General features: G+C 65.9%; 50 protein-coding genes and 4 pseudogenes (1 of these 54 running past the window's edge). 28 read left to right on the top strand and 26 right to left on the bottom strand.

Annotation, left to right across the window (positions count from 1 at the left end):
- Window positions 1-279 precede the first annotated feature (279 nt).
- From ACPTTF_RS35780 to ACPTTF_RS35770, 3 genes are all read left to right on the top strand, one after another.
- Entirely contained in the window at window positions 280-1,764 is a 1,485-nt protein-coding gene (locus ACPTTF_RS35780) for a winged helix-turn-helix domain-containing protein (RefSeq protein WP_423372270.1), read from the top strand.
- A 94-nt stretch (window positions 1,765-1,858) separates the two neighbouring features.
- Window positions 1,859-2,230 (top strand): response regulator transcription factor, encoded by a 372-nt coding sequence (locus tag ACPTTF_RS35775; protein WP_166957962.1) that lies wholly within the window; start codon window positions 1,859-1,861, stop codon window positions 2,228-2,230.
- Window positions 2,231-2,336: 106 nt separating this feature from the next.
- Window positions 2,337-2,990 (top strand): response regulator transcription factor, encoded by a 654-nt coding sequence (locus tag ACPTTF_RS35770; protein ID WP_423372269.1) that lies wholly within the window; start codon window positions 2,337-2,339, stop codon window positions 2,988-2,990.
- An 80-nt stretch (window positions 2,991-3,070) separates the two neighbouring features.
- Here the strand turns inward: ACPTTF_RS35770 and ACPTTF_RS35765 are convergent, their stop codons facing one another.
- The 3 genes from ACPTTF_RS35765 to ACPTTF_RS35755 all read right to left on the bottom strand — a co-directional run bounded on the left by ACPTTF_RS35765 (window position 3,071) and on the right by ACPTTF_RS35755 (window position 6,662).
- Window positions 3,071-4,042, bottom strand: coding sequence for a LysR family transcriptional regulator (locus tag ACPTTF_RS35765; protein ID WP_423372268.1), 972 nt, complete (start codon window positions 4,040-4,042; stop codon window positions 3,071-3,073).
- A gap of 161 nt (window positions 4,043-4,203) precedes the next feature.
- Window positions 4,204-5,628, bottom strand: a complete 1,425-nt coding sequence (locus tag ACPTTF_RS35760; RefSeq protein ID WP_423372267.1) for an efflux transporter outer membrane subunit — start codon at window positions 5,626-5,628, stop codon at window positions 4,204-4,206.
- Window positions 5,625-6,662: an HlyD family secretion protein gene (locus ACPTTF_RS35755; RefSeq protein ID WP_423372266.1), complete on the bottom strand. Its 1,038-nt coding sequence runs from the start codon at window positions 6,660-6,662 to the stop codon at window positions 5,625-5,627. Before ACPTTF_RS35755 ends, ACPTTF_RS35760 begins: the two co-directional genes overlap by 4 nt.
- 83 nt (window positions 6,663-6,745) lie before the next feature.
- Here ACPTTF_RS35755 and ACPTTF_RS35750 point away from each other — a divergent pair, with 83 nt between their 5' ends.
- Window positions 6,746-8,326 (top strand): MFS transporter, encoded by a 1,581-nt coding sequence (locus ACPTTF_RS35750; protein WP_423372265.1) that lies wholly within the window; start codon window positions 6,746-6,748, stop codon window positions 8,324-8,326.
- Between the two features lie 141 nt (window positions 8,327-8,467).
- On the opposite strand, the gene ACPTTF_RS35745 is transcribed toward ACPTTF_RS35750, so the two are convergent.
- Complete coding sequence (locus ACPTTF_RS35745) at window positions 8,468-9,289, bottom strand: alpha/beta fold hydrolase (RefSeq protein WP_423372264.1); 822 nt, start codon at window positions 9,287-9,289, stop codon at window positions 8,468-8,470.
- A 551-nt stretch (window positions 9,290-9,840) separates the two neighbouring features.
- On the opposite strand from ACPTTF_RS35745, the gene ACPTTF_RS35740 reads away from it, so the two are divergent.
- Window positions 9,841-10,266 carry a DUF3331 domain-containing protein gene (locus ACPTTF_RS35740; protein WP_166957976.1) on the top strand — a complete coding sequence of 142 codons (426 nt, stop codon included), beginning with the start codon at window positions 9,841-9,843 and terminating at the stop codon, window positions 10,264-10,266.
- A gap of 70 nt (window positions 10,267-10,336) precedes the next feature.
- Window positions 10,337-11,158 carry an alpha/beta fold hydrolase gene (locus ACPTTF_RS35735; protein ID WP_423372263.1) on the top strand — a complete coding sequence of 274 codons (822 nt, stop codon included), beginning with the start codon at window positions 10,337-10,339 and terminating at the stop codon, window positions 11,156-11,158.
- Window positions 11,159-11,196: 38 nt separating this feature from the next.
- On the opposite strand, the gene ACPTTF_RS35730 is transcribed toward ACPTTF_RS35735, so the two are convergent.
- Complete coding sequence (locus tag ACPTTF_RS35730) at window positions 11,197-11,838, bottom strand: phosphohydrolase (RefSeq protein ID WP_423372262.1); 642 nt, start codon at window positions 11,836-11,838, stop codon at window positions 11,197-11,199.
- Window positions 11,839-12,344: 506 nt separating this feature from the next.
- Between ACPTTF_RS35730 and ACPTTF_RS35725 the strand changes: the two genes are divergently transcribed.
- A complete protein-coding gene (locus ACPTTF_RS35725) occupies window positions 12,345-14,138 on the top strand; it encodes an ATP-binding protein (protein ID WP_423372261.1) in 1,794 nt (597 codons plus the stop codon).
- A gap of 298 nt (window positions 14,139-14,436) precedes the next feature.
- On the top strand, window positions 14,437-15,972 hold the full coding sequence (locus ACPTTF_RS35720) for a mechanosensitive ion channel domain-containing protein (protein WP_423372260.1): 1,536 nt from the start codon (window positions 14,437-14,439) through the stop codon (window positions 15,970-15,972).
- Window positions 15,973-16,034: 62 nt separating this feature from the next.
- Here ACPTTF_RS35720 and ACPTTF_RS35715 read toward each other — a convergent pair whose 3' ends face one another.
- Window positions 16,035-16,943: a LysR family transcriptional regulator gene (locus ACPTTF_RS35715; RefSeq protein ID WP_166957982.1), complete on the bottom strand. Its 909-nt coding sequence runs from the start codon at window positions 16,941-16,943 to the stop codon at window positions 16,035-16,037.
- A 117-nt stretch (window positions 16,944-17,060) separates the two neighbouring features.
- A complete protein-coding gene (locus ACPTTF_RS35710; RefSeq protein WP_423372259.1) occupies window positions 17,061-17,342 on the bottom strand; it encodes a XapX domain-containing protein in 282 nt (93 codons plus the stop codon).
- 310 nt (window positions 17,343-17,652) lie between these two features.
- Here ACPTTF_RS35710 and ACPTTF_RS35705 point away from each other — a divergent pair, with 310 nt between their 5' ends.
- The 6 genes from ACPTTF_RS35705 to ACPTTF_RS35680 all read left to right on the top strand — a co-directional run bounded on the left by ACPTTF_RS35705 (window position 17,653) and on the right by ACPTTF_RS35680 (window position 24,129).
- Entirely contained in the window at window positions 17,653-18,339 is a 687-nt protein-coding gene (locus tag ACPTTF_RS35705; protein ID WP_166957986.1) for a hydrolase, read from the top strand.
- Between the two features lie 168 nt (window positions 18,340-18,507).
- Complete coding sequence (locus tag ACPTTF_RS35700; protein WP_009692709.1) at window positions 18,508-18,675, top strand: DUF1427 family protein; 168 nt, start codon at window positions 18,508-18,510, stop codon at window positions 18,673-18,675.
- A gap of 19 nt (window positions 18,676-18,694) precedes the next feature.
- Complete coding sequence (locus ACPTTF_RS35695; RefSeq protein WP_423372258.1) at window positions 18,695-20,587, top strand: amidohydrolase; 1,893 nt, start codon at window positions 18,695-18,697, stop codon at window positions 20,585-20,587.
- A gap of 1 nt (window position 20,588) precedes the next feature.
- Window positions 20,589-21,035: a DoxX family protein gene (locus ACPTTF_RS35690; protein WP_423372257.1), complete on the top strand. Its 447-nt coding sequence runs from the start codon at window positions 20,589-20,591 to the stop codon at window positions 21,033-21,035.
- A gap of 502 nt (window positions 21,036-21,537) precedes the next feature.
- Window positions 21,538-23,061, top strand: a complete 1,524-nt coding sequence (locus ACPTTF_RS35685; protein WP_423372256.1) for a sugar ABC transporter ATP-binding protein — start codon at window positions 21,538-21,540, stop codon at window positions 23,059-23,061.
- Window positions 23,062-23,070: 9 nt separating this feature from the next.
- Entirely contained in the window at window positions 23,071-24,129 is a 1,059-nt protein-coding gene (locus tag ACPTTF_RS35680) for an ABC transporter permease (RefSeq protein WP_423372255.1), read from the top strand.
- Between the two features lie 29 nt (window positions 24,130-24,158).
- Here the strand turns inward: ACPTTF_RS35680 and ACPTTF_RS35675 are convergent, their stop codons facing one another.
- The 4 genes from ACPTTF_RS35675 to ACPTTF_RS35660 are packed head-to-tail and all read right to left on the bottom strand — an operon-like array spanning window position 24,159 to window position 28,693.
- Window positions 24,159-25,118: an ABC transporter permease gene (locus ACPTTF_RS35675; RefSeq protein WP_423372254.1), complete on the bottom strand. Its 960-nt coding sequence runs from the start codon at window positions 25,116-25,118 to the stop codon at window positions 24,159-24,161.
- Window positions 25,111-26,139, bottom strand: a complete 1,029-nt coding sequence (locus ACPTTF_RS35670; RefSeq protein WP_423372253.1) for an ABC transporter permease — start codon at window positions 26,137-26,139, stop codon at window positions 25,111-25,113. The genes ACPTTF_RS35675 and ACPTTF_RS35670 overlap by 8 nt, the downstream gene beginning before the upstream one ends.
- Window positions 26,136-27,680, bottom strand: coding sequence for a sugar ABC transporter ATP-binding protein (locus ACPTTF_RS35665; RefSeq protein ID WP_423372252.1), 1,545 nt, complete (start codon window positions 27,678-27,680; stop codon window positions 26,136-26,138). The genes ACPTTF_RS35670 and ACPTTF_RS35665 overlap by 4 nt, the downstream gene beginning before the upstream one ends.
- Window positions 27,677-28,693: a sugar ABC transporter substrate-binding protein gene (locus ACPTTF_RS35660; protein ID WP_423372251.1), complete on the bottom strand. Its 1,017-nt coding sequence runs from the start codon at window positions 28,691-28,693 to the stop codon at window positions 27,677-27,679. The genes ACPTTF_RS35665 and ACPTTF_RS35660 overlap by 4 nt, the downstream gene beginning before the upstream one ends.
- Before the next feature lie 251 nt (window positions 28,694-28,944).
- Here ACPTTF_RS35660 and ACPTTF_RS35655 point away from each other — a divergent pair, with 251 nt between their 5' ends.
- The 4 genes from ACPTTF_RS35655 to ACPTTF_RS35640 all read left to right on the top strand — a co-directional run bounded on the left by ACPTTF_RS35655 (window position 28,945) and on the right by ACPTTF_RS35640 (window position 32,373).
- Window positions 28,945-30,015 (top strand): substrate-binding domain-containing protein, encoded by a 1,071-nt coding sequence (locus tag ACPTTF_RS35655; RefSeq protein ID WP_423372250.1) that lies wholly within the window; start codon window positions 28,945-28,947, stop codon window positions 30,013-30,015.
- A gap of 230 nt (window positions 30,016-30,245) precedes the next feature.
- On the top strand, window positions 30,246-30,725 hold the full coding sequence (locus ACPTTF_RS35650) for a type II toxin-antitoxin system HicB family antitoxin (protein ID WP_423372249.1): 480 nt from the start codon (window positions 30,246-30,248) through the stop codon (window positions 30,723-30,725).
- Between the two features lie 162 nt (window positions 30,726-30,887).
- A complete protein-coding gene (locus ACPTTF_RS35645; RefSeq protein ID WP_166958007.1) occupies window positions 30,888-31,106 on the top strand; it encodes a glycine zipper 2TM domain-containing protein in 219 nt (72 codons plus the stop codon).
- Window positions 31,107-31,191: 85 nt separating this feature from the next.
- Window positions 31,192-32,373 (top strand): DesA family fatty acid desaturase, encoded by a 1,182-nt coding sequence (locus ACPTTF_RS35640; RefSeq protein ID WP_423372248.1) that lies wholly within the window; start codon window positions 31,192-31,194, stop codon window positions 32,371-32,373.
- A 64-nt stretch (window positions 32,374-32,437) separates the two neighbouring features.
- Here the strand turns inward: ACPTTF_RS35640 and ACPTTF_RS35635 are convergent, their stop codons facing one another.
- The 3 genes from ACPTTF_RS35635 to ACPTTF_RS35625 all read right to left on the bottom strand — a co-directional run bounded on the left by ACPTTF_RS35635 (window position 32,438) and on the right by ACPTTF_RS35625 (window position 33,681).
- Complete coding sequence (locus ACPTTF_RS35635; protein WP_166958010.1) at window positions 32,438-32,617, bottom strand: hypothetical protein; 180 nt, start codon at window positions 32,615-32,617, stop codon at window positions 32,438-32,440.
- A 66-nt stretch (window positions 32,618-32,683) separates the two neighbouring features.
- A complete protein-coding gene (locus ACPTTF_RS35630; RefSeq protein ID WP_423372247.1) occupies window positions 32,684-32,956 on the bottom strand; it encodes a hypothetical protein in 273 nt (90 codons plus the stop codon).
- A gap of 548 nt (window positions 32,957-33,504) precedes the next feature.
- Entirely contained in the window at window positions 33,505-33,681 is a 177-nt protein-coding gene (locus ACPTTF_RS35625) for a CsbD family protein (RefSeq protein ID WP_078041937.1), read from the bottom strand.
- A gap of 423 nt (window positions 33,682-34,104) precedes the next feature.
- Here ACPTTF_RS35625 and ACPTTF_RS35620 point away from each other — a divergent pair, with 423 nt between their 5' ends.
- Complete coding sequence (locus tag ACPTTF_RS35620; protein ID WP_006413561.1) at window positions 34,105-34,251, top strand: DUF3096 domain-containing protein; 147 nt, start codon at window positions 34,105-34,107, stop codon at window positions 34,249-34,251.
- Window positions 34,252-34,438: 187 nt separating this feature from the next.
- On the opposite strand, the gene ACPTTF_RS35615 is transcribed toward ACPTTF_RS35620, so the two are convergent.
- Window positions 34,439-35,728 carry a cation:proton antiporter gene (locus ACPTTF_RS35615; protein ID WP_166958014.1) on the bottom strand — a complete coding sequence of 430 codons (1,290 nt, stop codon included), beginning with the start codon at window positions 35,726-35,728 and terminating at the stop codon, window positions 34,439-34,441.
- Between the two features lie 476 nt (window positions 35,729-36,204).
- Here ACPTTF_RS35615 and ACPTTF_RS35610 point away from each other — a divergent pair, with 476 nt between their 5' ends.
- Window positions 36,205-36,369: a hypothetical protein gene (locus ACPTTF_RS35610; RefSeq protein WP_423372246.1), complete on the top strand. Its 165-nt coding sequence runs from the start codon at window positions 36,205-36,207 to the stop codon at window positions 36,367-36,369.
- Window positions 36,370-36,392: 23 nt separating this feature from the next.
- On the opposite strand, the gene tkt is transcribed toward ACPTTF_RS35610, so the two are convergent.
- The 3 genes from tkt to ACPTTF_RS35595 form a co-directional block, all read right to left on the bottom strand.
- Window positions 36,393-38,468 (bottom strand): transketolase, encoded by a 2,076-nt coding sequence (gene tkt, locus ACPTTF_RS35605; RefSeq protein WP_423372245.1) that lies wholly within the window; start codon window positions 38,466-38,468, stop codon window positions 36,393-36,395.
- Window positions 38,469-38,549: 81 nt separating this feature from the next.
- On the bottom strand, window positions 38,550-39,335 hold the full coding sequence (locus ACPTTF_RS35600) for a PRC-barrel domain-containing protein (protein ID WP_423372244.1): 786 nt from the start codon (window positions 39,333-39,335) through the stop codon (window positions 38,550-38,552).
- A 332-nt stretch (window positions 39,336-39,667) separates the two neighbouring features.
- On the bottom strand, window positions 39,668-40,186 hold the full coding sequence (locus ACPTTF_RS35595) for a hypothetical protein (RefSeq protein WP_423372243.1): 519 nt from the start codon (window positions 40,184-40,186) through the stop codon (window positions 39,668-39,670).
- Between the two features lie 114 nt (window positions 40,187-40,300).
- Between ACPTTF_RS35595 and ACPTTF_RS35590 the strand changes: the two genes are divergently transcribed.
- Window positions 40,301-40,483, top strand: coding sequence for a hypothetical protein (locus ACPTTF_RS35590; protein ID WP_243771683.1), 183 nt, complete (start codon window positions 40,301-40,303; stop codon window positions 40,481-40,483).
- Window positions 40,484-40,708: 225 nt separating this feature from the next.
- Window positions 40,709-41,140 carry a PRC-barrel domain-containing protein gene (locus tag ACPTTF_RS35585; RefSeq protein ID WP_166958020.1) on the top strand — a complete coding sequence of 144 codons (432 nt, stop codon included), beginning with the start codon at window positions 40,709-40,711 and terminating at the stop codon, window positions 41,138-41,140.
- 108 nt (window positions 41,141-41,248) lie between these two features.
- Here the strand turns inward: ACPTTF_RS35585 and ACPTTF_RS35580 are convergent, their stop codons facing one another.
- Both ACPTTF_RS35580 and ACPTTF_RS35575 read right to left on the bottom strand, forming a co-directional pair.
- Window positions 41,249-41,968 carry a Crp/Fnr family transcriptional regulator gene (locus tag ACPTTF_RS35580; RefSeq protein ID WP_166958022.1) on the bottom strand — a complete coding sequence of 240 codons (720 nt, stop codon included), beginning with the start codon at window positions 41,966-41,968 and terminating at the stop codon, window positions 41,249-41,251.
- A 330-nt stretch (window positions 41,969-42,298) separates the two neighbouring features.
- Window positions 42,299-42,598: pseudogene (locus ACPTTF_RS35575) on the bottom strand (YSC84-related protein); the annotation flags it as partial.
- Between the two features lie 331 nt (window positions 42,599-42,929).
- On the opposite strand from ACPTTF_RS35575, the gene ACPTTF_RS35570 reads away from it, so the two are divergent.
- Complete coding sequence (locus tag ACPTTF_RS35570) at window positions 42,930-43,979, top strand: PDDEXK nuclease domain-containing protein (RefSeq protein ID WP_423372242.1); 1,050 nt, start codon at window positions 42,930-42,932, stop codon at window positions 43,977-43,979.
- A 56-nt stretch (window positions 43,980-44,035) separates the two neighbouring features.
- Here ACPTTF_RS35570 and ACPTTF_RS35565 read toward each other — a convergent pair.
- A pseudogene (locus tag ACPTTF_RS35565) lies at window positions 44,036-44,308 on the bottom strand (IS110 family transposase); the annotation flags it as partial.
- A 142-nt stretch (window positions 44,309-44,450) separates the two neighbouring features.
- Here ACPTTF_RS35565 and ACPTTF_RS35560 point away from each other — a divergent pair.
- Both ACPTTF_RS35560 and ACPTTF_RS35555 read left to right on the top strand, forming a co-directional pair.
- Window positions 44,451-44,708, top strand: coding sequence for a helix-turn-helix domain-containing protein (locus ACPTTF_RS35560; protein ID WP_423372621.1), 258 nt, complete (start codon window positions 44,451-44,453; stop codon window positions 44,706-44,708).
- Window positions 44,709-44,812: 104 nt separating this feature from the next.
- Complete coding sequence (locus tag ACPTTF_RS35555) at window positions 44,813-46,183, top strand: MFS transporter (protein WP_166958778.1); 1,371 nt, start codon at window positions 44,813-44,815, stop codon at window positions 46,181-46,183.
- Between the two features lie 157 nt (window positions 46,184-46,340).
- On the opposite strand, the gene ACPTTF_RS35550 is transcribed toward ACPTTF_RS35555, so the two are convergent.
- Entirely contained in the window at window positions 46,341-49,103 is a 2,763-nt protein-coding gene (locus ACPTTF_RS35550; RefSeq protein ID WP_423372241.1) for a UPF0182 family protein, read from the bottom strand.
- A gap of 322 nt (window positions 49,104-49,425) precedes the next feature.
- On the opposite strand from ACPTTF_RS35550, the pseudogene ACPTTF_RS35545 reads away from it, so the two are divergent.
- Window positions 49,426-49,551, top strand: a pseudogene (locus ACPTTF_RS35545) (DUF1810 family protein); the annotation flags it as partial.
- 278 nt (window positions 49,552-49,829) lie between these two features.
- Here the strand turns inward: ACPTTF_RS35545 and ACPTTF_RS35540 are convergent.
- On the bottom strand, window positions 49,830-50,060 hold the full coding sequence (locus ACPTTF_RS35540; RefSeq protein ID WP_423372240.1) for a hypothetical protein: 231 nt from the start codon (window positions 50,058-50,060) through the stop codon (window positions 49,830-49,832).
- Between the two features lie 200 nt (window positions 50,061-50,260).
- Between ACPTTF_RS35540 and ACPTTF_RS35535 the strand changes: the two genes are divergently transcribed.
- Window positions 50,261-51,703 carry an ATP-binding protein gene (locus ACPTTF_RS35535; protein ID WP_423372239.1) on the top strand — a complete coding sequence of 481 codons (1,443 nt, stop codon included), beginning with the start codon at window positions 50,261-50,263 and terminating at the stop codon, window positions 51,701-51,703.
- A gap of 13 nt (window positions 51,704-51,716) precedes the next feature.
- Here the strand turns inward: ACPTTF_RS35535 and ACPTTF_RS35530 are convergent, their stop codons facing one another.
- The gene (locus ACPTTF_RS35530; protein WP_166958064.1) at window positions 51,717-52,190 is read right to left on the bottom strand and encodes an acyl-CoA thioesterase; all 474 of its coding nucleotides are present in this window, start codon (window positions 52,188-52,190) and stop codon (window positions 51,717-51,719) included.
- A gap of 244 nt (window positions 52,191-52,434) precedes the next feature.
- Between ACPTTF_RS35530 and ACPTTF_RS35525 the strand changes: the two genes are divergently transcribed.
- Window positions 52,435-53,373, top strand: coding sequence for a response regulator (locus ACPTTF_RS35525; protein ID WP_423372238.1), 939 nt, complete (start codon window positions 52,435-52,437; stop codon window positions 53,371-53,373).
- Between the two features lie 548 nt (window positions 53,374-53,921).
- Here the strand turns inward: ACPTTF_RS35525 and ACPTTF_RS35520 are convergent.
- Window positions 53,922-55,943, bottom strand: a complete 2,022-nt coding sequence (locus ACPTTF_RS35520; protein WP_423372237.1) for a cell wall anchor protein — start codon at window positions 55,941-55,943, stop codon at window positions 53,922-53,924.
- 303 nt (window positions 55,944-56,246) lie between these two features.
- A pseudogene (locus ACPTTF_RS35515) lies at window positions 56,247-56,272 on the bottom strand (hypothetical protein); it runs 308 nt beyond the window's last position.

Below are 56,272 nucleotides of genomic sequence, written 5' to 3'. Positions count from 1 at the left end.
GGCGTGTCGACGGGCAGCGTCCGGGCTCGATCGCGCGCGAGGCGTGCCCGTGCATTGTCCGACAGCCTGCGGAAATCTGCAGGACCCCCTCCCGCGATTTCCGGCGCGCGGGCCGCACGGGGGCCGACTAAACCAATAGATAATGGCCGGCGCGCGCGCCACGCCATACGATAGGTTCATGCCTGCCGGCCCGCATCGATGCGGCCGGACGGGCGGAACAGGGGGTGCCGCCTCGCGGGGCGGCGCACGATGCGGAGCAGCATAAGGCGAGTGCGGATCATGTATACGTTCGGGCGGGTGACGGTTTCCCTTGAGTGCCGCGAAGTCTGCGTCGACGGGCAGCCCCGGTATATCGGCGCCCGGGCATTCGAGATTCTCGAGCTGCTGGTGAAGGCGGCCGGCAGGCTCGTGTCGAAGGACGAGATCATGGAGGCCGTGTGGCCGAACACGATCGTCGTCGAGAACAACATCCAGGTGCACATCTCGACGCTGCGCAAGCTGTTCGGCGGCAAGCACGGCTGGATCCGGACCGAGTCGGGCCGCGGCTACCGGCTCGCGCCGCCGGCCGACGCGGCCCATGGCGGGCGCCTGCCGGACGCGCTCGAGCCGGTGCGCGGTGCCCGCGCGGGTGCCGCACCGCGCAAATGTCCGCTGATCGGCCGCGAGCAGGAAGCGGCCGAGCTGCACGCGCTGCTCGAACACGAGGCGTTCGTCACGCTGGTCGGCCCCGGTGGCGTCGGCAAGACGCATCTCGCGCTGGAGGTTGCCGCCGCGTGGTCGGCCGTCCGCGGTATCGAGATGATCCGGATCGACCTGGCCGGCTGGCAGGGCGGCGCGACGCTGGAGTCCGCGGTGCTGGACGCGCTCGGCCTGCCGGGCGGCCCGGCCGCCGGGCCGGCGGACGTCGTGCGCGCGATCGCCGGGCAGTGCGTGATGCTGGTGTTCGACAACGCCGAGCAGCATGTCGGCGAACTGGCGGACCTGTGCGAAGCGATCGCCGACGAGAATCCCGACGCGATCCTCGTCGTGACCAGCCGCGAGCCGCTGCGGGTCGCCGGCGAGCGCGTGTATCGCGTCGGGCCGCTGCCCGTGCCGCCGGCCGGCGCGACCGAAGGCGAGATCGTCGCGTGCGGGGCCGTCCGCATGTTCCTGGCACGGGCGCGCGCGATGGGCACCGACGTGCCCACCGAAGGGAAGACGCTGGATGCGATCGCGACCATCTGCCGTCGCCTGAGCGGCCTGCCGCTCGCGCTCGAACTCGGCGCGGCACGCGTCGCGCTGCTCGGGATCCAGGGGCTGGCCGCCGATCTCGACAAGTCGGTGCTGTCGTTGTCCGGCGGCCTGCGGACCGCCCATCCGCGCCAGCAGACGCTGCGGGCCACCATCGAGTGGAGCTACCGGCTGCTCGGCGATGCGGAGCGCACCGTGCTGTGCCGCCTCGCGGTGTTTCCGGATGCGTTCCGGCTCGACGCGGCGTGCGCGCTCGCTGCGTGCGACGAACTGGGCGCCGCGCGGGTGCTCGACTGCCTGGTCAGTCTCGCGTCGAAATCGTTGCTGGTCGTTCATTCGGTCGGGCTGTCGAAGCGTTATTCGCTGCTCGAGGTCGTGCGCGCGTATGCGCTCGAGAAGCTGACGGAGTCGGGGGAGGCGGGCCGCGTGCATGCGCGGTGTGAGTCCTTCGCCGACGACGAACACACGGATACGCGGCCGCCGGCGCCGGCCGGGTCCGCCCAGCCGCTGCTGGCGGCAGGGCCGTGGGCATGACGCACTGATTCCGGCGACGGGGTAACGCCTGTCGGTGCAGCCCCGCATTGCATCGCGATGTACTGGATTGACAAAATTTTCAGGTTCTCATTTCATGGCCATTGTTTGCATCATCGATGACGATGCGTCGGTCCGTAAGAGTCTTGCCAGCCTGCTGAAATCGGCTGGCCATACCGCATTGCCGTTTGCGTCGGGCGAGGACTTCCTGGCTGCCGATGCGCTGGACGACGCGGCTTGCGTGCTGGTCGACCTGAAGATGAAAGGGATGAGCGGGCTCGACGTCCAGCGCCTGCTGATTCAGCGCAAGGCGACGCTGCCGGTCATCTTCATGTCGGCGCACGGCGACGACGAATCGATCCGCCGCGCGCTGGCGCAAGGCGCGATCGCGTTCCTGCGCAAGCCGTTTCCGTCGGACGACATGATCAACCTGATCGACCGGGTCGCATCCGGCGCGCCGCCCGCATGAACGGCGTCCCGCCGACCGGCCGCGCCGTCCACCGTGCGGCGGTTCCGCCCGGCTTCGGGTTAGTTTATCATTCGATAATGAAGCGGATGCCTACACAGGGAATGCAATGGCGAGTACGCCGGACATGACGTCGATCGGCCACGGCGGCGCGGGAGACGCCGCGCCGATCGTCTATGTGGTCGACGACGACGAAACGCTGCGGCGCGCGTTGAGCGCGCTGTTGCGTTCGGCGGGATTTCGCGTGGAGACCTTCGCGTCGTCGCGCGCGTTTCTCGCGTTCGAGCGGCCCGACGTGCCGAGCTGCCTGATCCTCGACGTGCGGCTTGCCGACGAGAGCGGGCTGGCCGTCCAGGAGGCGGCGGTGCGCGCGGGCCTGAACGTGCCGATCCTGTTCATGACGGGTTATGGCGACGTGGCCACGACAGTCAAGGCGATGAAGGGCGGCGCGCTCGATTTCCTCACGAAGCCGTTCGACGACGACGCGATGCTCGATGCCGTCGGCCGTGCGCTGGAGCGCGACCGCACGCTGCACACGGTGCGCGGCGCCTATGCGTCGTTGACGCCGCGCGAGCGCGAAGTGATGAGCCAGGTGGTCGCGGGCCTGATGAACAAGCAGATCGCCGCGAATCTCGGCCTTCAGGAAATCACGGTGAAGGTGCATCGGGCACAGGTGATGAAGAAGATGCAGGTGCGCACGCTGCCGGATCTCGTGCGGCAGGCCGATGCGCTGGGCGTGCGCCCGGCCGGCGCGCGCGACTGAACGCGCTGGCCCGGCCGTGCGGCGCAACGGCGCGGGCTTCGACGCGGCGGGCCGCGCCGCGATGACGCGGACGACGGCGCTCATGCGGCCACCGTGCTATCGGCATCCGCGGCGTGCGTGACCGCGCGCACGTCGGGTTGCACGGCCGGCCGCGCGGCGGGCGTGCCGTCGAACGCGGCGACGAGATGTTCGGCGAGCGCGCGAATGCGCGCGGGCAGGTTGCGGCGCGAGTGATAGAGCAGCGATGCGTCGAGATCGCCGACCTGCCAGTCGGGCAGCAGGCGAACGAGTGCGCCGTCGCGCTCGAGCGGCCGCGCAACATGCTCGGGCAGCACCGCGAAACCGGTGCCGCGAGCCGTCGCGAGAATCAGCGTGTCGAGGCAGTTCGAGCTGATCGCGCCGGCGAGACGGATCTCGGCGATCGCGCCGCTGTGCCGGTGCCGCAGCGGCCATGCCGAACCGGCGGTGCCCGTCTTGCCGCCGTGCGGGTCCATGCGTTCGAGCGCCTGCGGCGTGAGCGCCGCGCCGCTTGCAGCGCGATACCGCGGGCTCGCGTAAAGGCCCATCGGGATGCGCCCGAGACGCCGCTCGATGCACGTGAGGCTCGACGTGCGTTCGGTGACGATCGACAGGTCCGCTGCGCCGTTCAGCGCCGCGCTCGGATGATCGGCCCAGTCGACCCGGATCCGCACCAGCGGGTATTGCCGGTTGAAATCGGCGAGCACCGGCACCAGCCGGTCGGCGCCGAACAGGTTCGACGCCTCGATCGAGATCTCGCCCTGCATCTCGCTTGCATTGGCGTGACAGCAGACGGAAAAATGCTCGTATTGCTCCAGCAACGCGAGCGCCTGTTCGAGCACGTCGTGGCCGACGCGCGTCAGCGTCACCTTGCGCGTCGTGCGGTGAAACAGCAGCACGCCGAGCGACGTTTCGAGGCACTGGATCGAGCGGCTGATGCAGGGGACGCCGAGCCCGTGAAGCTCGGCGGCTTTCGTGAAGCTGCCGTGCTCGGCAACCGTCTTGAGTATCTCGAGCGTTTTCAGGCGATCCATGACGGGTCCCGCTTCGGTGAATTCGATACGCTCAATGTAGGCAGCGAACCGGCGCCGGGCAACTCAAAAAACGTTAGGTAAGCTTAAGAGCGACTTTAAGATTCGTGAGGCCATCCGAACGAACGAATGAACGGCCGGCACGTCCGCGCATTGCGGTTTTTTCAGAGCCGGTCGGCGCGTTGCGCACCGTTTTCCGGCGCGGCGGCGGGCGGCGTCCACCCACCGCCCAGCGCGCGCACCAGGGCGACCGTCGCGATCGCGAGCGCCTGGCGGCTGTGGATCAGTTGGCGTTGCGCGTTCAATGCATCGCGGTCCGCGTCGATGACCTCGAGATAGCTGACATAGCCGTGCGCGTAGCGGCTCAGCGACAGCCGCGCCGCCGCTTCGGTCGAGCGCGCCGCGCTGTCGTAGCGCACGATCCGCTCGTTCTGCGCGGCGATGTCGTTGAGCGCGTCCTGCACCTCGCGCAGCGCGCCCAGCGCGGTTGCACGATAGTTCGCATCGGCGAGTACCGTGCCGGCCGTCGCGGCGGCGACCGCCGCGTCGCGCTTGCCGCCGTCGAACAGCGTTTCGGCCACGCTCGCCCCGAGGCCCCACAGCGAGCTGTTGCGGTCGAGAAACGAACCGAGGTCGCGGCTCGCGAACCCGCCCTGGGCCGTGAGCGTCAGCGTCGGCAGCCACGCGGTGCGAGCCACGCCCGTTTCGAGCGATGCCGCATCGACACGCCGCGCTGCCGCATAGACGTCCGGCCGTTGCGCGAGCAGCGCGGACGGCAGGCCGGGCGGCACCGCCGGCAAGCGAATCGCGGCGGCGGTCGGTGCGACCGTGAAGCCGGTCGGCGACACGCCGGTCAGCACCGCGAGCGCGTCGACGAGGTTTTCGCGCAGCCGCCGGCTGTCCGCGAGATCGGCGCGCGCGGTGTCGAGATCGGCCGCCGCGCGCAGCGCGTCGAGGTCGCTTGCCGCGCCGGCCCGCACGCGCGCGGCGATCACGTCGAGCGCGGTGCGGCGCAGCTCGATCGCGCGGGCGAGCGTCGCCAGATCCTCCTCGACGAAATGCAGCGTCAGGTAGTCGCTCGCGACCTCGGTCGCGACGCGCAGCCGCACGGCCGCGCGATCGGCGTCGGCCTGCAGCACGTTCTGCCTGCCGATCTCCGCGTCGCCGCGCAGGCGGCCCCACAGATCGACTTCATAGCTCGCGTTGAACGGCACCGACCAGTTGTGCATCATGCGCTTCGGCAGTGCGTTGTCGACCGTGCCGGACACGCGCGAGCGGTTGAACGACGGATCGACGCCGACGGTGGGCGACAGCGCGGCTTCGCGCACGCCGAGCAACGCCTGCGCCTGGTCGACGCGCGCGGCGGCTGCGCGGATGTCGTCATTGCCGGCGAGCGCCGCGTCAACGAGCGCGACGAGCGGCGCATCGCCGAACGACGCGGGCCACCCGGCGAGCGACGGGGCCGGTTCGCCGGGTGCATCCGCATGGCGGAACCGGTCGGTGCCGACCGGGACGGGCGCGAGCGGCTGCGGCGCGATCGTGCAGGCGCCCAGCAGGCCGGCGGCGAGCAGCGCGACGAGGCGGCTCATGGCTGCTCGCGGCCGGGTTGCAGCGTGACGACGACCGACAGGCCGGGCCGGATACGCGGCTCGGTCGACGCCTGCCCGTCGAGCAGGATCTTGACCGGCACCCGCTGCGTGACCTTCGTGAAGTTGCCGGTCGCGTTGTCGGGCGGCAACAGCGCAAACTGCCCGCCGGTCGCGGGCGACAGGCTGTCGACGTGCCCGCTGAAGGTCAGGTCCGGCAGCGCGTCGAAACGCAGGCGCACGGCGTCGCCGGCGCGGACGTGCTCGAGCTGCGTTTCGCGGAAGTTCGCGACGACCCACGGGTGCGGCTCGACCAGCGTCAGCAGCGCCTGGCCGGGCGCGACGTGCTCGCCGGTCTCGACGGTCTTCTTGCCGACGCGGCCGTCCGATGGCGCGACGACGGTCGTGTACTGCAGTTGCAGCTCCGCGTCGCGCAAGTCGGCGTCGCTCTGGTGCGACACTGCGTCGGCCGCCTGCCACGCGGCCTGCGCGCTGCGCTGCAGCGCTTGCGCCGCGTCGATGCGCGCACGCGCGGACTTGCGCGCCGCGTTGGCCGCGTCGAATTCCTGCTGCGAGAGCCCGCGCGGCGTTTCGCGGGTCAGTTCGCGCGCCCGTGCGTAGTCGAGTTCGGCCTTCTCGGCGTCGGCATGCGCGGACACGAGCGTCGCGTCGGCCTGCTCGACCTGCGCCTTCGTGCGCATCGCATCGGCGCGTGCCTGCGCGACGCGTGCTCGCTGCAGTGCGACGCGCACGTCGAAATCGCGCGGGTCGAGCCGCACGAGCGGGTCGCCCGCATGCACGAACTGGTTGTCGTTTACCAGCACACGCTCGACCGTGCCGGCCACGCGCGGCGAGATCACGTGCAGGTGGCCCGTCACGTACGCGTCGTCGGTGCCGCGCTCGTGCGCATCGAATTCGTAGACCAGCAGCGCGACGAGCAGCAGCGCGGCTGCGGCGACCAGGACGATCGGCCACCGGCGCGCGCGCGCGGGGGAGGCGGGCGGCGGGTTCGACGCATTCGGCGGGTTCGTGCTCACGATCGGGTGACTCCATCGTACGGACAGGGTTCTTCACATCGCGCTATGCTTGCGCGAGCCTCAAATGCGGGAGCCGCACGACGATGAACACCACGTTCGCCCCCGGTGGCGCGACACCGGGGCCGGCCGCCACGCCGGCCGCCGACATACCGACGTTTCGTTCGATCGCCGCGATCGCGGCCGTGCTGCTCGGCGCGATCATCTCGACGCTGACGTCGCGCATCACGTCGCTCGGGCTCGCCGACGTACGCGGCGCACTCGGCGTCGGCTTCGACGAGGGCGCGTGGATCAACACCGCGTTCACCGCGTCGCAGATGTTCGTCGGGCCGCTCGCGATCGCGGCGGCCTTCGTGTTCGGCACGCGCCGCGTGCTGCTGGCGGGCGCCGCGGTGTTCCTGGCCATCGAAAGCGTGCTGCCGCTGTGCACGAACTTCGGCACGTTCATCGTGTTCCAGAGCGTGGCGGGTTTCGCGTCCGGCGTGTTCGTGCCGCTGACCGTCGGGTTCGTGGTCCGCACGCTGCCGCCGCGGCTCATTCCGTTCGGCATCGCCGCGTATGCGATGAACCTCGAGATGTCGCTGAACCTGTCGGCGACGCTCGAAGGGTGGTACAGCGAACACCTGAGCTGGCGCTGGCTGTTCTGGCAGAACGCGCTGCTGACCGTGCCGTTCATCGTGTGCCTGATGCTGTCGCTGTCGACCGAACCGATCAAGCGCTTCGCGTCCGGTATCGACACGCGCGGCATGCTGCTCGGCGCCGGCGGCTTCGCGTGCCTGTGCATCGCGCTCGACCAGGGCGAGCGGCTGTTCTGGTTCCAGTCGCCGCTGATCGTCACGCTGTTGGGTGTCGGCATCGTGATGGTGGCCGCGTTCCTGATCCACGAGCTGGCGTCGCGCAGTGCGGGCCTCGATCTCGGCTACCTCGCGCTGCCCAACGTTGCGTGGCTGATCGTGCTGGTCGGCCTCGTGCGCTTCACCGTGCTCAACACGAGCTTCATTCCGTCGGCGTTTCTCGCGAGCACCTACGGGCTGCGCCCGCTGCAGATCGGCGACACGCTGCGCTGGATCGCGATTCCGCAACTGCTGTTCGCACCGTGCGTCGCGTGGCTGCTGCAACGCGTCGATCCGCGCCGGCTGATCGTCGCCGGCTTCGTGATGGTGGCGTTCGCGTTCGCACTCGGCGCGCGCCTCACGCCCGTGTGGGCCGAACCCGATTTCATCCCGTCGCAACTGCTGCAGGCGCTGGGCCAGACGATGGCGCTCACGTCGGTCATCTTCTTTTTCGGCAAGCACGTGACGGCCGAGCACGCGCTGACGTTCGGCGCGGTCGTGCAGACGACGCGCCTGCTGAGCGGGCAGCTCGGCACGACGTCGATTGCGGTGATCCAGCGCATCATGGAGGCTACCCATTCGAATCTCGTCGGTCTGCATGTCACGCTGTCGGATCCGCAAACGCTGGAGCGCCTGCGGGCCGGCGCGGCGTCGCTGGTCGCGCACGGTGCGACTTTCGCGACCGGCGACCAGGCGACTTACGCGCTGCTCGACCGGGCGGTTCGCGTCCAGGCGACCACGCTCGCGCTGGCCGACAACTTCCGGGTCGCGATGGCGTTCGCAATCGCCGGGGCGTTGATCGGTTTGCTGCTCCGGCCGGCGCGTACCCAGTGAGCGCCCGCCGCAGCGCGTGCCGCGTGCATCGACGATCTTAGCGACGGTGCACGTGGCAGCGGAATCGCGGCGGCCTGAAAATTCCTGAAAAATGCTGAACGGCGCGCCGGCACGACGGACGGGCGCGCCTTGTCGCGCGGCTTACGCCTTCAGGAACGCGAGCAGTTCGGCATTGATCCGGTCGGCATTGACGACGCACATGCCGTGCGAGCCGCCCGGGATCACCTTGAGTTCCGCGTGCTTCACGATCTTCGCGGACAGCCGGGCCGAATCGTCGATCGGCACGATCTGGTCGTCGTCGCCGTGCAGGATCAGCGTCGGCACGTCGATCTTCTTCAGGTCTTCCGTGTAGTCGACCTCGGAGAATTCCTTCACGCACAGGTACTGGCCGTACGCGCCGCCCATCATGCCCTGCGCCCAGAACGCGTCGATCGTGCCTTGCGACACCTTCGCTTCCGGCCGGTTGAAGCCGAAGAACGACACCGCGAGATCCTTGTAGAACTGCGAGCGGTTTTCCGCGACGTTCTTGCGGATCCCGTCGAACACGTCCATCGGCAGGCCGCCGGGATTGGTCGCCGACTTCACCATCTGCGGCGGCACGGCGCCGATCAGCACGGCCTTCGCGACGCGCTTCGTGCCGTGCCGCCCGATGTAGTGCGCGACTTCGCCGCCGCCGGTGGAGTGGCCCACGAGCGTGGCTTCGTGCAGGTCGAGCGCATTCATCAGCGCGGCGAGATCGTCGGCATACGTGTCCATGTCGTTGCCCTGCGACGGCTGGCTCGAGCGGCCGTGACCGCGGCGATCGTGCGCGATCACGCGGTAGCCGTGCTGCACGAGGAACAGCATCTGCGCGTCCCACGCGTCGGCGCACAGCGGCCAGCCGTGCGAGAACACGACCGGGCGGCCACTGCCCCAGTCCTTGAAGTAAATCTGCGTACCGTCTTTCGTGGTGATCGTATTCATCGCATGGGTTCCTTGGTGGGCGGAAGCGGCGTGTTTGGGTGCGGCGGCGACTGCCGGCAGCGCGGCGGCTGCAACGGCGGTTGCGCCGGCGAGCAGCATGTCTCGGCGGCGTGCCGAGGGAACGGCGTCGGTATCTGCGGGACGCATGAAGGCTCCTTGAACGTGCGGTACAACGATGCCGCGTTGGATGGTGGGTTCGAATCTGCCCGCAGGCGGCAATCCTGCCGGCAGCCGGCGTGCGTTCGACGCCGCGCGCAGGCCGGCGCGCGAACGTCACGAACGAACGCCGACAGGAGCCTATCCCGCGGCCCTGCGGGCTGTACTGAAATTGCGCTGAATTTTCGTGAACCCCCATGCGGCGCACGCCGCATGCCGCATGCGCGCACCGACCAGAAAAATTAAGTCTCGAATCAAGACTCTTCAGCGGCGGCCCGCTATCGTCAGCATCAGATCACCCCGTCGCGGGCCGGTGCCGGTTCGCGTCGGCGGATAACGATCGCGTTGCGGGCGGGTGCGAGGCATCCGGCCCGCGTCACCTGCCTGGATCTGCCATGGACGCATTCAATCGCTGGGAGCACGTGATGACGCTGCTCGACCCGTCGCCGGCCGCACGCCGTTGTGCGCCGTCGCTTGTGCGCGACCCGGACGCCGCGCGCCGCCGCCATCGCGACGATGCATCGACCGCGGCGAGCGGCGGCGTGCGCCGTCGTTGCGCGATCATTGCCGCCGAACGGCAGACCGATTCGTCGGTCCTGGTGTCGTGGAGCGACCCGACGCGCTGCCGCTATGACGAGCAGCGCTGGATCAGCGCGAAGTCGCGCGCGCTCGCGCGCTGCGCGCTGACCGGCATGACGATTCACACCGGCGATGCGATCTACAAGCCGCAATGGCGCGGAGCGAAACGTCCCGCGAACTACTGGGAGGTGATCCTCGCGTCCGAGATGGACCGCTTCATCGGCCGGCTGTCGCGGTCGTGACCAGGGACGCGGCCGCCCGTCCGCCGGCCGACGCCGGCGGGCGCCGCCTTTTCATCACTGAGGAATCCGTATGAGCACGTTCACGACCCGCGACGGCGTTTCGATTCACTACAAGGACTGGGGCGCCGGGCGCCCGGTCGTGTTCATTCACGGCTGGCCGCTGAACGCGGATATGTGGGACGTCCAGATGCATCATCTCGCGTCGAACGGCCTGCGCTGCATCGCCTACGACCGGCGCGGCTTCGGCCGCTCCGGCCAGCCGTGGACGGGATACGACTACGACACGCTGGCGGACGATCTCGCGACGCTGATCGAAACGCTCGGCCTGCGCGACGTGACGCTCGTCGGTTTCTCGATGGGCGGCGGCGAGGTGGCCCGCTACATCGGCCGGCACGGCACGCGCCACATCGCGAAAGCCGTGCTGATCGGCTCGGTGACGCCGCTGGTCGCGCGGCGCGACGATCATCCGGACGGTGTCGACGTCGCCGTCTTTGACGGGATTCGGGCGGGCATTGTGGCCGATCGTGCGGCGTTCTTCGAGCAATTCTGGCCGCTGTTCACCGGCTCGAACCGGGCCGCTTCGACGATCTCGCGCGCCGCGCTCGACTGGACGTCGTTCATGGCGCTGCAGGCCGGGTTGAAGGGGACGCTCGACTGCGTCGGCGCGTTTTCCGAAACCGATTTCCACGCGGATCTCGACAAGTTCGACGTGCCGACGCTCGTGATTCACGGCGACGACGACCAGACCGTGCCGGTCGCGCTCACGGGCGCCGTCGCGGCGCAGCGCGTGCCTCACGCGACCCTGAGCGTCTATGAGGGCGGCCCGCACGCGTTGTACCTGACGCATGCGCAACGCCTGAACGACGAACTGCTGGCGTTCGCACGCGCATGATGCGGCAGAGGCGGCAGTGATGCGGCCGGGCGGCCGGCTCACTCCGCCCATTTCGATCCGAGTACCAACCCGCAGAAATTCGTCCGACGATAGTCCGGGTCGCAACGCTCGAGCACGTCGGCGCACACGTTGCCGAACGCGGTAGCGGGGCGATGGGCGGTGCCCGCGCCGAGCGCTTCGAGAAACAGTTCCTTGAAGCCCGGGCCGCGTGGCCATGCGCGCAGGATCGCGTCGCGTTCGGACAGGCTTACCTCGTCGAAATGATGCGCGAAGAGATCGGTCTCGACACCGGCGCCGAGCAACGCCGTCAACGGCGTCATGTACGGGTGGATCCCGAACGCCGTATGCAGCGCGATCGCGCGCCAGACCTCCGCCGCATCGTCGGCGGCGACGCCGTATCCTCCGACGAATGCGTGCGCCGCATTCGCGCCGTCGATCTCGAAGCGCCGGCGCGAATGCCGGTAGCGCTCCGTCAAGCCGAAGTGATGAAACAGCGCGGCGACGTACAGCAGTTCGGCGTCGAACGCGATGGCACGATGCAGCCCGATGATCGATGCAAATACGAACACGCGCATCGCGTGCCGGAACAGCAGTTCCGGTTCGCACGCGCGCACGGTGTCGGCGGCTTCCCGTGCGAGCGGGCCGTCGGGAATGCTGATGCCGGCGATACGGTTGCCCATGGTCGTTTTCCTCGTGGCGTGACGGCAGTCGCTTGACGCCCGCGCCATCGATCCATCGTCGCGCGCCGCGCCGCTGAATGTCCTGAGCGGCGCCTGAATCGTTATGAACGGAAAATCCGACCGGCCGTCGCGCGCGGAATCGGTTTCACCGCGTCTTGCACGTCTTTTTTACCTGCTAATTTATCGGCAAATCACGCGTACCGTTTTTCCAATTAACGAGCCGGAGAATTAATTCCGGCAATTCACGTGTTTTATCCTACGAAACAGGTTCATGGATGAATCACTGTTTCGCGTGTCGTGAATGCGGCAGGCCGCGCCGCGCTAGGCGGGTTGCGGTGCACGTGTGCGGAGGCGCCGGGAAAATCGTGGTTTTCGTCGATTCAAAAAATTTGCTCAGTAGATTCTGATTATTTGAATCATCGCGACAGGCAAATGCCGTAGCATTGGCGTCAAATCGATGTCACTTTTGACAGGGCATCGATGCACGCAATCGATTGAAAATTCTCATGATCCGGATTGGAACGCTACACGTATTTCTTGACAGGCGTGAAATTCGCTCGAACGGCAAACTGCTGCGCATCGGCAGTCGCGCATTCGAAATTCTCGAACTCCTGATTCGCGCGAACGGCGCACTGGTCTCGAAAGACGAGATCATGCAGCGCGTGTGGCCGCACACGGTCGTGGAGGAAAACAACCTGCAGGTGCATGTCGCCGCGTTGCGCAAGGCGCTTGCCGACGATCGCAACCTGATCGTCACGGTGCCGGGGCGCGGTTATCGGCTGGTCGGTGGCCAGGCCGACGTCGCGGCCCCCGCGCGTGCGGCGACATCGCGGCTGACGGCCGCGCCGACCGTGCTCGTCGGCCGCGAGCAGACCGTCGCCGAGGTGCTGGCGGCGCTCGACACCGCGCGTGTCGTGACGCTGGTCGGGGCGGGCGGCATCGGCAAGACGCGGGTCGCGCTCGAAGCAGCCCTGCGCGCCGAAGCGCGTTTTCCGGATGGCGCCGCGTTCGTGTCGCTGGCCACGGTCGCTTGTCCGCAATTCGTGCCCGACGCGCTGGCGGCGGCGTTCGGCATCGCGCAACCCGCCGGATCGCTGACGCTTGAAGCGGTACTGGCCAGCGTCGCGGATCGCCGGATGTTGCTGGTACTCGACAATTGCGAGCATCTGCTCGACGCGGCCGCGCGGATCGCGAGCGCGCTGACCGAATCCGACGCCGGCTTGTGCGTCCTCGCGACCAGCCGTGAGGCGCTGCGTATCCAGGGCGAACGGCTGTGTCCGATCCCGCCGCTCGACGTACCGGGCGAAGGCGCCGACGATGCCGAAACGCTGGACGCGAGCGCGGTGCAGCTGTTCTCGGCGCGCGCGCAGGCCGCCGATCCGCGCTTCCCGCTCGACGAACGCAGCGTGTCGCTGATGGCGTCGGTGTGCCGTCGCCTCGACGGTCTGCCGCTCGCGATCGAACTGGCCGCGGCCCGTGCGGCCGTGCTCGGCATCGACGTGCTCGCCGCGCATCTGGACGACCATTTCCGGTTGCTGACCGGCGGGTTCCGCACGGCGTTGCCGCGTCATCAGACGCTGCAGGCGATGTACGACTGGAGCTACCGGCTGCTCGGGGAGGCGGAGCGCCTGCTGTTGCGATGGCTCGGCGTATTCCGCGGCACCTTCTCGATCGACGCGGTGCGGGAGATCGTCGGAACCACGCGGCTGGCCGATGCGGACCTGCTCGACACGATCGCCGGCCTCGTGTCGAAGTCGCTGCTGAGTCTCGAAAGCGCGCACGGCGCGCCGCGCTACCGGCTGCTGACGACCACGCGTGCGTACGCGCTGCAGCAGCTCGCGAACAACGGCGAATGCGCGGCTGCCGCCCGTGCCCATGCGAACTACTTCCACGCGTTGTTCCGGCTCGCGCCGGCAGACGACGGCAGCCCGCGCGCCGAATCGCGGCTCGACGTTGTCCGGCGCGAGCTCGGCAACCTGCGCGCGGCGCTCGACTGGGCGTTTTCGCCGAACGGCGATGCGGAGGTCGGCATCGCGCTGGCGGCCGTGGCGGTGCCGTGCCTGTTCGACCTGTCGCTGGTGGACGAGTGTCGCGAGCGAGCCCACGCGGCGCTCGATTCGATGCGCGGCATCGATGAGGCGCACTCGCGCGACGATGCGCGCGTGCGTCTGCTGGCCGCGTATGCGGCCGCGCTCGCCCATACCGCCGGGTCGACCCAGGTCGTGCACGACGCATGGTCCGAAGTGCACGCGCTCGGGTTCGACACGGGCGAGAGCGAGTTGCCGCCGCGCGAATCCTAGCCGCGCGGCCAGCGCGCGTTCAGAACGTTTCAGGCTGAACACAGGACCGGGCCGGCCGGTGCGTCTACATTGGACGCACGCAGACCGTTGGCGATGCGCGTGCGTGCGGGCAGGCAATCGGCTCGCGCGGCAGCGTACCGCGGTCGCGCCGCCGCTGAATGCCGGAGCGGGGCGGCGGCCGGCACACGTGCCGCCCGCGGCGGCTTCGCGCGTCATCGAACGACTACCGCATGAAACCTGTCCAGTCCGACCTTTCGCGCCACGATTCGCCGCAGGCGGCCGCACGCCGGAGCGCGTCGTGCGCGTCGTGCGCGATGCGCGCGTGCGGGCTCCGCGCGCGTCGCGCCGCACGCATGCCGCCCATTCCATCATGCTGAACCTGTCCGCCACGGTCGCTTATGGCGTACCGATCGTCGTTGCCGATCTCGTCGCATGGCGGCTGCTCGGGCCCGGCCGTTCGACGACGAAGGCGATGTGGCGCTGCGCGTCGTTCGCCGCGCTGACCTATGTGCTGTTCGCGACCGGCGTGAGCCCGCTCGCGGTCCCGCCGTCGCCCGACCGCCTCGACCGGCTGGCGATCCAGGTGATCGGGGTCGCGTGGTGGCTGCAGTGCGCGCTCGTGTTCAGCCTGATGCTCGACCATCTGCTGCTGCCGCGCGCGTGGCGCACCCAACGGCTGTTTCACGACATCGCCGCCGGCGCCGTGTTCGGCGCGGCCGCGGTGGCTGCGCTCGGCTACGTGCTGGGTCTGCCGCTGAGCGGGCTGGTCGCGACCTCGGGCGCGGTGGCCGTGATCCTCGGGCTGGCTGTCCAGAACACGCTGAACGACGTGTTCTCGGGCCTCGTGCTGAATACCACCCAGCCGTTCCGGCTCGGCGACACCGTATCCATCGGCGAACTGGAAGGGCGCATCGTCGAAAGCAACTGGCGCGCGACCAAGCTGATCAACAGCCTAGGCAACCTGGTCGTCGTGCCGAACAGCACGGCGGCGAAGACGACGATCGTCAACCTGAGCGAACCCGCGAACGTGCACGGCGTGACGCTGACGATCGAGATCGATCCGGAAGTGCGGCCGGCCATCGTCGTCGATGCGCTCGATCGCGCCGCCGCCAGTTCGCTGGACGTGCTGGCCAGTCCCGCGCCGGTCGCGGTCGTCAAGGCGTTCCGTACCAATTCCGTCGAATACGAACTCGTCTGCTACGTCGACGCGCTGCAGAAGAAGGTCGCGGTGCGCAACCGGCTCTACGACCTGGCCCACCGGCACCTGTCCGCCGCGGACATCGCGTTGCGCCCGTTGGGCGGGGCCGCCGCGACGCACCGGCCGGTGTCGCGCGGGCAACGGCTACTGCGCGCGGTCGAGCTCTTCCGGCAGCTCGGCGACGACGATCTGGCGGTGCTCGCCGAGGCGCTCGCGTCACGCGTGTTCCACAAAGGGGACGTGATCTACGCATCGAATGCCGATACGCGCCTGCTGACGATCGTCGGGGCCGGCGTCGCGTCGGTGTTCGTGCCGGGCGCGACGGGCGACATCGAGGTCAGGCGGATGGCGCCGGGCGATGCGATCGGCCAGTCCGTCGTGCTGGCCGGCACGCAACTGCATGCGAGCGTCTACGCGGTGACGACCGTGACGGCCTATCAGCTGAGCAGCGGCGACCTGTCGCCGCTGATCGCGCGCAAGCCCGAGCTTGGGCGGCTGATGTGCGAATCGCTGTCCGAACACATCGCGACCGAGGAGAAGATGATGATCCCGCCGGCCGCGAGGGCGCATGCGTCGTTCAACCTGATCGAGTGGCTCGAGAAGGAGATGAAGCGCCTGCACGATTCGTTCGGCTGATGCGGGGCGGCGGGCTGCGGGAATCAATCCGGGCCGCGGTGCGGTGGCCGCGGGTGGTGCAATCAGGCGAGCGCGGTAAACCGGTCGACGAGATCGGGGCGGGCGAGCTGGTCGACCCACCAGTGCAGCGCGCGTCCGGCCTCGTCGCCGCGCCACGCGATATAGCACTGCGTCGTGTCGCGCATGCCGGTCACCTGGCGGGCGACGAGCTTGCCCTGCGCGATCGCGCGTGCCGCGATGCAGTCCGGGAGCGTCCCCACCGCGAGCCCTTCGCACTGCGCGGCGAGTTTCGCGGCGAGGGTGGGGACCGCGAGATACGGCTGCCCGGCATCGATCGCGACCGAGCGCGGCTGCAGCTCGCGCGACGTATCGCTGATCACGGCGCCGCGATACTCGACGACGGACGCCATCGACAGCGGTTCGGGCAGTGCGGCGAGCGGATGGGTGGGCGCGACGGCGAACACGTGCCTGAGCGTGCCGATCGGCCGCGCGACGATGTCCGGCAGTTCCGGCGGCTCGCCCGCCGCGCCGACGACGAGATCCGCGCGACGCGAAATCAGCGCATCCCACGTGCCGCCGAGGACTTCGGTGGACAGGCGCAGCCGCGTGTTCATCTCGAGCTCATAGAACGCATGCACGTACGGCCACAATGCCTCGAAGGGCAGGATCTCGTCGATGCAGATGCGCACCTCGGTTTCCCAGCCTTGCTGCGCGCGCTGCGCCTTCAGTTCGAGCTGCTCGGCCGCATGCAGGAGCCGGCGGCCTTCCTCGACGACCACGCGGCCCGCGTGCGTGAGCTTCGCGCGGCGCCCGCTGCGGTCGAACAGCGCGACGTCGAGATCGCTTTCGAGCTTTTGTACGAGATAAGTCAGCGCGGACGGTACGCGGTGCAGCAACTCGGCGGCTTCGGCGAACGTGCCGGTGCGGTCGATCGCGTCCAGTGCCTCGAGCGCTTCGAATGACAGCTTCATGATGAATTCCACGGGGGGACATCGGGCTGTCATGTTATCGCCAAGCACCGCCGGCTCCAAGACGGATACGACAATTCATCCGCGTAACGCGATCCGGGCGCCCTCGATCGGCGCGCGTCAGGCCGGCGTCGACGGCTCCTTCTTCGCGGCGGATCTCGAGGCCTGCGCACCGGGCAGCGGGCCGAACATGTGCTGGCCGCACTTCGCTTCGCTCCACGCGGTTTTCAGCTGGATCCCGGACAGCACGCGGCGTGCGACCGGCAGGATCTGTTCGCCGGCGAGGATGCCCAGCAGGCCAGCCAGCGCGACGGTGGGCGGCGCCGGCGACGGCACGCCGATCAGCGCATAGACGACGCCCGCGAGAATGCCGGCCAATAACGATGCAATATAGGACGTCATGATTCGGATAAGGGCAATGACAACCGTGTGAAAAATACGGATAAATACCGATCGGTCAAAGATCGGGAAATCACTTTGGAGCGTAGCAGGTCTGCTCCGGCGACGTGTATTCAATTCGGAGATTTTAAGATCTTTTAAGGCGGGGATTTAGGGTTTTTATTAATCAAATCGATTAATTGGCGCTACGATGAATTCGCGTGTTGAATGACACCGGCTGGTAGGCGAACTTCCCGTCACAGCGCAGTGGGCGCCTCCCGGTTGGCCGGCGAGGCAGGCTCTCTTTTTTCCCGCGTCAAAGGATATGACCGCCATGAGCAATCCGAAGCTTGAAGTACTCACCCCCCACAACAGCCAGATCATCTTCATCGACCAGCAGCCGCAGATGGCGTTCGGCGTGCAGTCGATCGATCGTCAGGTGTTGAAGAACAACGTCGTCGGGCTCGCGAAGGCCGCGAAGGTGTTCAATATCCCGACCACGATCACGACGGTCGAGAGCGCGAGCTTCTCGGGTCATACCTTTCCCGAGCTGCTCGACGTGTTCCCGAACCAGAAGACGCTCGAACGCACGTCGATGAACTCGTGGGACGACCAGAAGGTGCGCGACGCCCTGGCCGCGAACGGCCGCAAGAAGGTCGTCGTCGCCGGCCTGTGGACGGAAGTCTGCAACATGACGTTCGCGCTCTGCGCAATGCTCGAAGGCGACTACGAGATCTACATGGTCGCCGACGCATCGGGCGGCACGTCGAAGGACGCACACGACTACGCGATGCAGCGGATGATCCAGGCTGGCGTCGTGCCGGTGACGTGGCAGCAAGTGCTGCTCGAGTGGCAGCGCGACTGGGCGCACCGCGAGACCTACGACGCCGTGATGGCGATCGCGAAGGAGCACTCGGGCGCGTACGGGATGGGTGTCGACTACGCGTACACGATGGTCCACAAGGCTGCGCCGCGCACCGCGACGCCGCACGAGTCGATTCCGCCGGTACCGGCGAAGTAATCGCGGGCAGTTGCGACTGCCGGTGCCGATGCCGCGTGCCTTGCATGAATACGCGCGTCGGCGCCAAGAAAATCGCGGGCGGCGTCCGTGACCGCTTCACGGATGTCGCCCGCGCCTGTTTTCCAGGGCGTAGTGCCTGCATTCCAACCTGACCGGGACATTGATCGTATGGAACCTTATCTGGTTTCCCTTGGCGCGGGCTTGCTGATCGGCGTGATCTACAGCGCAATCAAGGTTCGTTCTCCGGCGCCGCCGCTGATTGCCCTTGTCGGGTTGCTCGGCATGGTGATCGGCGTGCAGGCCATTCCCGCCGTCAAACAGCTTTTTGGCTTCTGATCGATACGAGGTGACGCACATGACCGCAACCGAGTCCCAACCGGATCTGATCCTTCACAACGGAAGGTTCACGACCCTCGACCGCGCGAACCCTGTCGCGACAGCGGTGGCGATAACCGCGGGCCGCTTCGTCGCGGTCGGCCACGACGCGGACGTGATGCCGCTCGCGGGCCGCGCGACGAAGGTCGTCGACCTCGGTGGCCGCGCTGCGCTGCCGGGCCTGATCGACAACCACTGCCACGTGATTCGCGGTGGCCTGAACTACAACATGGAACTGCGCTGGGACGGCGTGCCGTCGCTCGCGATCGCGATGGACATGCTCAAGCGGCAGGTGGCGATCACGCCTGCGCCGCAGTGGGTGCGCGTGGTCGGCGGGTTCACCGAGCACCAGTTCGCCGAGAAGCGCCTGCCGACGATCGAGGAACTCAACGCGGCCGCGCCCGATACGCCGGTGTTCATCCTGCACCTGTACGATCGCGCGCTGCTGAACGCGGCCGCGCTGCGCGTGGTCGGCTACACGAAGGACACGCCCGAGCCGCCGGGCGGCACGATCCTGCGCGATGCCGCGGGCAACCCGACCGGGCTGCTGCTCGCGAACCCGAACGCGACGATCCTGTACGCGACGCTCGCGAAGGGGCCGAAGCTGCCGTTCGAATACCAGTACAACTCGACGCGCCACTTCATGCGCGAGCTGAACCGTCTCGGCGTGACGGGCGTGATCGACGCGGGCGGTGGTTCGCAGAACTATCCGGACGATTACGAGGTGATCCGCAAGCTGCACGACGCAGGCGAGATGACGATCCGGATCGCGTACAACCTGTTCACGCAGAAGCCGAATGCGGAGAAGGAAGACTTCGTGAACTGGACGAAGAGCACGAAGTACCACGACGGCACCGACTACTTCCGCAACAACGGCGCGGGCGAGATGCTGGTGTTCTCGGCCGCCGATTTCGAGGACTTCCGCGTCGCGCGCCCGGACCTGCCGGCGCAGATGGAAGACGATCTCGAAGGCGTCGTGCGCGTGCTCGCGCAGAACCGCTGGCCGTGGCGCATGCATGCGACCTACGACGAAACGATCAGCCGCGCACTCGACGTGTTCGAGAAGGTGAACCAGGACATCCCGCTCGAAGGGCTGAACTGGTTCTTCGATCACGCGGAAACCATCACCGAAAAATCGATGGACCGCATTGCCGCACTGGGCGGCGGCATCGCGGTGCAGCACCGGATGGCGTACCAGGGCGAATACTTCGTCGAGCGCTACGGCGCGCAGGCGGCCGAAGCGACGCCGCCGGTCGCGAAGATGCTGTCGAAGGGCCTCAAGGTGTCGGCCGGCACCGACGCGACGCGCGTGGCGTCGTACAACCCGTGGGTGTCGCTGTCCTGGCTCGTGACGGGCAAGACGATCGGCGGGCTGCGCATGTACCCGCAGCGCAACCTGCTGGATCGCGAGACGGCGCTGCGCATGTGGACCGAGTACGTGACGTGGTTCTCGAACGAGGTCGGCAAGAAAGGGCGCATCGCGGTCGGGCAACTTGCGGACGTGGTCGTTCCGGACCGCGACTTCTTCGCGTGCGCGGAGGACGACATCGCGGGCACGAGCGCGCTGCTGACGGTGGTCGGCGGCCGGATCGTGTGGGGCGCGGGGCCGTTCGCGTCGCATGACGCGCCGATTCCGCCCGCGATGCCGGACTGGTCGCCGGTGCGCGAGTACGGCGGCTACGGCGGCTGGGGCGCGACGCAGCGCGGCGGCGCACCGCTGCAGCGCGCGGCGGCGGCCGCCGCGATGTGCGGCTGCGCGAACGCCTGCAACGTGCACCAGCATGCGCATGCGGGTGCGTGGGGCAGCGCATTGCCGACGTCGGACGCGAAGGGCTTCTGGGGTGCGTTCGGCTGTTCCTGCTGGGCGGTCTGACATGCCGACGACAACCGGCCGGTACAGCCCCGCGTGGATTCGTGTGCTGCTTGCGCAGCCATGGGTCGGCGTGCTGGTTCGACTTGCACTCGTGTCCGCCTTTCTGATCGGCGGGGTCAACAAGGCGATGCATTTCGACGCAGCCATCGCGGAGCAGGTGCATTTCGGTTTGCACCCGCCCGCGTGGTGGGCTGCACTGGCGGTGGTCGTCGAGATCGGCGGGTCGCTGTGCATCGTGTTTCGTCGCTTCACGTGGCTCGGCGCCGGCAGTCTCGGCATGCTGACGCTCGTCGCGATGTTGGTGGCGAACGACTTCTGGAACCAGACGGGTGCCGCGCGTTTCATGGCGCTCAACAGCTTTTTCGAGCATCTCGGGCTGATTGCGGCACTCGTGCTCGTCACGATGCTCGGCGATGTTCGAAGCGGGGAAGGGGACGGTCGCGGCTGATCGTCTTCTCTCCCACCGCGCGGCGGCGATATCGATTGACGTGCAGTTCTCGGGTTAGCGCGATCCAGTCTGCATGTGGGGTTCCGGACTGCCCTCAATAAATATCGGGCTTGGCGTCACGCCAAAGGGGAATCAGATCGAGGTAGTCGGGATCGACGCATGACGCAGGTCATCGCGAACTGTCGTCGGTGTTCGTCATGCAAATCGATCGTTCAATCGCCTCACGGCATTCGCGCCCACGTCATATCGATGACAGAAATCGTTGTTTGCGGGCGGATCGTGCTGCGCGCTAGATTGGCCGATCCGGCGTCGGCGCTTGCCCGGCGCACGGCCATGTTCAACGTGGATCGACGTGGAGGCCGAAGCCGATGAGTCGCGACATGCGGTTCCCGCCAAAACGGGATTGCACCGGCACAACGCGGCCGACCGTACGTTTCCCGCGCCCGCACGGCATCGCGCACATCACGCCGCTCGCCGAGCGTCACCTCTTTCCGGCACCGCATTGACGACGACTTCATCAATCCTCCGCGTTGATCGACAGCATCGCGTCGCGCAGCCGCCCGTCCTGACCGCCATCGGCGTGTCGAAGCGCTTCGACGCGACGACCGCGCTCGCATCGCTCGACCTGTCGATCGGTGCCGGCGAGGTCGTCGCGCTGATGGGTGCCAACGGCGCGGGCAAATCGACCTTCGTCAAGATCCTGAGCGGCGTGATCCGTCACGACGGCGGCACGCTGACGCTGCGCGGCGCGCCTTACCGGCCGGCGTCGCCGTACGCGGCCAGGCAGCTCGGCGTCGCGACCGTGCATCAGTCGGTCGCCGACGCGGTGGTGCCGACGTTGTCGATCGCCGACAACCTGCTGCTCGACCGGCTGTGCGATCCGGCGTCGCCGTGGCGCGTGCCGCCGGCCGCCCGGCGCGATGCCGCACGGCCGCTCGCCGAACGCGTCGGGCTCGATGCCGACCTGGCGGCACCGCTCGCGTCGCTGTCGCTGGCGGACCAGCAGCGCGTCACGCTCGCGCGAGCGCTTGCCGGGCAGCCGGGCCTGCTGATCCTCGACGAACCGACCGCGAGCCTGTCCGCGCCGGAGGCGGAGCGCCTGTTCGCGCTGCTCGATGCGTTGCGCGACGACGGCGTCGCGATCCTGCTGGTGTCGCACCGACTCGGCGACCTGCGCCGTATCGCCGATCGCGTCGCGATCGTGCGCGACGGACGGATCGTCGCCGATCTCGCCGCACCGGTCGATTTCGACGCGGCGGTCGAAACGATGATCGGGCGACCGTTGCCGAACGCACGTGCGCGGGGCACGGCGCCAACCGCGCGGCCCGGCGACCTTGGCCTGAGCGTGCGCGGGCTGTGCCTGACGTCGGCCAGCGCGCCGTTCGACCTCGACGTGCGGCGCGGCGAGATCGTCGCGATCGCGGGGCCCGTCGGCGGCGGCAAGTCGCGCCTCGCGAACACGATCTTCGGTGCCGTGCGCGCGGCGCGGGGCGCGATGACGCTCGACGGCCGGCCGTGGCGCCCGCGTTCGCCCGCCGACGCGATTCGCGCCGGCGTGTTCCTCGCCGGCGAGGACCGCTGGCGCACGTCGCTGTTTCCCGACAGCGTGCCGTTCGCATCGATCGCGGGCACGATCAGCTTCCCGTTCCTGTCGCGCTGGTTCGGCGGCGGTGCGGTGCGCGCCGCGCACGAGCGCGCGGCCGCCGCCGCCGCGATCGCCCGCTTCGGGATTCGCTGCACGGGCCCCGACGACCGTCTCGTGAGGCTGTCCGGTGGCAACCAGCAGAAGGTCGTGCTCGCCCGCTGGCACGCGGAACCCGCGCGACTGCTGCTGCTCGACGAACCGTTCCAGGGCATCGACGCCGGTGCGCGCGCCGATATCGTCGATACGTTGCGACGCAATGCGCACGAACGCGCGACGCTCGTGTTCGTCAGCGATCTCGAGGAAGCGGTCGAAGTCGCCGATCGCGTCGTCCGGTTCGATCGCGCGACGCTCGATCATTCCTCCACCCACCCGTCCGACTGATCCATTGCGATGCTGAAATCCGCCACGTCTGCCGTTGCACCCGATGCGCCTTCCGCCAGGCCGGCGCTGCCCGTGTCCGCGCGCCTGCGCGCCGGCCTCGAACGCACCGGCATCCTGCTCGTGCTCGCCGCGCTGGTCGTCGTCTTTAGCGTCAAGGAGCCCGCGTTCCTGAACGTGGACAACCTGTTCAGCATCCTGCAGGCAGTGTCGATCGTCGCGTTGCTCGGGATCGGCGTGACGATCACGCTCGCGGCGGGCGGCTTCGACCTGTCGGTGGGCAGCATCGCCGCATCCGCGCAGATGGCGGCCAGCTACGTGCTGGTCGTCTGGCATGGCAGCGCGCTCGCGGCGGTGGCCGCCTGCGTCGCGCTCGGCGTGGCAGCCGGCCTGTTCAACGGCGTGCTGATCACGCGCTTGCGCGTGCCGGACCAGCTCGCGACGCTCGGCACGCTGTTCCTGCTCGCGGGCCTGCAGTTGATCCCGACCGGCGGGCGTTCGCTCGCGACCGGTTCGGTGCTGCCCGACGGCACGGAAGCGAGTGGCACGTTTCCCGACGCGTTTCTCGCGCTCGGGCGCCTGCGCGTGTTCGACGTGGTGCCGTTGCCGGTTCTGATACTGGCCGCGGTGACGGTGCTGGCCTGCGTCGCGATGGAAGCGACGCGCTGGGGCCGCGTGATCTATGCGATCGGCGGCAACGAGACGGCCGCGCGGCTCGCCGGTGCGCCCGCGGCGCGCTACCGGGTCGCCGCGTATGTCGTATCGGGCGTGATCGCGGCACTTGGGGGCGTGCTGATTGCCGCCCGCGTCGGGCGCGGTGACGTCAGTGCCGGGCACTCGCTGCTGCTCGACGCGGTGGCCGCCGCGCTGGTCGGGTACGCGGTGTGGGGCGCGAAACGGCCGAACGTGTTCGGCACCGTGGTCGGGGCCGTGTTCGTCGGCGTGCTGCTCAACGGACTGACCATGCTGAATGCGCCGTACTACCTGCAGGATTTCGTGAAAGGGGCGTTATTGGTGCTCGCACTGGCGTTCACGTTTGGCATCGGCCGGCGCGCGGACGCCCGCGCCTGACGTGAGAGGCGGCCACAGCGCGCGGCGGCTCACGCGGCGCGCACGCGCCGCTCCATGAAGCTCAGCGCGAGTACCGCGAGGATCAGCGCGCCGGTGGCCACCTGCTGCCAGTAGAAGTTCCAGCCGATCAACAGCAGCCCGTTGGCGACGAGGCTGATCAGCAGCACGCCGAGCAGGGTACCGGCGACGCCGGGACGGCGCGTCGGCGACAGCGTCGTGCCGATGAAGGTCGCACCGATCGCGTTCAGCAGGAAGCCGTTGCCGGCCTGCGGCACATAGGCCTTGACCGTCGACGACAGCAGCAGGCCGACCACGCCGTAGACGAGCGCGCTCGCGACGCACGTCGCGACGACGGTCGCCGCGACCGGCAGCCCCGAATAGCGCGCGACGCCCGGCTGCGCGCCGAGCGCGGCGCTGTGGCGCCCGAACGCCGAGTGCGCGAGCGCGACGTGCACGACCACGGCGAGCACGATGACGCACCACAGCGGCACCGGCACGCCCGCGAGCGTGCCGTGCGCGAGCGCGCTGAACAGCGGCGGCAGCGCCAGGTTCAGCAGGTAGACGGGCTGGCCGCCGCCGGTGGCGAGCTGCTGGACGGTCTGGCCGATGAACAGCGTGCCGAGCGTCGCGAGAAACGGCGCGATCCCGAGCCCGGCGATCAGCGCGCCGTTGAACGCGCCGACCAGCGCCGCCGCGCCGAGCCCGCCGAGCAGCGCCGGCAGCACGCCCACCTGGTGCGCGATCAGCTGCACGAACACGAGGCTCGCGACGTCGATCGCGGTGCCCAGCGACAGGTCGACCGCGCCGATCGACAGCGCGAGCGTCATCCCGAGCGCAGCGATCGCGAGCAGCGCGAAGTTGTTCACCAGCACGTCGGCGAGATTGGCGGGCCGCGCGAACCCGGGCGCGAACGCCGCGAAGAAGACGATCACCGCGAGCAGTGCCGCCACGAGCGAGAACCGCTGCAGGCGGCCGATCCGTTCAGTCATGGGCATGGTGTTCCGTATGGCGGCGCCGAATCAGTGCGGTGGTCGCGACGACGAACAGGATCAGCGCGCCTTCGACGCCATTGACCCAGTAGCTCGACACGTTGTCGAGCTGGAAGCCGTTGCCGATGATGCCGACGAATAGCGCGGCGAGCAGCGTGCCCGGTACGGTCGGCACGAGCCGCCGCGAGAACACGACGCCGAGCAGCGCGACCGCGACGACGGCCAGCAGGTTTTCGCCGGCGCCGGGCGAGCTGCCGCTCAGCAAGGCACTCGACGCCAGCGCGGCCAGCGCGGCGGCGACGCCGCTCAGCACGTAGCTGGCCGCGACATACGCGTTCACGCGCAGCCCGGCCGCGCGGGCGGCGTCGCGATGCGCGCCGGTCGCAGCGAGCCGCAGGCCGAAACGGGTCCGGTGCAGCAGCACGGCAAACAGCAGCGCGACGATCAGCAACGCGGACGCGAGATGCGGCACGTCGAACGGGCCGCTGTCGATCAGGAAGGTCAGTACCGGGCTCCCCGCCGCGACCGACGTGTTCTGCGTCAGCACCAGCTCGAAGCCGGCGCACAGATTCATCGTCGTCAGCGTGGCCAGCAGCGGGAAGATGCGCAGCGCGATCACCGCGAACGCGTTGATCGCACCGACCGCCGCGCCGGTGGCCAGCATCAGCGCCAGTGCCGCGCCGTCCGGTAGCCCGTCACGCAATGCGACGGCCTGCACGGCTGCGCAGAGGCCCATGTTCGCCGCGACCGACAGGTCGAGCCCGCCGCGGATCGGATCGGGACCGCCGCCGATCAGGACGGCCGTCAACCCGAACCCGAGGACGCCGACCACGGCCGACTGCTGCAGCACGTTCGCGAGGTTCGTGACGGTGAGAAAGAGCGGCGAACTCGCGGCAAACACCGCGCACACGACGGCGAACGCCAGTCCCGCGCCCCAGCGCAGCCAGAAGTGCGCGCCGAACGTGCCCGGCGGCCGCACGAACGCCGCTCCGGGCGGCGCACGATCGAGGATCCGGTTCATGCGGCTACCTCCTGCCGCGGTGCGTGGCCGCGTGCGCCGGTCGTCCACGCGAGCAGATCCTGGCGCGTGGTGTCGCGGGTCGCGACGTCGCGCACGATCTGGCCGCGCGCCATCACGAGCACGCGATCGGTGACGTCCAGCAGTTCGATCAGGTCGCTCGAGAACAGCAGGATCGCCGCGCCGTCGCGTGCGAGGCCATCGAGCAGCCGGTAGATTTCCGCTTTGGCGCCGATATCGACGCCCACCGTCGGCTCGTCGAGCAGATACACCGGCGACGCGCGGTCGGCGCCACGGCTCAGCCATTTCGCGAGCGCGACTTTCTGCTGGTTGCCGCCGGACAGGTGGCGCACCGGCGCGTCCGGGCCGGGCGCCCGCACGTCGAGCGCGGCGATCAGCCGTTGCACCGCGTCGTCCTCGCGGCGCCGCGCGACCAGGCCGAAGCGGGTGAAGCGCGCGAGGCTCGCGAGCGTGATGTTCTCGCGTACGGACAGGCTCGGCGCGATGCCGTGCGAGCGACGGTCTTCCGGCACGAACGCGATGCCGCGACGCACCGCGTCGCGCGGGCTGCGTAGCCGCGTGACGCGGCCGTCGAGCGTCACCGTGCCGCGCACGCCGCGTTCGAGACCGAACAGGCTGCGCACGACCTGCTTGCCGCCGGAACCGAGCAGCCCCGTGACGCCGACGATCTCGCCGCGCCGGATTTCGAACGACACGTCGTCGAACCGGCCGGGCGCCGCAAGGCCGGCGATCCGCAGTACGGACGGGCCGGGCACGCGCACGGGCACATGCGACCGTGCCGCGATCTCGTTGCCGATCATCGCCGCGACGAGCGCCTCGGTCGGCGTGGTCCGCGCATCGACGTGCGCGACGTCCGCGCCGTCGCGCAGCACGGTGACGCGATCGCAGATGGCCGCGATCTCGTTCAGGTAGTGCGACACGTAGAGGATCGTCAGCCCGCGGCGACGCAGCCGGTCGAGCGTCTGCAGCAAGCGGTCGACCTCGCTGCTGACGAGCGCGGCGGTTGGTTCGTCGAGCACGAGGATGCGCGGGTCGCGCATCAGCGCGCGCGTGATCTGCACGATCTGTCGCTCGGCGACGCTCAGCTCGGCGATCAGCCGGTTCGGCGGCAGGTCGAGGCCGAAATGCGCGTGCAGCGCCTCGCTTGCATCGCGTCGCATCCGGCGTGCCGCCAGCAGCCCGAGCGGGCCCGCGCCAAAGGCCGGTTCGTTGCCGAACTGCAGCGCCTCGGCGACCGTGAAGGTTGCCGGCAGCAGACGCTCCTGATGGATGAACGCGATGCCTGCCGGCGGTGCACGGCGTGCGAGCGCCTGTGTCGCGCCGTCGATCGCGATCGTACCGGCGTCGGCCGTGTCGACACCGGCGAGAATCCGGATCAGCGTCGACTTGCCGGCGCCGTTCTGCCCGATCAGCCCGTGCACGGTGCCGCGCGCGACGTCGAGCGACGCGCCGCGTAGCGCCGGGACGCCGTCGAAGTGTTTGACGATCCCGCGCAGCGCCAGCGCGGGCGTGCCGGCGCTCATTTCTGGGCGGCGGCCTGCCCGAGCGTCTGCTGGGCCGAGCCGGCGTTGTCCTTCGTGACGAGCAGCGACGGGACATACGTATAGGGCGGCAGCGTGCGGTCGCCGGCCAGGTAGCGCGCGACGTTGTCGACCGCGGTCTTGCCGATCAGCGCGGGCTGTTGCGCGACCACGGCCGCCGCGCTGGATTTCGGGTCTTTCACGAGCGCGACGACATCGGGGCTGCCGTCCACCGCGTAGGTCCTGATCTCGCTGCGGCGCGCGGCGTCGACGGCCTGCGTCGCGCCGACCTGCGGCACGTCCCACGCGGCCCAGATCGCGGCGATCTGCCCCTTCGGGTATTTCGCGAGCAACTGGCTGACCTGCGCGTACGCGCTCTGCACGGTGTTCGGAATCACATCGCGCAACTCGGGCTGCAGGATCTTCACCTTCGGGTAGTACTTCAGCACCGCCTTCAACTGGTCGTAGCGGATCGCGCACACCGGCACGCCGTAGAAGCCGTTGAACACGAGGATGTTGCCTTCGCCGTGGAGGTCGTTGACGAGCTTCAGCGCGAGCTGCTCGCCGATGAAGAAGTTGTCCGAGGTCGTGACGTTGAGGCTCGACGGCGACGCCGTGTCGATCGTGAACAGCGGAATGCCGGCCTGCCGGATCTTCTGCAGCCACGGTTCGAGCACGCTCGCCGTGCCGAGCTGCTCGATGATCGCGTCGGGCTTCTGCGCGATCAGCGTCTGGATCTGCGCGATCTGGCGGTTGTCGTTGCGGCCGGCGTCGAGCGCGATCGGCGTCCCGCCGAGCCGCTTCACTTCGTCGATCGCACCCTGGTATGCCTTCAGGTCCCAGTAATGATCGGTGCCGATTGCCGTGATGCCGATGCGCTTGCCTTTCAGCGACGGCACGGCGGCGCTACCGGCCGTTGCATCGCCTTGCGCGCGGGCGGGGGAGAGCGTGGCGACGGTGGCGAGCGTCAACAGGGCAGCGGCAAAGGCGCGACGGGTTCGGGCGGGACGGGGCATGGCGTTGATGGGGGCTGGAAGAAACGAGGGGGCTGAACTGCACGACTTTAATGACAACGCTCGCGCGCGCTAACCATCGATTCCTGCTACACATATCACGCGTGCGCTCGATTGCTTGTTCCGCGCTCGACGCGGCCGGCCGCCGACGATTTGCCCTCCGAAGGAATATCGATTGCCGAATCGCTCGGTTTGAACCGGTTCGCCGCGCTGATAGATTTTCCGGATACCGACACCCGCCAAGGAGGACCCGCATGGGATTCCCGTTTCGTCGTCCATCGCGCCCCGTCCGGATGATCCGCGCGCTGGCGCTCCTGTCCGTTGCCGCGCTGACCGTGCCCGTGTCACACGCAGGCCCGCTCAAAGGCGCGCCCGCGCCGTTCGACAACGGCGGCGTGAAGGTCGCGCTCGTCAACTACCTGTCGACCGGCGATTTCTTCCAGGCATACGAGGCCGGCGCGCAGAAGCAGGCGAGGGCGCTCGGTATCGACCTGCGCATCTACGAGGGCCGCCAGGACGCAGCTGAGCAGCGCGAGCAGATCCAGCAGGCGATCAGCGTCGGCGTGTCGGCGATCATCGTCAACCACGGGCTTCCCGAATCGCTGAAGGACGTCGTGCAGCGCGCGCTGGACAAGGGCATCAAGGTCGTCGCGTTCGATGTCGACCTCGGCAACCCGAAGGTGCCGCAGATCGAGCAGAGCGATCGCGACCTCGCGAACCTGCTGCTCGAACAAGCGGTGAAGGACAACGGCGATGCGTTCTCGGCCGGCTACGTGTACGTCGCCGGGTTCGCGCCGCTCGACCGGCGCGACGCCGCGTGGCGGGACTTCAAGCGCGCGCATCCGAAGGTACGCGAGCAGGCGCGCTGGGGCACCGTCGACAATCCGATCGCGCAATCGGTCGCGAACCAGGCCGCGGCCGCCTATCGCGCGCATCCCGACATCCGCGTGGTGTTCGCGCCTTACGACGAATTCGCGCGCGGCGCGAAGCTCGCGGCCGACGAGGCGAAGCTCGCGTCGAAGTTGCGCATCTACAGTGCCGACATTTCGACCGCCGATATCGAGGCGATCCGTGCGCCCGGCAGCGCATGGGTCGCGACGGCCGCAACGAATCCCGCAGTCGTCGGCGCGGTGTCGGTGCGGGCCGCGGCGCTGCTCGTCGCCGGGCAAGATCCGGGGCGGCGGATCGCCGTCAAGCCGGCGCTGATCACGCGCGATGATCTCGTGAAGAACGACATCCACACGATCGCGGAGCTCAGCGCGAAGTTTCCTGCGTTCCGCGCAAGCGAAGCGGTGACGGCCCCGTGGATTCCGGCGACGGATTAACGCGTGGTGGATTTTTGTCCACGGTACGTGACCCTACCCGTAGCATTGGTGGGCTTCGATTCTCGTGCGCCTTTCCGGGTGGGCGCCAGTCATCCTGACTTCAGGCTGCCCACCATCGCACGGGGGATCAGGATCGTCGCGCCGCGTTCCTTCGTCGTTTCGTAGATGATGTAACGCTTTCCGGAGACTGTTCTTCAGCGTACCGACTCGACGAGCCGTCGCGATGCACGATGACGTTCGTCACGCTCTTCTGCCGGGCGCGGCTCATGAAATATCCGATCTATATCACGCCGCACGGGAAGCCCCGCTATCGCGGCGCGCTTCCGGATTTTCCCGAAGTCGATGTGGAGGGCGACTCGTATGCCGAGTGGCAGGCGTCCGCCGCGCAACGGATCATGGCCCGCTACGACCGGCCCGCGCGTCTCATTCCTTCACCGACCACGGACGTGCCGGTATTGCAGGCGTCGGATATCGATGTTGGCGATGGTGTCCGGCGGTTCTTCGACATCGATCCGGGCCGGATGACGTCGAGTTCCGTGCGGATCGCGCTGTGCCTGCCGAAGCGCGTCGTGCACGACATCGATCGGACAGCGAACGCGCTGCATACGATTCGCGATGCGTTCGTGCCGATGGCGTGCGGCTCGCCACCGGCGAAGCGGCGGTACGGCTTGGTCGTGACGCCGGGGGCGGCGCAAGCGGTGCTTCCTTGACGCGGAAGGTTGGCGTCCGCGCCGGTACGTTAGCGGACGGACTGCGCGCGATTTACCGCCCATCATGAGTTGACGTTTCGAATTTCATCGAGATGTCAGCGCATGGGCCTCCGTGCATCGTGCCGGAACGGACGGTGCAGCGGCACCCATCAGGAGATGATCATGAGAAAGCTACATTCCGCTGCAGTCGAGATGGCGACAGTCGCCATGACGATTGTCGTGCTGGCGGGTTGCGGTGGGATGTCTCACCGCGGAACGGACACCGTGATCGGTGCGGGTGTCGGCGGCGTCGCCGGCGCAGTCCTGACGGGCGGCAGTGCCTTGGGCACGGTGGGCGGAGCGGCCGTTGGCGGGGTTGTCGGCAATCAGGTCGGGAAGTAGGCAGGCTGCAGAACAGGGAATCAGTACGTGCACTCGCCGTCACGGCGACGCGCGCGCGACGAGCGTGACCCGGAGTGCGACCCGTATGTCGGCATTTCTCCTGAACGGTGAGCTGAAGCTGTCCTGGTGGCAGTTTGCGTGGGTCGTGCTTGCGCTCACGCATGTCACGATCATCAGCGTGACGGTGTACCTGCACCGTTGTCAGGCTCACCGGGCGCTGGATCTGCACCCGGGCGTCAGTCACTTCTTCCGGTTCTGGCTATGGTTGACGACCGGCATGCTGACCCAGCAGTGGGTCGCCGTGCATCGCAAGCATCACGCGAGGAGCGAGACCCCGGAAGATCCGCATAGCCCGCGAACCCGCGGCCTCGCGACCGTGCTGCTCCGCGGGGCGGAACTGTACCGGGCGGAAGTGCGCAACGAGGAAACGCTACGCAGATATGGATCGGGTACGCCGGACGACTGGCTCGAACGCCACGTCTATGCCCGCTATCCGAATCTCGGCGTCGGGCTGCTGGCCGTGATCGACGTCGGGCTGTTCGGGCTGCCCGGCGTGTCGGCGTGGGCGATGCAGATGATGTGGATTCCGTTCTGGGCCGGCGGCGTGATCAATGGTTGCGGCCACTTCAACGGTTATCGGAATTTCGCGACGCCCGATGCGAGTACCAACCTTTTCCCGCTGGGCATCCTGATCGGCGGAGAGGAGTTGCACAACAATCACCACGCCTACGTGACGTCCGCCAGGCTGTCCAATCGATGGTTCGAGTTCGACATCGGCTGGCTGTACATCCGCCTGCTGGCGGGAGTGCGACTGGCGACCATTCGGCGAGTCGCAACCAAACCGCGGCTGCTCGCGGACAAGGCCGTGATTGACGGCGCGACACTGCAAGCGATCATCCGAAACCGCCATGCGGTGATGGCCGCCTATGCGCGCATGCTCGAGCCCGCCTGCCGGCGGGAGCTGCGCCGCATCAAGAACATGAGCCGCGACGACAAGCGCGCGTTCGCGCTCGGCATGAAACACTGGCTTCGCCAGACCTGGGGCCATCGGGACAAGCCCGATCTGCGGGCGTTGACGAGCCCCAATGCCAACCGGCGAATACGCGTGTACGTGGACATGTATGAGGCGTTGCTCGAGCTATGGACATGGTCACACGCATCGCACGACCAATTGCTGGCTCAGCTGCAGGATTGGTGCCGTTGCGCGGAGCACAGCGGCATCGACGCGATCGCCGATTTCTCGATACGCCTGCGCCGGTATGCGTGATCCCGGCCGCACCGCACACTGCGATGCCGGACCGGCGTGCCACGGCGCGTGGCGCATGCGTCGTTCATCTCGCCCGATTGTCGGGACGCGAATAACGCCACTTGCTCGCATTGGAATTGATGCCGGCATCCTGGTGGATGCGCTTTTCGGCGCGTTCGATGTCGGCACGAGCCAGTTCGTCCCGCTCCTTTTGTCGGGTCGCGTCATCGCGTCGATCCACCGAGGTGGGTGAGTGGTATTTCATAGAGCCTCCCGAGTGAGATGTTCTCGTGTCGCGAGACGCCGCATCAAGGCGGATGCGGCGGACGGATCAGATCGCCGGAGGGGTGATCTTGCCATCCACGATGTCCTTGCCGAATTGCATTGCCAGATCGAGTGCGAGCGCCGCCGTTTGCGGCGCGCCATGCTCGAAAATGGTCGAGTAACGCGGCGCGGCCGCCGCGGTTGCCGGAACCGTGTCGATGCGCACGATTGAACCGAAGCGCTTCGGACCGGGAGCGTGGGGATCACCGAACGGCGGGAAAAGCATTTGCGAATAGACGCGGAGTTCGTGTCCGCGATACTCGAGCGTGGGGATGGTCATGGTGCGCTCCTGACAGAGCAACCGTTGGCGCCGAAGGATTCAAAGGCGCCGATGCCTCGACAACAAACCGGCAGATACGTCGAGTGTGCGCGCTTGACACCGGTTTCGCAAGACAAACATCGGATGACGAAATATATTTCGATGCCGATAAGTCAACGGATTGCGGGGCGGCATCAACGACGGTATCGGAAGAACCCGCTATCAAATAGTCGATACCGTACAGACGCACCCGTGTCGCCCGGTTCACGATGAAGTCAACACCGAGGAGGCCGCCATGTGCATCCCGCTTTCACCCGAGGTCGTCGAGACCCTCAGATCGCTTGATCGAATTCCCGATTCCCAAGCCGTTATTCCCCGCGCCATAGCCAATGAACTCTTGACTCACGGGCTTGCATACGAGTCGCGCACCGGCGGCACGATCAATATGACGGCCGCTGGACGGCTGTGGCTGAATCGGTGCGCCGACTAGCGAGCACGCGTGACGACTATCCGTCACAGGAGTACGTCGCCCGATCGCGCGGCGCGTCGGAACCCTTCGCGCGAACCCTCTACGGCCGCCTCTTGAATTGCGCTTTCGCGTCACCGAATGACGCTTGTGTCTTGCCGACGACCTGCTCGACCTTGCCCTGCATTCTGGTCGTTCGATTGCCCATGATCCTGCCGACCATCTCCTTCAACTTGCCTTTTGCTTCCGCGATGCGGCCTCTCACCTGATCCCTGTTCATCACACTGCTCCTTGACATGGGTCGCCTGTTTCACCGGTGCGACATCCCGAACCATCGAGGCGTCGTATCGGACGCTTCAGCGCGGAACAACCAGCGCGCCCGAAGGCATCCTGCGCGCGATCGAGAGGGAAGTCGGTACGATGCCGTACGCGAATCGGCGCCGGCTCGCCGGCGTATGCACGCGGGCGGCGATCGGGTCGATCGCCGCGAAGAGGGGGGGCATGTGATCCGCATTGCGCGCTTGGTACGCTTTCGTACCGCATTAGCGTTCACCTGTGTGTAGCGTCAGGGATATCCACGAACAATCTGAGGGAAGCATGCTGCGACGAACATCGAAGGTCTCCAGGCTCAAGTCGCTGTAACACGCGGCAAAGGCAGGGAGGCTTTTTATCCCTGTGTTGTTTTCAATCTTGCGGAGGGCGTATGCACATTCTCACGAGCGCGGGCCCACTGGTTTCGCTGATCGCCGGCATTCTGATTCTTGTGGTGCCCCGTCTGTTGAATTACATCGTTGCGATCTACCTGATCGTCATCGGATTGCTCGGGCTGTTCGGAGGACATCTCCACTGAACCGTGTTTCCTGCGAAACAGCAGGTGACGAACCTCGCACGCGGCACCCGCGATGACCCGCGTGCGTCCGGTACGTTGCGGGACAGACTCCACGCCCGCGTCCGTCTACTTCGATATCGAAAGCGTCGATGCATGTCCCGAACCGTTCGCCCGACGCAGGCATCGTGCCACTGCGCCGGCCATGGGCTCATGCAAAACGGCGCATGAGCGGCGTGGCTGAAATGCCGTGCAGCACGATCGATACGGCAATGATGGTCAGTACCCAAGGAACCAGCGGCAACAGTTCCGCGCGCGGCCCTTGCTCGATCGCCAGCGTCAGGTAATACAGGGAACCCACGCCGCGAATGCCGAACCAGCTGATCAGTCGGCGCTGGTGGCGCGACGCCCGGGAGCCGATCAGTGCGAGCCGGGTGGCGGCCGGCCGGATGAAGAACAGCAGTGTCGCGACCACGGCCGCGCCTGCCCAGGTGAGCATGTCGGCCCAATAGCGGGACACAAGTGCGCCGATCAGCAGGATCAGCACCGCTTCGGCGACGTGTTCGAGCTCGATCGTGAATCCCATCACCGATTCCGCGACGAAGGCATGGGCTTTGTCAGGATCGGTGGCGGTGGCCTCGACATTCTCGCTGTCCACGACGCCGACCGTCTCTTTCGACGTCTTTCGGCCGCTCGTTCGATGCTCGACGCGCCGCATCGCGACGCCCGCGGCGAACACGGCCAGGAACCCGTAGCCATGAATGGCGAGCGCCACGCCGTACGACAGCATGATCAGGCCCAGCGCGAAGAACCCTTCGAGGCCGAGCGCCTGTCCGTGACGACTGCGCAGGAATGCAACGAGCCGGGCGGTGACGAAGCCGAGCAGCCAGCCGGCGCCCACACCGGACGCGATGCCCCATGCAATGCCGCCGACCATGCTCCAGTGAAGCGCCGACGTCGCGCCCGAACTGCACACAAGCAGGCCGAGCATCGCGCACGGGTAGGCCGTGCCGTCGTTGATCCCGCCTTCGCCGGACAACGAAAAGCGCACCAGTTCGACGTCACCCGCGTCGCGTACGCCGACGTCATGAGCGAGCACGGGGTCGGTCGGCGCGATCGTCGCGCCCAGCAGTACCGCGACGCCGAGACTCAAATGCAACACCAGCACGCCGAGCGCGGCGATCAACGCGACGGTGAAGATCATCGCGACCACGCCGAGCCGCAGCGGCAATATCCAGCGAGGATCGGCGGGCGGGACGCGCAGCCTCAGGCCGATCGCGAACAGCGAGATCAGCAGGCCGATTTCGGCGGCGATGCGCAAGCGCGTGACGTCATCCGGCAAGGTCATCGACAGCAAGCCGGTGCCGGCCGGTCCGATCAGGAAGCCGATCCCGAGATACACCATGGCCGCGCTCAGCGGCAGGCGCTCGAGCGACGATCCGATGAGTCCCATGACAATCAGCAGGGCTCCGAAGATGAGGCATCCGATCGTTTCAGTCACTTTGCATACCCGGCATGAATCGCGCCACGGAATGACGATACGCCGCTCGTACCACGTTCGCAGCGAGCCGATCCGGCGTCTGTCCGATGGCGGACAAAGGATCGGGCGCGGCCATTGCGATCGCAGGGACGCGTGCCTGCGGCTGAAGCGGCCGGGAAGGCTTGCCCGAAGCGGCACGCATGCTCTGTACGGTAGCGGGCAGAGTGGGGCTGCGTCTCGTCATAGAGTGCTCGTCGATCCTCACGACAACCGGAGCATTGCCATGGCCACCACCGCAATCGAGGGAGACCTGCGTTCACTTGAGCGACTCATTGAACGCGTCACGCTCGGTGAACCTGCGCCATTGGCACGCTGGCGAATTCGGCTGGAGTCGATTCTGGAATACGGTGGCCTGACGCCCTCGGACCGCTCGCATTTCGTCAGCATCATCGCCCTTATCCTCATGCTTGAGCGTCGAGCGGGCAGGCCGGCCGCACATGGAGCCTGTCCGGCCATCCGGTACCGAGGATCTCTACCGGATCCATGCGGAAAGCTTCAACGGCGATGATCACGGGGCGCGCATCGTGTCCGATGCCCGGTCGATGGTCGACGCGGGGCTCGATGCGGGTACGCGCCAGCCCGGTGGCGGCTCGAACGCCTGATCCGCACACCTGCCGTACACGATTTAGGCTAGCAGTTTCAGCGCGCGGTCGCAGACGTTCTCGACCGTGAAGCCGAAATCGCGCATCAGCTCGGCACCCGGCGCCGACGCGCCGAAACCCGCGACGCCGAGCACGTCGCCCCGATCGCCGACATAGCGGCGCCAGCCTTGCGATACGCCCGCTTCGATCGCCAGCCGCGCGCCGACCGACTTCGGCAGCACGGCGTCCTGATACGGCTGGGACTGGGCGTCGAACAATCGCCAGCAGGGCAGCGACACCACCCGGACCGCCACGCCGCGCGCGAGCAGTTCGACTTGCGCCGCCAGTGCGAGCGCGACTTCCGAGCCTGTCGCGATCAGAATCAGCGTGGGGTGGCCATCGGGGGCATCGGCCAGAACGTAGCCGCCGCGCCGCAAACCCTCGGCCGGCGCAAACCGCAAGCGATCGACGGTCGGCACGTCCTGGCGCGTCAGGACCAGCGCGGTCGGCTGTTCCCGGGCTTCGAGCGCCACCCGCCACGCAACGGCGGTCTCGTTGGCATCGGCCGGGCGAATCACCAGCAGGCCCGGGATCGCGCGCAGGCCGGCAAGCTGCTCCACCGGCTGATGCGTCGCACCGTCCTCGCCGACGGCCAGGCTGTCGTGCGTGAACACATAGATCACCTGCAGGCGCATCAACGCGGCGAGCCGGATCGGCGGACGCATGTAGTCGGAAAAGATCAGGAAGGTCGCGCCGAACGGCAGGATGCCGCCATGAGCCGCCAGGCCGTTCAGGATCGCGCCCATCGCATGCTCGCGCACGCCGAAATGCAGATTGCGGCCGCTGCGGCTCCAGCCGCCGCCGTCGGAACCTTGCTGGTCGAGCGGGCTCACGCCGGCAGCCTCGAAATCGCCGAGCCCGGTCAGTGCAGTGAAGGTGGAGGGATTCAGATCGGCGGAGCCGCCGACCAGCGAAGGGACGCGGGAGGCGAGTGCATTCAGCACCTTGCCGGAGGCAACCCGCGTCGCCATGCCTTTCGGATCGGCCGGAAAAACCGGGATATCGCGGTCCCACCTGTCGGGCAGCGTGCCGCGCACCGTGTTCAGCAGTGCAGCGGCCAGCTCGGGAAACGCGTTTGCATACGCTTCGAACCGCGCATTCCAGTGATCTTCCCATGCGCGCCCCTCCGTCAGCGCGCGACGAAAATGCGCGAGCGCCGGTGCGGGGATATGAAACGCAGGGTCGGGCGGCCAGCCGAGGTTGTGCTTGGTCAGACGCACCTCGGCGTCGCCGAGCGGCGATCCGTGAGCCAGGTACGTGTCTTGCCGGTTGGGCGAGCCGTAGCCGAGATGCGTGCGCACAAGGATCAACGACGGACGCAGTGGCTCGGCCCGCGCGTTGACCAGCGCCGCGTCGATGGCGGCCAGATCGTTGCCGTCGTCGACCGTTTCGGTATGCCAGCCGTAGGCGTCGAACCGTCGCGCGCGATCTTCGGTGAAGGTGAGGGCCGTGCCGGCGGACAGCGTGACCCGATTGTCGTCGTACAGGCAGATCAGCTTGCCGAGCTGGAGATGGCCGGCAAGCGATGCGGCCTCCGCTGCGACGCCTTCCATCAGGTCGCCGTCGCTGACGAGCGCGTAGGTGTGGTGATCCACAATCTCGAAGCCGGGGCGGTTGTAGCGCGCAGCGAGATGCGCTTCGGCCATCGCCATCCCGACGGCGTTGGCGAAGCCCTGGCCGAGCGGGCCGGTCGTCGTCTCGACACCCGGCGTGAGGCCGCGCTCCGGATGACCGGGCGTGAGGCTGCCCGATTGCCGGAAGCGCTCGATCTGATCGAGCGGCAGATCGTAGCCGGTCAGGTGAAGCAGGCTGTACAACAGCATCGAACCATGTCCGGCCGACAGGATGAAGCGATCGCGATCGAGCCACGCCGGATTGGCGGGATGATGCTTGAGATGGCGCATCCACAACACATAGGCCATCGGCGCGGCGCCGAGCGGCAAACCTGGATGGCCGCTCGCCGCTTTCTGCACGGCATCGATCGACAGGAAGCGCAGCGTGTTGATGCACAGCGCATCGAGTGCCGAACCTTCTATTGACGGGAAATCGGTTGAGGTCATGCAACTGCTCCCTGGCGTCCGGTCATGCGATATCCCGCACGGGATCGTGGTGGCGTTGGTTAACCATTGCGCGGATCTGCGTTATCGGTCTCCGGACCAATAGCCGTGCTTGCCGTAGAACTCATGCAATGCGATCTCGTAGCCGCGATGAACGAGCTGCGAGTCGTCGTATCGAGGGCTTCGGCGGATTGCGTCGCGCGTGAGCGTGGCCGATACCGTTTCCGTGGGCCAGTCCACCTGGTCGAGCCAGTGCGTCGCGATCAGCACTTCGTTGCCGGTCGACCACCAGCTCGACGTGTCGATCGCCAGATAGCGGATCACCCACGCTTCATCGTCGTAAATGAAGTCGGATACGTGACCGATATGTCCGTCCGTGGCTTCGAGCCGATATCCGTCGACCTCGCCGGTGCTGCGCAGATGCGTATCCGCCGCTGCACTGGCCGGCGCGGTGTGCGAGAACAGCGGATTGCCCGCGTCGGGGTCCTGCGACGGCCCGGCGGGATCGAAAGCCGGGTACGCGCCCATCCCCCAAAGGTTCGGACCGCCCCAGTAAGTCGGGTAGTTGTAGTAACGCAGGTACTCGATCTCGTGCTGACGGGATACCGGCTTGTGCGTGTCCAGATTCGGGCTGTCTCTCACCTGCTGTTGCGTGAGGCTGACGTATAGCGTGCGGGTTTCGGGATCGGCGTGCGTGACGGAATACGGCGAGACCAGCACCTGCCTGTCGTGCAGCCAGTCGCCCGTCTCGACGACGAGGTAGCGGATGCACCAGTTGTCATCGTCGAAGTAGGCCTGGTGGATGTGCCCGATATCGCCGTCCTTCGCTCGAACAGTGTCTCCGTGCAACCTTCGGATGCTTCGTAACATGATGTCCTCGCCAGAGCGATGCTCGGCACTTCGGTGATCCGGCCGACCTGCCTGCCGTGCGGTGGCATCCAGCCGTTCGTCCGCCGATGCGGAGCGATTCCTGCCGAGCGCGTCCACCCGGATAGCCGGCATGTTTGAAACGCTACACGCGCCGCATGGCCGATGCGGTACGAAACCGTACAAAGCACGCATCGGGGCGAGCGCGGCGAGCGGTCCCGTACGGCCTGTCGCGACACATCCTCTCAAGCATCATCATCAGGATCGCGAAGCAGTGAGGATTGCCATGTCGATGTACTGCCGGACGAGCAGGGCTGCCTGATCCGGTTCGTGCGTCAACGTAGCCGCAGCGGTATGAACAGCGAGATGCCCGGCGCCGGTGCCTGCGCGTAAACCATCGGAGGCGGGCCATAGGGATTAACATCGCCCCCGTCATAGCCGCCGCCTGCATACCGGCGATGATCGTAATGATGACCGCCCTGATGCGACATACGCTCGTGATTGCCCTGGTCCCCGCCGTGATTCATTCTCTCCGCATGCAACCGCGGTGCGGCGACCAGGCAGCCGAGCGCAACGATCAGGCCGACGATTCGCATACCCGATCCCGGCATCATCGTGATTCGACGTGCATGTCCGATAGAAACGTCCAGCTCGGTAGCGTAGCTATACGCGGGACGTGTGGGCTCAGTCTGTCCGATGCCGGACGGTGTGCCGGTGCGAGTGGCGAGCGGAACCGGAACTGGCCCTGCGCTTGCGCGGACCGGCATGCGCGTTTGGCGGCGTTGCGAACGTGCTCGACTTTCGTTGTCCGGTGTCTTGCGGCAGATCACGATCGTGCTCAGCGGAATTTTCAAATCGAGCCTATGCTGGCGTCGTAATCGGCGGCATCCCACGCTGGCGGGCCGTCCGCACGTGGCCAGTCGAATCCGGGCCAGCCTCGTCCGACAATCCGTTCCACGGAGGCGGTTATGCGCAACAGGTATCGAGAGCAGCATACGAACGGCGGCAAGAGCGAACGCAATGTCGACGAGGCGGTCGAGGGGACGTTTCCCGCCAGCGATCCGCCGTCGATAGGCGGTGTCACCAGGATAATTGCCAGCCCGGCCCATCGAAAGCATCACCGGAAGTCGTCGCACATCAAGCACCGCTAGTGCTGGTTGCGCGGCGCGGGTCAGCACCTTGCGCAGACGACGGCGCCATGCCGTCGTGACCAGGTTCCGTCGAGCCGAACCGATATTCCGGATGTGTCCAGGTACGGAACCGTACCGACTTCCGATGCCGGTGCGCGCAGCGTTTTCTCGTACGTCGAGTGTCATTGTCAATGTCGAGACCGTGCGCGAAATGGATATTCCGGGATCTTGTCCAAGGAGGACATCATGAGGATGCTCAACACCCCCGATCCATCCGGGGAGGGCAGCAAGGGGGCAAGCATTGTCGAAGGCGGCACCGTCGATGTGCCCGGCCGTATGGTGACGACCGCGGATGCCCTGAAGGGCAGTAAGATCATCGCGTCGGGCGGTGAGGATATTGGAAATGTTTTCGACATCGTGCTCGATCTGCACCACGGCAGAATTGCCTACGCGGTTGCTTCCAGCGGAGGTGTGGGCGAGATGCTTTGCGCCATTCCGTGGAGTGCGATGAAATACGATATCGATGATAAATGTTTCCATCTGGATGTGACCGCAGCGCATGTCAAAGGCACCCCGGGCTTCGACGACGAGCACTGGCCGGTGATGACGCAGTCACAGTGGGGATTGTCGCTTCACCAGTACTACAACCGGACGCCGTACTGGGTCGTTCGAGGCTAGCCAAGCGATAGCGTCGAAAACGGCAAGGTGTCGATCCTCCGCCTCCACGCGATCGGAAGCGTCAAGGGCATCTGCGGGGACGGCCGGTACGCTGCGGCGCCGCAGCGGCTAGAGTCGCTTCAGGTCGGGAAGCAGGCGATCGAATTCGCGTTTGACCACGCTGTAGCATTCGCACACGCGCTTTTCGAGCCCCGGCCGGTCCAGCACCTCGATATGACCGTAGTTGTAGCGGATGAGGCCCGCGTCCTGCAGCTTCAATGCCGCTTCCGTCACACCTGACCTGCGCACGCCCAGCATGTTGGCGATCAGCTCCTGCGTCATGCGCAACTGGTTCGAAGGCAGGCGGTCGAGACTGAGCAGCAACCAGCGGCACAGTTGCTGATCGATCGAGTGATGCCGGTTGCACACTGCGGTCTGAGCCATCTGCGTAATCAGCGCCTGGGTATAGCGCAACAACAGGCGCTGCATCGCGTTGCCGCGCCGGAATTCTTCTTTCAGGATGCTCGCGTCGAGCCGGTAGGCTTGCCCCGCGCTTTGCACGACGGCGCGACTCGGCGTCGTTTCGCCGCCCATGAACAGCGACACGCCGATCATTCCTTCATGGCCGACGATCGCGATTTCAGCAGACGAGCCATCCTCCATCACATACAGCAGCGACACGATCGACGTGGTCGGAAAATAGACGTGATGAAGCTGGCCGCCCGACTCGTACAGCACTTTTCCCAACGGCATCTCGACGAGCGTCAGGTGTGCGGTGAGGAGGGCGCGCTCGTTCTCCGGCAGCGCGGCAAGCAGGTGATTTTCGGTGATGGGCGGGTTGTCCTGCATGCGTGGCTCCTGCGCCTGCGCCCGGCTAACGATGAAGAATCCGGCCGATGTGGGCGCTGCGGGAATCGGCGGAAGGAGCCAACCATCAAATCTTGCCGATCCGACGACCAGACGGGACAGTGGCGGCAATGTGTCCCCTTTCTTGATGAATTCGGGACGACCGTTCGAATACGAATCGACCTTCAAAAAATTATAGTGCCGACACATGTCTGATCAAGGTTCGCGCAATCGCGCATTGCTCGATGCGGAACCGATATTTCACGGAGCGGTTGACGGGAAATATCGGTCGCCAGGCAGGCTCGTTCGCCCAACCGGCCTCGAGCGTGAGCGCTACAGCGCCGTCGGCTTCGTGACCTTCGTTCCTTCAAGCGTCACGCCCGCCCTCAACCCGCTGTTCGTCAGCACGAACGCTTCGATCGGCACGGTCGCGGTGCTGGTTTCGACATTGCCGTTCGCGCCGACCGTCAGGACTGCCACCGATACATCGTCGCCTGAAGACCAGCCTTCGCTGCTACGGAAGCGATCGAGCGCATCCGTGATCATGAGCAGGAAGATGATGGCTTTCGATTGCGCACCGATCTGCGGACCGATCGAGCCGGTCGTGGTGCTGTAGTACCCGACCGTGCTGCCGGGTGGACCATCCTGCTGACGTATCCACTGTTCTTCTGGCAGACGTCTCAGGAGGTCGAGGAATTTCAGGCGAAGAACGGACAGCAGGCGCTGACGACAAAGCCGTCGCACGGATCGGCAAACCTGAGCCATACGGGAACAGTTTTACGCAAAAGAGCGGCAGCGGCCCGTGGATTCCATTTTGAATCATTTTAATTTTACATAATATGTATTATCGTCAAAATGGGGTCGGTGTTAGAATTGCGGCTTCACACCGGCCTCACTTGTCGGTTGCCGGCTCCGCCGAGATAATTTCCCATCCGGCGCCAACTGGTGCCTGTCAACGGAACACATGACCAAAGATCTGGGCACGCCCGTGTGGGCTGATGATTATCGTCACTGGTTCGCCGAGCTCAAGCAGCGCGTCGAGCGTGCGCGACAGCGCGCCGTGGCCAGCGCGAATCGCGAACTGGTCTCGCTGTACTGGCAGATTGGCCGCGACATTCTCGACCGGCAGCAAAAACAAGGCTGGGGTGCCGGCGTCGTCGATCAACTCGCGCGGGATCTCAAGGCAGCGTTTCCTGACATGCGCGGTTTTTCTCCGCGCAACCTCAAGTACATGCGCGCCCTTGCCCAAGCTTTTCCGCAGCCCGAATTTGTGCAACAGCCCGTTGCACAATTACCTTGGTCGCACGTCGTGACACTGCTTGACAAGCTTGACGACGCCCCACAGCGGCATTGGTATGCGGAAAAGTCGCTCGAGCACGGTTGGTCGCGCAGCGTGTTGACCATGCAGATCGAGACGGCCGCCCATGCACGCGCCGGCAACGCCGTGACGAATTTCGCTGACCGGCTGCCGCCTTCGCAGTCGGATCTCGCACGAGACGCGCTCAAGGATCCTTATATCTTCGACTTCCTCGGCCTGACCGAAAGTGCCCAGGAGCGTGACATCGAACGTGCACTCACACAGCACATTACACGTTTCCTACTGGAACTGGGCGCCGGATTCGCATTCGTCGGGCGGCAGTACCGCCTGGAGGTGGGTGGTGATGAGTTCTTCATCGATTTGCTCTTCTACCATCTCAAGCTTCGCTGCTATGTCGTCGTCGAACTGAAAACGACGCCGTTCAAGCCCGAATACGCGGGCCAGCTGAATTTCTACCTTTCCGCGCTCGACGCGCAGGTCAAGGCGCCGGAAGACCAACCCACCATCGGCCTGCTTCTGTGCAAGGAAAAGAATCGGCTTGTTGCAGAGTATGCGCTGCGTGGCGTGGCCAAGCCGATGGGTGTCGCCGAGTACCAACTCATGCGCAAGGTACCCGCGTCGCTAGAGACAGGTCTCCCGACCATCGATCAGATCGAGGCAGAGCTTCGTCCCGATCTTCCAGATGCCGCGGAGTAATTCGTTGTCCTTTGCTCTGCCTGCTTGTCGATCCTATCGTCAAAAACGTCGAATACCTGGATCATATGAGCGATGCCCTGCAGGATCGAATACCCGTATTCGCCGAGCAATCCGCGGACCTGGTTTGTCTGCCCGTGCGAGCACAAACGGAACCCTGCCGTGTGCGATGCAAGGCAAGCACAGCCCTGTTGCTCGACGTTCTTGATAGGCACGAAGCCCATGTTCGGTCGTGTCACCGCTTCGGAAATCGCATCAGTGTCGGCTGCATCGTTCTTGTTTGTCTTGACATAGGGTTTGACGAACTGCGGTGCTATCAACCTGACGACATGCATTTGGACATGCACAACTCCATTTGGGCACGACTGCGTCGTTTCGAGTGGGGGCGTCCATCCCATTGCTTTTCGACCCATCGTAAGCCGGCGGCGGTTTGAACTGCCGGAGCGCCTCGTGGGCCAACCTGGACTGCTCACCATGAGCATGCGGGAGCTGGATCGTCTGAAGGTTGTGGAAGCCGTGATCGAGCAGCGTCCGACGCCTTGGCGAGCCGCGGAGCGGCTCGGGATCAGTCGACAGCAGATTGAACGACTGGTCGCCCTGTATCGTGCTGCGGGTCCGGCCGCACTGGTTTCGCAGCGTCGTGGCGACGCGAGCAACCATCAACTGCCCAGAAGATCTGGCGCATCGAGCCTTGAGCCCGATAGCGGGATATACATCAGGACTTCTGACTGAAAGTCCCGGGCGCCCTGCAACCCATTCATGGCTTTTACTTGTCGGAACCCACCACCGGGCGTATGGTTAATTTCTCTTCCGCCCTTTTTCCGAGAGATATCAAAATGGCTGCCATGCAATCCGCGGCCACGCCCCTCTCCGACGAGGAAGCCCGGCGCCAGTTGCGCCGCGCCGTCATCGCCAGCACGATCGGCACCACGATCGAATGGTATGACTTTTTCCTCTACAGCACGGTCACCGGCCTGGTCTTCGCAAAGCTGTATTTCCCACAGTCCCACCCGCTCGTCGGCACGCTGCAGGCGTTCCTGATCTATGCCGTCGGCTTTGTCGCGCGGCCGGTCGGCGCGGCGATCTTCGGCCACTACGGCGACCGCATCGGACGCAAGGCCACGCTGATCGTGACCCTGTTGCTGATGGGGCTCGCCACGTTCGCCGTGGCTTTCGTTCCGACCTATGCAGCGATCGGCATCTGGGGTGCCGTTTTCCTCACGGTGCTGCGCTTCATCCAGGGCGTCGGCGTCGGCGGTGAATGGGGCGGCTCGGTCCTGATGTCGATGGAGTGGGCGCGCACCAATGCGCATCGCGGCTTCATCGCGTCGTGGCCGCAGTTCGGCGTGCCGGCGGGATTGTTCCTCGCCAACCTCGCCGTGCTGGCCATGAGCTGGTTTTCCGGCAGCAGTTTCCTCGTGTGGGGATGGCGCGTGCCGTTTTTCCTCAGCATCGTGCTGGTCGCGATCGGGCTCTATATCCGCCTGAACATTCTCGAGACGCCGATCTTCGCGAAGCTGCTGGCCGAGCGCCGGATCGAGAAAACGCCGATGCTCGAAGTGCTGCGCAAGCAGCCGAGGGATATCGTGCTGTCGGCGTTCGCGCGGATGGCCGAACAGGCGCCCTTCTATATCTATACGGCGTTCGTGTTCACTTACGGGATCACGGCGCTGGGCGTGTCGCGCGAACTGCTGCTGACGGCGGTGCTGGTGGCGTCCGTGGTCGAGTTCTTCACCATTCCGCTGTTCGGGCACGTGTCGGATCTGATCGGGCGGCGGCGGATGTACATGATCGGTGCGGCTGCCGTCGGTGTGTTCGGATTCCTCTATTTCGCGATGGTCGACAGCCGGAACCCGGTATGGATCTTCGCGGCCATCGTGCTGTCGCTGGTCCCGCATTCGATGATGTATGGGCCGCAGGCTGCATTGATTGCCGAGTCGTTTACCGGGCGGTTGCGATACAGCGGTGCGTCAATGGGTTATCAGCTCGCTTCGGTCATTGCGGGTGGCCCGGCACCGCTGATCGCGACGGCACTGTTTGCCTACTACCATTCGGGGTATGCGATCGCGGTGTACGTGCTGGTTTGTGCGGTGCTGAGTGTGGTCGCCGCATCGAAGCTCGGGGACTACACGAACAAGGATATTTCGCGGGAATACGACGACGCGCGGGGGCTGCAGGATCATGGGCACGCGCCGCCGCTGACCTGACGGATTGGCCGGCTCGTTCGATGTATAAGGTGACGAAGCGGCTGCCGGCCCGCCTTCCGCAACCGGTCCCGATTCAGGACAACGTGTGCGCCCGCAACACCACGGCAGCGGCTTGATGACGGGCATCCACGCCCACACCCGCTCAACCGCGCGTCACTCATTGCTTGTGATCCGCGTGAACGGCGCCCAGCGCTTCGAGCAACGGTCGGAGCGCATCGAGTTCCGCGCCGAAGCCGGCCCAATCACCCGCCTTCAGCCGCTCGATCGCACGATTGTAGTGGGCCAGCGCTTCGCGGGCGCGCGCATCCGCTGCGGCACCGGCCGGCGCAGCCGGCGTCGTTCCCGGCCCCGTCTCCTTGAAGAGCGCCGCGAGCGCCTCGCTCAGGTTCTCCTCCATCACGACGCGATCGCCATAGGCCGCGATCACCCGTTTCAGCTCGGGCAATTGGCCCGACGCCGCGCGCAGATAGAGCGGCGACACGTAGAGAATCGAGTGCTCGATCGGAACGACCACGAGATGTCCGCGGATGACGCGTGAGCCCATCTGGTTCCACAGCGAGATCTGCTGCGAGATTTCGGTGCTCTGCTGGATGCGCGCCTCGATCTGGTACGGCCCGTAGATCAGCTTTTCCTTGGGGAACGCGTAGACGATCAGCTTGCCGTACCCGGGCGGATCGCAACGCGCGGCCAGCCACGCGATCATGTTCTCGCGCTGGCTCGGCACCATCGGCAGCATGAGCACGAAGCCGGCCTGCGCATCGCCGGGCAGCCGCATGATCGTGTAGTACGGCGCCATCTGCGTGTTCGCGGCGTCGCCCCCGTCGATATCGCCCGGCGCGCGAGGAAACTGCCAGAGGTCCTCGCGGTTATAGAACACTTCCGGTGCATCCATGTGATACGCGCGGTAGAGGTTCGCCTGGATCAGGAACAGATCCTCGGGGTAGCGGATGTGCTGTTGAAGATCCCGCGGCATCGCGTCGAGCGGCTTGAACATGCCGGGGAAGATGCGCGCGTAAGTCCGCACCAGCGGATCGGAAGGATCGCTGACGTAGAAGTCGACCGTGCCGTTGTACGCGTCGACCACGACCTTGACCGCGTTGCGGATGTAGTTGGCGCCATCGCCGACGCCGGGCGGCGCATACGGAAACCAGTGGCTGGTCGTATAGGCGTCCTGCATCCAGAACAGGCGTCCGTTGCTTGCCACGACATAGGGGTCGTGGTCGAGCGCGAGAAACGGCGCGATTGTCCGTATCCGCTCCCGGATGTTGCGGTGAAAGAGGATCCTGCTCTGGTTCGTGATGTAGTGCGTCAGCAGGATGTTGGGATCGCCGAACTGCCATGCGAACAGGCTGCGCCGCACCGCGCCGCCGATCGCGACACCATCGCGCCCGCTGTAGGACGTGTAGACGTTGCTGTCGCCCTTCGGGTAGTCGAATTCGGGCACACTGCCCTTCACGATCACATAGCCCTGCCCGCCTTCACCGAAGTAGATGCGCGGTTCGTGGATCGCCGGTCCGCCATCGGCGACGGGCGGAATGTCGCGCAGATAGAGCGACGGCAAGCCTTCCGTGGATTTCTCCGTGACCGGCGACATCACGATGCCGTTGCCGTGGGTGAACAGCAGATGCAGGTTCACCCAGGTTCGGGCGTTCTCCGGCAGCATCGTCTGATCCAGATCGCGCGCCGACAGCATGACCTGCCGGTAGCCGGAGTCGAGATGGTAGCGATCGATATCCACGGAAAGGAACTTGTAGTAAGTCCTGATCTCCTGCAACTGCGCATAGGTATCCATCAACGGCTGCACATCCCACAGGCGGATATTGTCGACGGTCGCGCGATTGGCCTGCAGCGACGCAAGATTCAGGCCCTGCTCGGCCGCGAACGGTTTGACCTCGATCTGCGCGAGACCGTAAGCCTGCCGCGTCAACGCGATGTTGTGCTGGATATAGGGCGTCTCGAGCTGCAGCTCGCTCGGCTTGACGTAGAAGCGCTGGAACAGCGCGGGATAGACGATACCGAGCGCAAACGAAGTGCCGAACACGAGCAGCACCGCAGCGGCCGGCAACCGATAGCCGGGCCGGCGCATGTTGACCAGCATCGCAACGGCCGACGCAGTGGCGAGGCCGACGAGCAGCCACAGCACCGGCAGCATCACGTGGACATCCGTATAACCAGCACCGACCACGACACCGTTGTTGTCGTAGAGCAGCAGAAAGCGTTCGAGCCACCAGGAACAGGCTTTCAGCAGGAAGAAGAGCGCCAGTAGCGCCGACCCGTGAATCGCGGCTGCCGATGAAAGCCCCTTCGGCGGGCGGAGCATGATGTCGCCGCGCAGCCAGTAGACGCTGCCCGCGACGATCGCGCTGCAGACGACCCCTTGCAGCAGCAGGTTCTTCAGCACGATCCAGGCGGGTAACGCGAACAGGTAGAAACCGATGTCCTTGCCGAAGATCGGATCGTGCGCGCCGAACGGCACCCGATACAGAAAACGAAGCACGACATCCCAGCTCGACATCGCACCGGCTGCGATCGCCAGCCCGAGAATGACGGCACCCGCGGCGATGACCGCCCGCCAGGGAATGCGCGACGCGACCTCCCCTGCCAGCGCCCGCAGGACATCCTCCGCGCGCGTCGACGAAGTGTCCGCCACCTGCCAGACATCAACGGGCCTGGCATAACGATGCGCGAGCCACCCCGACGCGCCGATCGCGGCCGCCGAGACGGCGAACACCGCGACGAATAGCAGCACCCTCGCGGACAGGATCGTCCAGAAGACGCCGGCATAGCCGATCGACGAGAACCAAAGCCAGTCGACCAGGAGGCCGGTGATGCGCCCGACGACGATCAGGCACGCGATGACGATCGCAGCCGCGATCCCGTAGCGTCTCAGGCGTGGGACGGACGTTGCTTGCGAGCGCATCGAGGCTCCTTTGCCGGGCCGCCATGCGTGGCCGGCTGCGGCCGGACCGGGGTATGCCGTCGATCCGTCAGTGAGAATCGCGGCCGGCCGCCTGTCTGAATGCTACGCCCGTTGCCGACACGTCGCCATCGGGCGGCATGCGCGACGTCACCTGGGGCGATCGAACGCGGTGCACTGCACCGCAGCAAATTCGATCTTTTCCCCGCGGGACGCGATGCGAAGCCAGGGGAGCGCACGGTCAAGGGGCGTTTGCACGCCATCGGGGTAACGCTCGCAATGCGTGCTCGGGCGGCTTGCCGCGCCGGAACGGACGGAAGGCGAAATGGACGATCCCCATGATCTTCAGGGCTTTGTCGACGCACAGGATGCGGGGTATGCCCGGGTGTGCGACGAGCGAAGGCACGGACACAAGCGAAGTCACTGGATGTGGTTCGTGTTTCCGCAGATATCGTCGTTCTATAAGATCCGCCGCTTGCCTTTCATTCATCAGGGGGCGCATCCACTGCCGACGCTTTCCGAAATATCGGCGCGCAGTGCATTTGTTTTAGTGGTCGATGCAATTATCGAGCGGCGCGAAATATTCGCGAAACTCCGGGTTAAAGCGTAGCGCGCGGTGCTCGACGCAAGCATGCATCTGCTATCCGTACGATGTTGTTTTTTTATGACAGGGAACGCGGGTTCCAGGATAGGTATATCGAGTCGGCCGATTATTCGAGATTTCGTGTTCTATTGATGCGATTGATTCGAAAAATCATTTGCAAATCGATGACGACTCCCCTCCCGTCGGGCAGTTCGCCGGGGCAGGATGTTGTCCTGTTCGAGTTCCCGCTTCACACGATCGACTGCAGCTTGTGTTGCGGCGCGGCGCTTGGCATTCGACATGGAGATAGTTCGCGCGATCGCGATGACGAATGCAATCGTGGGGGCTTGGCCTGTAGCGGCAAAGCTGTAATCCATGGCCAGTTCCTGATCACGATGGCGATCGATTATCCTATTCAGGACCCGTCACGCGCGTGATCAACGATTGAAATGCGCGGAGCCCCCGTCGACAAACCCGCCGCGCTCGCTCGCCTGCCGCTGCGTGCTACTCTCGCAAACGGCACCGGCCAGGACAGTTCTGTGGTGCGCGACCAGTGAACATTGTGGATTCACGCATCATGTACTCGATCTTGCCCGCGTTTGTATCTGCGTTGTTTCTCGGGTTTGGCCTCTACGTGCTGGCCACCAAGGGCCTCACGCGGGTATCCGTCCCGTTCGCCTTGATGTGCGCGACGACTTTCGTCTGGCAGGGAACGTGGGCCTTCCTGTTCCAGACGACCGACGCCGACGTCGCCGACGTGTTGGTCAAGGCCGGCTATCTGTTCATCCTTTTCCTGCCGACGACCTTCTATCATTTCATGACGGAGATCGTGTCGCGTCGGGACGAACAGCCGATCGTGTTCGCATCCTACGGCCTCTGCGTCCTGCTGGCTGTGCTGCTGGTCACGAGCAACGGGGTCGTCGATGGATTCCGCCTGCATTTCTTCGGCCCGTATCCCAAGGCGGGCCCACTGCATCCGTTGCACGTCGTGCAGACCGTGCTCCTGGTCGGCCGCAGCGGTTGGCTCCTGATCGAGGCTAGACGAAAGGCGCGAGCGCGAGACGTCCGGCAGCTGCTCACGCTATGTCTCGTCAGCCTGGGCCTCTACTCGCTCGCGGCCACCGACTATGCGGTGAACTACGGCGTCGAGTTCTATCCGGTGGGCGTGCTGTTTATCGCGGTCAGTCTCGGGATTCTCGCGACGTCGATCGTCCGCTATGGCCTGATGGGCCCCTATCTCCTGGCCGCGACGGTCGCGCATGAAGTGGCCACGCCGCTGGCGGCGATCGGCCTGCACGCGGACGAGCTGCGCAACGTCCTGCCGGTGCTGCTGCGCGGGTATCGGCTGGCGGTGGAGCACCGGTTGTGCGCCGACGGCTTGTATCCTGGGCAGCTGGAGCGGCTGCCGGCGCTCGCGTCGTCGATCCGGCGCCAGGTCGACACCACGAGTACCGTCGTCGAAATGTCCCTGGCATCCTTTACGCTGGACCGACTCGATCGCCACGGCTTCGCGGCCTATCCGATACGGGCCTGTGTCGACGCCGCGGTGGAGCGCTTTCCCTTCCGTCCTGATGAGCGAGATCGCGTATCGGTCGACGCTATCGATCCGGACCTTCGGTTCTCCGGATCCGACTCGCTCGTGATCTTCGTCATCTTCAATCTGCTGAAAAACGCCCTGTACGCGATCCACGCGAGCGGCCATGGGCAGATCGAGATCGACGCCTATAGCAGCGAAGGTTACTGCGTGTTGCGCTTCAGCGATACGGGCCCGGGCATTGCCCCCGATGTGCTCCCTCAAATCTTCGACGCCTTCTTCTCGACCAAATCGCACGGTCGCGGTGCCGGCATGGGCTTGAGCTTCTGTCGCCGCGTATGCGAAGCGCTCGGCGGCACCATCACGTGTGAATCCATCCCCGGGGTCCGGACTACGTTCACGATCCGGCTGCCGGAGCCCGGTTCGCCGGCGGATCAGGCATTGCGCGATCCGCCGGCGCCCACCCGGCGCTATCGCATCGGGTAAGGCAGTCTCACATTCAGTTCGCGGCGGACGGCAGGATCAGTTCATACGCCCTGACCCGCTCGATGATGCCCGCCGGAAAGCGGCTGATCCGCTTGTCGGGACCGGCAAACACGATCTGCTGATACCCCAGCGACACCTGTTGTCCGTCAACGTAGAAGCGAAACAGCAGATAGGCCGAGCACTGCCGAACCTCGAACGTATTGAGATAGCAATCGACCCGCTGGAACGGAAACGTCTCGTGGACGTATTCCTGATGCGCGCGCTTCGTCACGAACGAACCGCCGGCCGCCAGCAGGTTGTTGTGGATGCATTCGTGAAACCAGCGTTCACGGCACACGCCCTGCCATTCGAAATATCTTGCGAAATAGGTGTTCATAAAGGCATTGGAATCCTTGAGGTAAATGTCGACCACGTGGTGGAAAGTTTTCTCGGACTGATGGGCCGTTTCGTTGGAAAGGACGTGAAGAATCGCGTCTTGCGTCAGCATGGATAACTCCTTGAGTCGCTACTGGCGGTAGCGGCGCATTCCTTCAAAAAGAAGGAATGGCCCGATTCTCCCCGTGCAATTCCGTTGAGTGGCGTGGTCAAAACGTGTCGAATTCGAGGTTGACAAACAGTTGATATGCATCCCACTTTCGCCGGATAATTGGCGCGGTCGTGAAACGCGGCCATCATTTGCGGAAATGCGTCTCCGTTACCGAATCCTCTTCTGCTGATTTATCGACACTCGTATGCAAACCTTCGTCAGGCAGCCGGTGCTCTATCCCGTGTCCGTGGTGTTTGTCGACGACAATCCGGATTTCCTGCAGGCGCTGCGGGGCGCATTCCCGGACGAACACCTGAACCGCTTTTTTACGCACCCCCAGGCGGCGCTCGACTTCGTGTCGTCGCGTGACGCGGAAATGCCGCCCACGGCCGCGGACTATTTCGGTGCGGAGGAAAAAGGCGGAAATGCGATCGGCCAGGACGCGCTCACCGATCCCGCCCGATTCGAGGCAGTGGGCGCGGTGGTCGTCGACTTTTCAATGCCGGAGGTCGACGGCATCCAGTTTCTGTCCTCGATCCGCAACGCGAACTGCATGAAAATCCTGCTCACCGGCATCGCCGATGAGCGCGAGGCGGTGGACGCGTTCAACGCGGGACTGATCGACTGCTATCTGAAGAAAACCGACGTCGAGATGGCGCGCAAGCTGGCAACCGTGCTGGACAACGCGAAACGCAAGTACTGCGCGGCCCGCGGGCACATCAGCCTGCATGAAGTGGGGGCGACCTACCGGGATCCGCGGATCGTCAAACTGATCGACGAGGTGGCCGCGCGGGAAGACATCGTCGAATACTACTGGCGGCCCAATCAGGACGCGGTGCTGATGTTCGATGCCGCCGGCGCCCCCAGTGTATTTCTCGCGTGGAGCGAAGAGGACTGGTCGTTCCACTGCGATATCGTGTCCGACGCGAACGGGCCGGCCGAATTGCGCCAAGGCATGGAAGCGCGCCGCATCATGCCGCTGTTCTGGCCATCCCAGGCCTATCGGCCGGGCCTCGCGGACGTTCACTGCGCGGCCCCGCTACCCGTGCCGGGATGGAGCGGCACGTTTTATAGCTGGACCCGTCTGGATGATGCGGCCACCGAGCGCGAACTGCCCACGTTGGCAAAATGGCGTCACGCGTAACCGGTGATCCGCGTATCCCTGAACGGAATGGGTCGGCGAGGCGGTACTGTCGTCGGCTCGCTAGCAACTCGAATGGGAACAAATCCTGTCAACATTGACAGTTATCAGCGGCACGGACTTTTGTTCCAATAGCACCCTATTCCGGGGGCCACCCACTATTCCAATTAGACGGCACATCCATTCGAGGCAGGCTTTAGAAGCAAGAAAAAGGTCAGCCAGCAAGCGACTCATACAGTTGAGTATTGTTTTAGGCGCTGATTGATAAGCCTTGTCGGATCTGGATCGACCTACGCCGTTAAAACGCAGCACAATCCAGGGGCCTTTTAATATCCCCTCATGACCTCGATCGATCGGCGGCACGTTCCCGGCCCAGCCACATGAATGTGGTGTTCGCGGAGCAGATCGCACTCGACGCGATTGATGACCGTATCGACCGACACACCCCACGAAAAAGGGACGCCGCGACGAATCGCGGCGTCCCTTTTGTTTGCGCGCTTGCGCCGGGCGCGGATCCTGAAGCCTTCGGGGTCCGCAGCCCTGCGTAGCGATCAGTTGTTGTACTGCCAGGTGTTGATGTAGTAATCGCCACCCGCCTGCCAGCCAAGCTGGACCTGAACCGCCGATTCCGCGTTCGCGTTGGCCGTCGAGGTCAGCTGATCGACGAAGCCGCTCAACGTGCTCGAGTATGTCGTCCCGTTGACCTTCGGCGTGGCCCAGTTCATCACGTCGTACGGCTGGGCCTGATACGTCTGGACGCCGTTCGTGAACACCCCGGCGCCCTGCGAATTGATCGCAACCCACGGATTCGGATAGGCGAGGCTGGTCGTCGGCACCGTCCAGTCAATGTTGGCCGTCGGCATCGTCATGGACGAGGCGGTAGACGTACCCGAGCCGCCGGCCGTCAGCAGGTTCGCGATCACGTCGCTGCCCAGCGTCTGCCACGAAACGGTCGTCCCGGCTGCGGCATTCATGTTCGACGCGATGTTGAGCACCTTCTGCGGCGTACCGATCTGCTGACCGTTGGCATCGTACAGCGTGATCGTGTACACCCCGTGCTGGCGGATCGTCGACACGTCGACCGGTGCCGGCGCGTATTCCGGCGTGGTCGGCGTGAACGCGCTGGCGCCGCCGGACAGCGAAGCCCACGACCACTTGTACTGCGTGCTCATGCCGACGTCCGGCCAGGACGGCGTGCTCGTCGAGACATGGGCGGGCGGCGCAGTGACGGCCTTCAGCGGGAACGCCAGATAAGGTCCGATGCCGGCATTCGGGCTGAGCATGTAGACCCCGCTTGCCGGCAGTCCGGGACCGGTCACGAGCGCCGATCCGACGTACTGGGTGAGACCGTTGACCTTCATGTTCACCGGAATCTGGATGTTCAGGCCGGATTCGAGACGACCGTTGCCGGCGTCTGCGGCGTTGGTGAACTGCGTGCGGCCGACGAACGATGCAATGTAGATGTCGTATTGCGCCTGGTTGCCGATGATGTCCCATGTACCGTTCGGAAGTTTCTGCACGACGTCGCTTGCGAAGTTCGGCGTGCCGTCAGCCTCCGTGACGAGGAAATACACCAGCGCAGCGGGGTTGCTGATCGCAGGCAGCGTGCCCGCCGGCAGGAACGCGACGGTCTTCACGCCTTGCAGCGTCGTTCCCTTCGTGAACAGCGTGTGGCGCGTGCCGAAGCTCTTGTAGCCGTCGTTCAGGTAACTCGCATCGATGGCCGACGCGCACGCCGCGTTGGTCGTGCCCGGCGTAGCCTGCATCGCGTTCATGCACTGGCCGAGTTGCGAGACGAGCGTCGCCAGGTAGTTCGCGGGCTGCGTCGGCACGGACAGTGCCGCCGGGGCCGTGGTGCCCTGGTTCAGCGCGATCGGCGTGTCCGGATCGGCCAGGCTCGTGAGCTGCAGACCCGTGCCTTTGGCCGACGGCGCCACGGCGACCGCATCGATCACGGCGTCAGCGCCGCTCTGGTTCGGCGTGAAGGCGCCTCCGACCGGATCGAACGACGAGGCGGACAGGCCGTTCGCATTCAGAATCTGCGCGAGCGCCTTGTCGAGCGTGGCGATTGCCGTCGACACGGACGACGACGTGACGGCAGTCAGACCACCCGATTGCGTGAGCGTGAGCGGGTTGCCGCTCGCCGTGAGCAGCGCTGCGACTGCGGTCGTCAGCGGCGTGACGTTGGCCGTTACCGGCGCGCCCTGGCTCGTCGCCGTGCTGGCCACGACCGAATACAGCGTTCCGGACGCGCCGGACGGATCGGTGGCGGTAATCACGAAAGGTGCCGTGAGGCCGCTGATCGATACGCTGTAGGTGCCGTTGCTGCCCGATGTCACCGTCGTCGTTTTGCCGGTGGCGTCCATCACCGTGACCGGCGCGCCCACGAGCGCGTTGCCGATCGCGACCGTGCCGCTCATCGCGCTTGCGGCCGTGGTGTTCGAATTGCCGGGTGAGCTGGACGAGCCGGAGCTCGATCCGCCATCGCCTCCGCCGCCGCATGCGGCGAGCACTGCGGTGGCGGCAATGCACAGCGTAAGCCGTGCGATCCCCGAGGAGTCTTTCTTTTTCATATTCTTGTTCCGGTTGAAATGGCGGGTTTCAATCGAAACCCGAATGAGCAACTGACACGCCGCTTGATGCATCCGTTCATGAGCAACTTGTCGTGTTTGCTCAACGGATGTGCGCGGCCCACGAGTGGCGTGCCAAATGATCATCCGTCGCTATATCGGCGCCGGAACGTATTGCTGAAGAGTCTTTAATTCAATTAATTATTTTTTGTTGAATTGAAAATTAATTGTTGGGGTTTTGCAAGGCGATGTTATTGGAAATGAGGGAGTGTCGAAGCTTCCAAGCGTGCTGCATTCTGCCGGTGGCTAGTGAGAGCCATGTTCGCGGGCAT

The organism is Burkholderia crassaminum, from assembly GCF_964265005.1.
Taxonomy (GTDB): domain Bacteria; phylum Pseudomonadota; class Gammaproteobacteria; order Burkholderiales; family Burkholderiaceae; genus Burkholderia.
Note: the sequence above shows the minus strand (reverse complement) of the source record. Positions and strands in the feature narration are given on the sequence as shown.

Coding starts and splice junctions, on each gene's coding strand:
- ACPTTF_RS35750 (WP_423372265.1), top strand. CDS start 6,746: ATGAACACCACGTTCGCCCCCGGTGGCGCGACACCGGGGCCGGCCGCC.
- ACPTTF_RS35580 (WP_166958022.1), bottom strand. CDS start 41,968: ATGCAGGACAACCCGCCCATCACCGAAAATCACCTGCTTGCCGCGCTG.
- ACPTTF_RS35635 (WP_166958010.1), bottom strand. CDS start 32,617: ATGAAATACCACTCACCCACCTCGGTGGATCGACGCGATGACGCGACC.
- ACPTTF_RS35660 (WP_423372251.1), bottom strand. CDS start 28,693: ATGCCCCGTCCCGCCCGAACCCGTCGCGCCTTTGCCGCTGCCCTGTTG.
- ACPTTF_RS35725 (WP_423372261.1), top strand. CDS start 12,345: ATGATCCGGATTGGAACGCTACACGTATTTCTTGACAGGCGTGAAATT.
- ACPTTF_RS35680 (WP_423372255.1), top strand. CDS start 23,071: ATGCTGAAATCCGCCACGTCTGCCGTTGCACCCGATGCGCCTTCCGCC.
- tkt (WP_423372245.1), bottom strand. CDS start 38,468: ATGACCTCAACCGATTTCCCGTCAATAGAAGGTTCGGCACTCGATGCG.
- ACPTTF_RS35530 (WP_166958064.1), bottom strand. CDS start 52,190: ATGCTGACGCAAGACGCGATTCTTCACGTCCTTTCCAACGAAACGGCC.
- ACPTTF_RS35745 (WP_423372264.1), bottom strand. CDS start 9,289: ATGAATACGATCACCACGAAAGACGGTACGCAGATTTACTTCAAGGAC.
- ACPTTF_RS35610 (WP_423372246.1), top strand. CDS start 36,205: ATGGAGCCTGTCCGGCCATCCGGTACCGAGGATCTCTACCGGATCCAT.
- ACPTTF_RS35645 (WP_166958007.1), top strand. CDS start 30,888: ATGAGAAAGCTACATTCCGCTGCAGTCGAGATGGCGACAGTCGCCATG.
- ACPTTF_RS35520 (WP_423372237.1), bottom strand. CDS start 55,943: ATGAAAAAGAAAGACTCCTCGGGGATCGCACGGCTTACGCTGTGCATT.
- ACPTTF_RS35655 (WP_423372250.1), top strand. CDS start 28,945: ATGGGATTCCCGTTTCGTCGTCCATCGCGCCCCGTCCGGATGATCCGC.
- ACPTTF_RS35630 (WP_423372247.1), bottom strand. CDS start 32,956: ATGACCATCCCCACGCTCGAGTATCGCGGACACGAACTCCGCGTCTAT.
- ACPTTF_RS35585 (WP_166958020.1), top strand. CDS start 40,709: ATGAGGATGCTCAACACCCCCGATCCATCCGGGGAGGGCAGCAAGGGG.
- ACPTTF_RS35560 (WP_423372621.1), top strand. CDS start 44,451: ATGAGCATGCGGGAGCTGGATCGTCTGAAGGTTGTGGAAGCCGTGATC.
- ACPTTF_RS35640 (WP_423372248.1), top strand. CDS start 31,192: ATGTCGGCATTTCTCCTGAACGGTGAGCTGAAGCTGTCCTGGTGGCAG.
- ACPTTF_RS35665 (WP_423372252.1), bottom strand. CDS start 27,680: ATGAGCGCCGGCACGCCCGCGCTGGCGCTGCGCGGGATCGTCAAACAC.
- ACPTTF_RS35740 (WP_166957976.1), top strand. CDS start 9,841: ATGGACGCATTCAATCGCTGGGAGCACGTGATGACGCTGCTCGACCCG.
- ACPTTF_RS35700 (WP_009692709.1), top strand. CDS start 18,508: ATGGAACCTTATCTGGTTTCCCTTGGCGCGGGCTTGCTGATCGGCGTG.
- ACPTTF_RS35670 (WP_423372253.1), bottom strand. CDS start 26,139: ATGAACCGGATCCTCGATCGTGCGCCGCCCGGAGCGGCGTTCGTGCGG.
- ACPTTF_RS35555 (WP_166958778.1), top strand. CDS start 44,813: ATGGCTGCCATGCAATCCGCGGCCACGCCCCTCTCCGACGAGGAAGCC.
- ACPTTF_RS35625 (WP_078041937.1), bottom strand. CDS start 33,681: ATGAACAGGGATCAGGTGAGAGGCCGCATCGCGGAAGCAAAAGGCAAG.
- ACPTTF_RS35570 (WP_423372242.1), top strand. CDS start 42,930: ATGACCAAAGATCTGGGCACGCCCGTGTGGGCTGATGATTATCGTCAC.
- ACPTTF_RS35780 (WP_423372270.1), top strand. CDS start 280: ATGTATACGTTCGGGCGGGTGACGGTTTCCCTTGAGTGCCGCGAAGTC.
- ACPTTF_RS35590 (WP_243771683.1), top strand. CDS start 40,301: ATGCGCAACAGGTATCGAGAGCAGCATACGAACGGCGGCAAGAGCGAA.
- ACPTTF_RS35525 (WP_423372238.1), top strand. CDS start 52,435: ATGCAAACCTTCGTCAGGCAGCCGGTGCTCTATCCCGTGTCCGTGGTG.
- ACPTTF_RS35550 (WP_423372241.1), bottom strand. CDS start 49,103: ATGCGCTCGCAAGCAACGTCCGTCCCACGCCTGAGACGCTACGGGATC.
- ACPTTF_RS35695 (WP_423372258.1), top strand. CDS start 18,695: ATGACCGCAACCGAGTCCCAACCGGATCTGATCCTTCACAACGGAAGG.
- ACPTTF_RS35705 (WP_166957986.1), top strand. CDS start 17,653: ATGAGCAATCCGAAGCTTGAAGTACTCACCCCCCACAACAGCCAGATC.
- ACPTTF_RS35650 (WP_423372249.1), top strand. CDS start 30,246: ATGACGTTCGTCACGCTCTTCTGCCGGGCGCGGCTCATGAAATATCCG.
- ACPTTF_RS35620 (WP_006413561.1), top strand. CDS start 34,105: ATGCACATTCTCACGAGCGCGGGCCCACTGGTTTCGCTGATCGCCGGC.
- ACPTTF_RS35710 (WP_423372259.1), bottom strand. CDS start 17,342: ATGACGTCCTATATTGCATCGTTATTGGCCGGCATTCTCGCGGGCGTC.
- ACPTTF_RS35730 (WP_423372262.1), bottom strand. CDS start 11,838: ATGGGCAACCGTATCGCCGGCATCAGCATTCCCGACGGCCCGCTCGCA.
- ACPTTF_RS35535 (WP_423372239.1), top strand. CDS start 50,261: ATGTACTCGATCTTGCCCGCGTTTGTATCTGCGTTGTTTCTCGGGTTT.
- ACPTTF_RS35770 (WP_423372269.1), top strand. CDS start 2,337: ATGGCGAGTACGCCGGACATGACGTCGATCGGCCACGGCGGCGCGGGA.
- ACPTTF_RS35760 (WP_423372267.1), bottom strand. CDS start 5,628: ATGAGCCGCCTCGTCGCGCTGCTCGCCGCCGGCCTGCTGGGCGCCTGC.
- ACPTTF_RS35690 (WP_423372257.1), top strand. CDS start 20,589: ATGCCGACGACAACCGGCCGGTACAGCCCCGCGTGGATTCGTGTGCTG.
- ACPTTF_RS35775 (WP_166957962.1), top strand. CDS start 1,859: ATGGCCATTGTTTGCATCATCGATGACGATGCGTCGGTCCGTAAGAGT.
- ACPTTF_RS35765 (WP_423372268.1), bottom strand. CDS start 4,042: ATGGATCGCCTGAAAACGCTCGAGATACTCAAGACGGTTGCCGAGCAC.
- ACPTTF_RS35600 (WP_423372244.1), bottom strand. CDS start 39,335: ATGTTACGAAGCATCCGAAGGTTGCACGGAGACACTGTTCGAGCGAAG.
- ACPTTF_RS35675 (WP_423372254.1), bottom strand. CDS start 25,118: ATGACTGAACGGATCGGCCGCCTGCAGCGGTTCTCGCTCGTGGCGGCA.
- ACPTTF_RS35735 (WP_423372263.1), top strand. CDS start 10,337: ATGAGCACGTTCACGACCCGCGACGGCGTTTCGATTCACTACAAGGAC.
- ACPTTF_RS35540 (WP_423372240.1), bottom strand. CDS start 50,060: ATGGATTACAGCTTTGCCGCTACAGGCCAAGCCCCCACGATTGCATTC.
- ACPTTF_RS35715 (WP_166957982.1), bottom strand. CDS start 16,943: ATGAAGCTGTCATTCGAAGCGCTCGAGGCACTGGACGCGATCGACCGC.